This is a genomic window from Acinetobacter sp. WCHA29 (assembly GCF_002165335.1).
GTDB lineage: Bacteria > Pseudomonadota > Gammaproteobacteria > Pseudomonadales > Moraxellaceae > Acinetobacter.
Genome location: NZ_NHRQ01000020.1, coordinates 1 through 49,913, shown reverse-complemented (window position 1 = coordinate 49,913; position 49,913 = coordinate 1). Strand labels below are relative to the sequence as shown.

Sequence of the window (49,913 nt, the reverse complement as noted above, 5' to 3'; positions counted from 1 at the left end):
TTTTTTAAACTTCAACCTACCTAATTTACTGATTTATATAATTTAAAATTTATTAATTTTCTTAAAAGTGAATTTAAACAAAGTAAGTATATGTAATTTAATGACTTAATTAAAAATATGGATGTAATTCCACCTAATTTTGATGATCAAATTGAATTAAAGCAGAAATATTTAAAAATATTTCTGCTTTAATTTTTACTTCTTGTTCTTTATCTGAACACTAATGATTTTAATCGGCTGTTTAGGGACATTTTGATGCATTCCATAGTTACCTGTAGGAACACTAACAATTTTATCAACAATATTCATTCCTTTCGTTACCTTACCAAATACAGCATAACCAGCATCCATTTGTGAACGATTTAGGAAAGTGTTGTCAGCAACGTTAATAAAAAATTGACTCGTAGCAGAGTTAGGATCACTAGTACGAGCCATTGCCAATGTACCGCGCGTATTTTTCAAACCATTGCTTGCTTCATTACTAATAGGTGCTTTAGTTACCTTCTCAATCATATTGGCATCCATCCCCCCGCCTTGAATCATAAATCCTGGGATGACTCGATGAAAAATAGTTCCAGCATAAAAGTTACTTTTTACATAGCTTTCAAAATTTTTTGCTGATACAGGTGCTTTATCGTTAAAAAGTTCAATTTCAATATTTCCCATACTGGTTTTCATATCAACCATTGTGTTGGCAAATAAATGGCTGCTTACTAATAGTAGACTGGTTGTCATCAACAACTTTTTCATGATTGCTTTTCTCTGATTTTAACGAGTGATTTGTTGTACTTCTCAATATTAGTTTTACAGATTTATTTTTGCTATTTCTATTTGTTATTTACTAATAAAAAAACCTATGTTCCACGTGAAACATAGGCTGATTAATTTAATTGTGTTTATCCCAAAACTTTCTGAAGTTTTTAGCGATTTCGATTGTATTGCGTTTAGCTTTACTCGAAATCGGTGTGAGATTAATAAATCCATGCGTTTGATCTGGATAATCTACATAATGCACTTTAACACCACTTTGTCTTAGTTTATGGCTATAAATCTCACCTTCATCATGTAATAAATCATGCCCTGCTGTTACCACAAATGCTGGAGCTAGTTTTTTAAGACTTCCATACGTAGGTGAGATTAATGGATCATCTAACGCAACTTGATGCTGTGTTGAATAATGTTTAGTGACGTAATCTACATCTTTACTAGTTAACACCAGACCCTGACCATAGGCATAAAAAGAAGGATGTTTACTTTTAAAATCTACAACAGGATAAAACAACAACTGAGCTTGTGGTGCATATGATTTACCAACCGCATGCTGTGCAACTACAGTACTAATATTTCCTCCTGCACTATCTCCAGCAACAGCGATACGATTTTTATAAATTTTTAGCTGACGACGATTTTGATACACCCATGCTAATGCATCATCACAAGATTTAATGAGTAACTGCGGAGATGCTTCTGGTGCAAGCGGATAATCGATACTCAGAACTTGTACTTTTGCGTACTTCGCAATGAGTCGACAGGCTTCATCATGCGTATCTAAACCACCAACGACGAAACCACCACCGTGATAGAACACGATCATCGGTAATTTTTTATTAGGTGCAGGATGATAATGCCTTGCGAAAACAGTGCCACTCTGTAAAGGCAGACGTATATCTTCTACCGATTCTATAGAAGTCGATTTATTTAAAATCGCTAACATTTGTGTATCAAATTGACGGCGAGATTCGATCGGATCGTCTCCAATAAAACCAACACGCCCTTGTTTAATTTGAACTGCCATTAAGCATTTTGTAAAAGCATCCAAATATGGATATTGATATGGGTAGCCTAAAACTTTCGCCAATGATTCTTGTACAATATTAGGCAGCTTATCTAGCGCTCGTGCAGCAGGACCTTGTCCTTTATCTAAAATCGTTTGAATTTTTTGAGGTAATGCTGACACGTTCTTCCCCTTTTTCGCCCTGTCCATAGTTCTTGTTCATATCGACTATATGCTGTTATAAAGTCGTAGATCAAGATAAAGAATTCAAAATCATGCTGTAACCTAAATGGCTTATCTTAAAAAGTCATTAACCATTTTGCTAATCACTGCTTGCCTTTCATGCCAATAGCCAAGCTCAAGCACAGGTAAAAGAGGTATTTTCTGATTTTTTAATATTTCTAATGGCTTTGTTGCACAAACCTATCTGTAAAGGCTTTTCATCGCGGAAATATTGCCATTTGGTTTGATCCTGCTACGCAATGGTATGCTTCATCAATACGTTTAAAAGTAATGATGTGATTGCGCTGTATCAAATGTGTCTCAAAGCAGAAGGCATTGCCATGTTACCAACGCTATTGGTGCGTCAGGATATTGCACAACAACGTTTACAACAGGTATTTACAGATTTTTTGCACCCGACCTAACCTTGTGGTTAGTCTATGCATCAAGGCAACATTTACCGAAAATAACCCAGAAATTTATTGCTTTCGTGATCGAAAACTTAAATTTTTACTTAAATCAGCAAAATTAAAAGATTTAAATTGACCTGAACGCTTGAATTTTGTCGCCTTGCCCATACTTCATCCCTATCTATGAATGACCAAGATGTGGCAGTTCGGGTTTAACCCTATGAGCATTCACGCCAAAAGGACTGTACATGTTTAAGAACTTTTTTCAACGGAGATCATCAATGGCTAATGAGCAAAATGAGCAAGCTCAAGACATTCAAAATGAGCAACAAACTGAACAAACTCAAGCTGAAGGTGTAGAGCAAGCAAACGAGCTTAGCGTTGAAGATTTACAAGCGCAAATCACCAAACTCGAAGAAAGCTTGAAACTTGAAAAAGCCCGTACCGCAAATGCCGTGTACGAAGCACAAAAGAGTGTTGAACGTATCCAGCGTGAATCTGAAAAACACAAAGATACCGTTCTTGAGAAATTTGCTAAAGAATTACTGGATTCTGTCGATAATCTTGAACGTGCAATTCAAGCCGCGGGTGAAGAACAAACACCTTTACTGGAAGGTGTAAAACTGACTTTGAAATCGCTACTGACAACACTTGAAAAATTTGGTGTAGTTGAAGCAGATACACAAAATGGTTTCAACGCAGACCTTCATCAAGCAGTCGGTATCGATCCAAATGCTCAAGCGAACCAAATCGGCACTGTATTGCAAAAAGGTTATACCTTAAATGGTCGCCTACTCCGCCCAGCGATGGTGATGGTGGGTCAATAATCTACAGAGCAAAGTATTTATTTGCTCAAAAGTGCAGAATTTTGAGAGTTTTTTGATTTTTTTTCATAAAAATGCTTGAAAAAAACTGATTGACTCTCATATCGAATAACAAGCAAAACATTGCAACAAAATTTTAGAGGAACATTCCAAATGGCAAAAATTATTGGTATTGACTTAGGTACTACCAACTCATGTGTTGCTGTACTTGAAGGCGATAAAGTAAAAGTAATCGAAAATGCTGAAGGCGCACGTACAACTCCATCAATCATCGCTTATAAAGATGGCGAGATCTTAGTGGGTCAAAGCGCTAAACGTCAGGCTGTAACAAACCCGAAAAATACATTATTCGCAATCAAGCGTTTAATCGGTCGTCGTTATGAAGATCAAGCGGTACAAAAAGATATCGGTCTTGTACCTTACAAAATCATCAAAGCAGATAATGGCGATGCTTGGGTTGAAGTAAACGATAAAAAATTAGCGCCTCAACAGATCTCTGCTGAAATCTTGAAAAAGATGAAGAAAACTGCAGAAGACTATTTAGGTGAAACTGTTACTGAAGCGGTAATTACCGTTCCTGCTTACTTTAACGATGCGCAACGTCAAGCAACTAAAGATGCGGGTAAAATCGCTGGTTTAGACGTTAAACGTATCATTAACGAACCAACTGCTGCGGCGCTTGCGTTCGGTATGGACAAAAAAGAAGGCGACCGTAAAGTTGCAGTTTACGACTTAGGTGGTGGTACATTCGACGTATCAATCATTGAAATCGCAGACCTTGATGGCGACCAACAAATCGAAGTGTTATCAACAAATGGTGATACATTCCTTGGTGGTGAAGACTTTGATAACGCGTTAATTGAATTCTTGGTTGAAGAGTTCAAGAAAGAACAAAGTGTGAACTTGAAAAATGATCCACTTGCGTTACAACGTTTGAAAGAAGCTGCTGAAAAAGCAAAAATCGAGCTTTCTTCATCAAATGCAACTGAAATCAACCTTCCATACATCACTGCTGATGCAACTGGTCCTAAACACTTAGTGATCAACGTAACACGTGCAAAACTTGAAGGTTTGGTTGCTGATTTAGTTGCTCGTACAATCGAGCCTTGCAAAATCGCGCTTAAAGATGCGGGTCTTTCGACTTCAGACATCTCTGACGTAATTTTAGTTGGTGGTCAGTCTCGTATGCCACTTGTACAACAAAAAGTACAAGAATTCTTTGGTAAAGAGCCACGTAAAGACGTGAACCCTGACGAAGCAGTTGCAATCGGTGCTGCGATTCAAGGTGCGGTATTGTCTGGTGACAAAACTGACGTTCTTCTATTAGACGTAACACCATTAACTTTAGGTATCGAAACAATGGGCGGCGTATTGACTCCGATCATTGAGAAGAACACCACGATTCCTGCGAAGAAATCACAAGTGTTCTCTACCGCTGCTGACAACCAGCCTGCTGTAGACATTTCGGTTTACCAAGGTGAACGTAAAATGGCTCAACAAAACAAATTGTTGGGTAACTTCCAATTAGGCGACATTCCACCTGCGCCACGTGGTGTACCGCAAATTGAAGTATCATTCGACATCAACGCTGATGGTATCTTGAAAGTATCGGCTAAAGATAAGAGCACGGGTAAAGAGCAATCTATCCAGATTAAAGCAAACTCAGGTTTGTCTGATGCTGAAATCGAAGCAATGATCAAAGATGCTGAAGCGAATGCTGAAGAAGATCGTAAATTTGAAGAGTTAGCGAAAGCACGTAACGAAGCAGATGCACTTGTTTCTAGCGCGCAAAAAGCAATCAAAGATCTTGGCGAACAAGTAACTGCTGATGAAAAAACAGCAATTGAAACTGCTGTTTCTGAGCTTGAAGCTTCTACGAAAGAAAACGATGTAGAAGACATTAAAGCGAAAACTGAAGCGCTGCAAAACATCATTATGCCAATCAGTCAACGTGCATACGAAGCGGCTCAACAAGCGGGCGGCGCGCAAGGTTTTGATCCAAATGCATTCCAAGGCGGCGATGCGGGTCAACAACAAAAAGCGGACGACGGTGTTGTAGATGCTGAGTTCACTGAAGTAAAAGATGACAAAAAATAATTTGTCGCTTTAAAAAAGACCGCGCGAAAGCGCGGTTTTTTATATTTTAAGATAAGTCATTTTGTTCAAAACAAAGTTCGCCCAAAATTGGCATAAACAAAGGTATAACGCCACAGGCTTTTATTTCTTCAATAAACTCAGGAATGTTCACCCCAGGTAATAACTGTGGTGGTGCATCAATCGGTGTCACCATGCTATCCCAATGACATGGAATAATGTATTTCGGTTTCAGTAGTCGCACCACATCTTTGACATAGTTGGGACGATACTTACGTCCAATCGCGCATAGACACACAATATCAGCCTCTCGCCCCTGCAATTCCTGCTCGATAAAGTCGGCTGAATCAATATGCACCACACTGAGCTTGCCCGTATGAATCCACCAGTTGAAGACCTGACCATGCCGCAGATGATGAAATCTGGGCGGATAAGGCGGAGGTGTGGTCATATCCCCTGGTAAAGGCACAAGGCCAAACAGTGCCTTACCATGTATGGATGGTAAACCCACCACTTGCCATTGACCACAATCTATGATTTCTCTTCCCTTTGTTTCAAGCATCTGCTGTTCCAACAGGCCTGCTGAACGTCCATACATTAAAGTCGCTTTGGATCCAATTAAACGTGCTCCTGTTTGCTTACAAACCTCAGGTGCATCTAAAATATGATCGTAATGGGCATGCCCAATCAATACATCATCTGCATTTGGTATATGTTGTCTGACTAATTCAGGATCACTCAATAAACGCTGAGTAAACGTTTGGGTTAAGTTTGGACGACTGATAAAAGGATCAAGCACAACTGTACGATGCTGATCAGAAAGAATGAATCCCGCTGTCCCCAAATATTTGATTTTTAAATTTTTAACGTTTGCCTCAGCAGGAGAATCTGCTGTTCATACAGTATCAGGCGCTTTCAATAAATATTTCAGCATATTGTGCCTTAGTGTTTATTTTATTTATTCCTTCAGAATATGCATTAAAGCAGAATGTGATACATGTTGATATATTTTCCAGATATTTCTTATTCTTGTTATAGTTCAATTTATTTAGATCAAAAGTCTCTCTTAAACTGATTCATCTCATTTTCAGAAGAATAGAAAATACAATCATGCGCTTTTTAATTTTTTCAGGGTTAATTATTTTCTTATTAGGGTTAAGTTATCAAACTCAGAAACATCCTCAACTAAAATTCAATTCATTAGCTGACCGTATCACTCATCCAACAGATACTCGCCTGCGTTATCGAATCGCTGAGGTAGATCCTCGTTTTAAACTCAGTATTGAACAAGTACAAGAAATTAGCCAACAAGCAACTCAAATTTGGAAAGATGGTACAGGTCAAGATTATTTTGTTTATGACCCCAATGCCCAACTTGCGATTCACCTCATTTACGATGAACGCCAACAAGAAAGTGAACAACGCCGAGAACATATAACTCAACTCGAAGCGAATCAACAGGTATGGAAAGATAAAAAACAGCAATTAGACCAAATTGAACAAGAAATTATGCGGAGTAAGCAATTTTTAGATTTAAAACAAGAACAACTCAATCAACAAATTCAGCAATATAATCAAGAGCAGCTTTCTGCTCAACACAACCAATCTTCATCTGGGAATTCGACATATTTTCAGCAGAAACAACAAGAGCTACAAAGTAATATTGAGTTAGTGCAACAAGAAGTTAATCAATACAATCAAAGAATTACTCAATTAAATCAAAAAATAGATGAACTTAACTCACTGGATCAACAACTAGATGCTTCAGTCAAACAATACAAACAACGCTTTCAACCACATTTATTTCATAAAGGCTTATTTAATGGAAAACAAATTTTAATCTATGAGTTTGAATCAGATAACGATTTACGATTAACACTAGCACATGAACTAGGACACGCCCTTGGTTTACAACATGCAAACAGCCCTCAAGCTTTAATGTACCCTATTATGAAAGATCAAGAGATGGACCATTTCCGTCTCACTCAGGCTGACCGTGATTTATTATTAACAAGATAGCCTTTTATGGCTGAATTCGCCCTACAACAAGAGATTCAAGTTTATAATCAAAAAACTCAGCAACTTAATCGAGATATTCAAAAACTCAATCAAAATAATAAGCAACTTGTAGCATCAGCTCATCAATTTAATCAAACATTTCAGCCACGTTTGTTTCACAAAGGGCATTTTAATGGTAAACAGATTTTTATTTATGAATTTTCATCACTGGATGATTAACGCCTCACTCTGGCACATGAGTTTGGACATGCACTAGGTTTAAAGCATACCAAAGATCCAAAATCACTGATGTATCCAAGAATCAAGGAACAAGATGCGAAGAACTTCCAACTCGCAGATGTCGATCTGGAACTACTCGGCTTTTCTCGTTAAGTCTCTGTTATAAGGATATGAGAAATCTATAAGCTGATGTTTTTAAAAAGATCGTAACAATGAGTCGATTCTTTTGATTTATTCATGTTATTGTGGTGTCAAAACATCATCTTAGTCTTAATGGAGATCAGCATGAGTTATTATCATATCCTCATTGAAGTGAATGACCACATCAGTACGATTGAACAGACTCGTGATATTGAAATCTTAGATATTCAGGATCTTAGTCCGTATCTTCATTCTATTTTGATCCCCTATTTCAATGAACATGAATTAGAGTTTGAAGATGAGAATCTTGCTTATAATGAAGTTCTACATCTCGAAGTTAAACAAACGCTCTTGCCAATTGAACACCTGATTGAAGAAGAACAAAAACAACTACCTAGCGATACAGATGTGACCATTACTGCTTACGAGATTTTTAATGATCGTGATTTAAGCCAAGATGTCACTGCGGTGATTTTTGATATTTTAGAAGCCATAAAATTAGATGCTGCACCCTAAATAAAATAAGGTCTGTGTTTAAGCAGACCTTATTTTATTTAAATATATTTATTGCATCATTTGTTTTGCTTGCTCTTGCCTAAATGCACGTAAAATTTGTTGACCAGCACGACCTGTAGGATTCAGGCCTAAGCGCGTTTGCTCTTGGCGAATGGCTTGACGACTTTTGTCTCCAATCAATCCATCCACCACACCAATATCATAACCTCGCTTGACCAAAAACTGCTGAATTTCGCGACGCTCTGCTCGAGAAGTCCCTGCATCATCCGTTGGCCAAGACGTTAAAAATGCTGTACCACCACGTAAACGATCAGATAAATGAGCGATCGCTAAACCATAACTTTCAGCAGCGTTATAGCTATAAATTGCATCAAAGTTTTTAAAGACCAAAAATATTGGACCATTCGCGCCCGCAGGTGAAATCAATCCAGCAGGCGTACTACCCGATAAATTACCTTGAATTAAAGCTGTACCATCAGCACGAGTCACACCCTGTGCAACCCAGCTATTCAGCGACCTTTTATTACGGCGGTTTTCACCTGCAACTGACATACCTTGTGGAATTGTCACTTCAAAGCCCCACGGCATACCTGTTTGCCACCCTGCCCGTTTTAGGAAATTGGCCGTTGAAGCCAGAGCATCTGTGGTACTTGAAACCAGATCACGGCGACCATCAGCATCAAAATCAACCGCTAAACGCTCATAAGTCGATGGCATAAACTGGGTATGACCAAAAGCCCCTGCCCAAGAACCATAAAGCTGATCTTGGGTTAAATCACCGCGCTGTAAAATACGCATCGCGGCAAAAAGCTCGCCACGGAAATAACTTTGGCGGCGTCCCTCACAACTTAATGTACCTAAGGCTTGTAATAAAGGATATTTCCCTGAAATATCGCCATAGTTACTTTCCACACCCCACACCGCCACCACCGTTTCCGCAGGAACACCATAAGCCTGTTCAACTCGATTTAAAACAGCACGATGTTGAGCAAGTTTTTGTTTGCCCACTTGGACACGCTCATCATCAACCAAACCTGATAAATAGTCCCAAATTGGAGTCGAAAATTCAGGTTGATAATTCAATTTGTCTATGACCGAATAATCAGGCGTTAGGTTTTGTGTATAACGATCATAAGTCGCACCAGACACCCCAGATGCAATTGCCTGAGAACGCAAGTTCGCAATACACGACTGGAAATTTGTATTTGGTGAATAGGCACTGTTGGATGGTGCAGTCGTTGTCGCTGACACCGTTTCACCATTAATAATGAGTTCTGCATGCGCTTGATTAAATAAAGCAAATAAGGCAGTGCCTAGAAAAAAAGAAAAATAATGTTTCATGACTTAACCAAAATATTTGAATTTAAATTTCCATATCACCTTAACATGCTGTTTGAATATGTATCGTTTGGAAACGTAACTTTGAATTCATTTATTGTCTTTTAAATTTAAAACCTAATTTTTAAATTCATAACTCCACCATCGTTTTAAATTTAAAAGTTACCAACACCCTTCATTTAAATTCAAAACAAGCATCAATCACTATCTGTATGTTTGAATTTAAAAATAACTTCATATCAACCATGTTTTTAAATTCAAAAATAGATACTTCATTTAAATTCATTCCAATTTACTAAAACAGCTTGAATCTATAGATTATTCCTTACATTTCATAAAATTAAGATCAAAAATAGATATCCACAGCCTCAAAATTTAAATTCAAAACACAGCAACACCTTTGGTTTAAATTTAAAAAATGCATATTTTTGAATTTAAACCACAACACTCAACAATCCACTATAATTTAAATTCAAAAGCCCAGTTTAAAGTTATCCACAGCACTCCAAAAATGGTATCGCACATTTTTTGAATTTAAAACTTTAAATTCAAAAAATCATACGCAATAAAAAAAGCGATCCAAAGATCGCTTTTAGATAATGTGGATAAGTTTAGAGATTCATATCATCTGTCAGTGCTAATGGAACTGGTAAAATCTTTGCCAACTGACGACACAAGTCGGTTAAATCATCACGGTCATTCGGCATCAGTGTGATATGGCCCAACTTACGACCTGCACGCTCAGACTTATTATAAAGATGTAAATGCGCACCTTTCAGTGCTAAAACATCTTCTGATTTCGGGTGTTGACCAATGATATTGATCATCACTGTTGGGCGCACAACATCGGTTGCTCCTAGCGGCAAGCCTGCTACTGCACGGATATGATTTTCAAACTGCGAGCAAATCGCACCCTCAATCGACCAATGTCCTGAATTATGAACACGACATGCCATTTCATTAGCATAAAGCCCTTGTTCGGTCACGAATAACTCAAGCGTAAGCACACCCACATAATTAAGATGATTTAACAACCGAGTAATATAGTCTTGTGCAACTGGTTGTAAATCTGTGCTATTTGGTGCAGGAACGATTGAGTGTGACAATATGCCATTGTGATGGTGGTTTTCAGCCAGTGCCCAAGTTTTGACATCGCCATCCTGTCCACGCACCGCAATAATGGATACTTCACGGCTAAATTTCACAAAACTTTCAGCAATCAAGCTTTTGGCAGGCCCTAATTCAGCCCAAGCTGTATCAATTTGATCTTCAGAACGTAATACGAACTGACCTTTACCATCGTAGCCACCTGTTACGGTTTTTAATACGATAGGTAATCCAAGTTCAGCCACGGCTTGCTTTAAGCTCTCTAAGCTATCCACAGCACGATACGGTGCAACTGGAATACCGAGTTCATCAAACAAACTTTTTTCTGCCAAGCGATTTTGTGCTGTCGCCAAAGCAAGGCGAGGAGGGTGCAGTGTTTTGGTTTGGGTCAAAACATCTACATCAGCAACAGGCGTATTTTCAAATTCAAGACTGAATACATCGGCACTTGCGATGAAATCTTGTAGTGCTTCTGGATTTTTACTTGAAAATACATGACCTAAAATAGCTGCTGGGCAGTCTGTTTCGGCTTCGAAAAAGCTACATTGAATATTGAGTGGTAAAGCTGCTTGCGCCATCATGCGCCCAAGCTGTCCACCACCAAAAATACCGATGGTTTTATTCATGATTGGCCCCGTTATACTTGACCAGGAATGTTATTGTTCGATACTTTTTCCGTTTGAGCTGTGCGGAAATCAGCCACATTTTTAGCAATATCTGGGCGGGTTAAACCTAGAATTTGCGCTGCAAGAATTGCCGCATTGGTTGCACCTGCCTGACCAATTGCCAGTGTTCCCACAGCAATACCCGCTGGCATTTGTACAATCGAAAGCAATGAGTCAACGCCATTTAAAATTGAAGATTTAACAGGCACGCCAAGCACAGGTAAATCAGTTTTAGCAGCACACATCCCAGGTAAATGCGCCGCGCCACCCGCACCTGCAATAATCACCTGAATACCACGATCACGTGCTGTTTCAGCATATTCAAATAAACGATCTGGCGTACGGTGCGCAGAAACCACCTCAGCTTCAAAAGGAACACCCAATTGTTTGAGCATATTAGCGGTATGTTCAAGTGTTGCCCAATCGGATTGAGAACCCATGATAATTCCGACTAAAGGTTGGCTATCTGTTGCGACCGCATTCATTGGCTTTTCCAAAACATGATAAAAATAGGGAAATGTCTCGACTTACGCCAAGCACAAAGGAATAAACTGGAAAATATTATAGCGGTTTTTTCAGGCATCCCCAAATAAAGAACATTAGGGCAGTAGCCGAAAAATTAGCTCTGGTTACGGAACACAAAATAGACACAGCCCATTAAGCAAAACATCGCCCAGACATAATCCAACTTGAATGGTTGTTTAAACAGAAAAATCATAAAGGGCACAAACACAATCAGCGTAACAACTTCTTGGGTGATTTTCATTTCGCCCAAACTCCAACCCTGTTGATTTAATAGTTTAGTTGCAGGAATCATAAAACTATATTCCAATAGAGCAATCAACCAACTAAACAAAATCGCTTGCCAAAGCGGCGCATTGTGTAAAATTTTCAGATGCCCATACCACGCCATCGTCATAAAACAGTTAGAAATGATCAACAAACATAATGCTAAAAGTGTAGGGCTCAATCGGATGTCCTTTTATAAAAATAAGGGCTGAATCATTTGCATTTGAATACATCAGAATAACGTTAAAATCACTCAATTTTAAGTTAATAACAACAACGAATTTTGACTATCTTTTCCATGTCAGCCTTGCTATCGTTGCGATTGATTTTTATTGATAACGACAATCATACACACGAGATTAGTGCTGTATGTAAAGCAGTGGAGAAGGCGCATTATGCATCTGCATATTTTGGGTATTTGTGGCACATTTATGGGGTCTTTGGCTCTACTCGCACGAGATTTAGGACATAAAGTCACAGGTTCAGATGCCAATGTTTATCCACCCATGTCGACTCAACTGGAAAATGCAGGTATTGAATTGATGCAGGGCTATGACCGTAGCCACTTGCAACCGCATCCTGATCTTGTGATCGTCGGTAATGCCATGAAACGTGGCATTGATGCCATTGAATACATGCTGAATGAAGGCCTGCCTTATATTTCTGGCCCACAGTTTTTGGCAGATCATGTCTTGCAGGGCAAGCATGTACTTGGTGTGGCGGGGACACATGGCAAAACCACAACCACGACCATGCTGGCTTGGGTGCTTGATCAAGCAGGTTTAAACCCTGGCTTTTTGATTGGTGGCGTACCGCTTGGTTTTAGTGAAAGTGCACGTTTAGGTGGTGGCAAATATTTCTGTGTAGAAGCCGATGAGTATGATTCTGCCTTCTTCGATAAGCGTTCTAAGTTCGTTCACTATCACCCTAAAACAGCGATTTTAAACAACCTTGAATTTGACCATGCCGACATCTTTGATGACCTCGCTGCCATTCAAAAACAGTTTCACCATTTAGTGCGTACCATTCCAAGTGAAGGTCGTATTATTGCGCCGATTACTGAAACCAATATTGATGAAGTGCTAGAACAGGGCTGCTGGACGCCTGTGGTTCGTACCAGTCTTGAGCCAAATGACCAAGCTGCTTTATCTGCGGAGCTGATCAGTGCTGATGGCAGTCATTTTAACGTGCTTGAACACGGTCAAGTGATTGGTGAAGTGAAATGGAACATGACAGGGCAACACAGTGTTGCCAATGCTTTAGCCACCATTGCCGCAGCTCAGCATGTCGGTGTAACGATTGAACAAGCCTGTGAAGCCTTATCCAACTTCGGTGGCGTTAAACGCCGTATGGAGCTGTTAGGTACGGTGCGTGGTATCGAAGTCTATGATGACTTTGCCCATCATCCAACCGCAATTGAAACCACGCTGGACGGCGCACGTAAACGTCTAGGCGAACGTAAACTGTGGGCGATCATTGAGCCACGCTCTAACACTATGCGTATGGGCAGCCATAAAGATGGTTTGGCACATTCTGCACGTTTAGCCGATGAAGTGATCTGGTATCAACCAGAAGGCTTGGACTGGGATTTACAGCCTGTGATTGCCGCTTCATCAAACAAGGCCGAAGTTAGCCGCTCTTTAGATGAGATCATTGCCCGTGTGGTGAATGAAGCAGGTGAGGGCGATGCTGTGGTGATCATGTCCAATGGTGGTTTTGGTGGATTACACCAAAAGTTGATTACGGCTTTGTCGTAATCTAGCCTATAGCACACTTTCGTAATTCAATCTTGTCACGGTATTTACTACCGTGACAGGCGGCATGGATGCCGCCCGTTGAGCAGGGGTTACATGGACGTACCCTCTCAAAGGATTTTTGTTACCTTGCGGAGTAAACTCCTCACCCATGAAAAGTAAGGAAACGCCTATACCCAAACAACTCGACTATTCAGCCTATATGAGGCTGTGAAATATTGCCGAATAAACATATTTATCCATGCATTTAAAATTGCAATCAACTCAGTTTATTCACCAATTTCAACGGCAGAATCTTCATTGCAATCCCCATTGGCAACCACGGCCACTGCGGCACATACGCCTTCACGGGTTCCTTCTCAATCGCTTTCACCAAAGCCTTACTTCCCGTTTTTTCATCCACTTCAAACGGTAATTTCTTCGCACCTTCATTCAATTCAGTACGAATATAGCCAGGGAAAATCGTTGAGACTTTAATTGGCGTATTCAACAACTCGGCACGAATGCCTTCCGCTAAATGTGCCACTGCTGCTTTGCTCGCAGCATAGGTCGATAAATGCTTTGGTAAACCACGCATTGCACTCATCGAGGAAATCACCACCAAATGTCCTTTATTTTGCGCCCTAAAGATTTCAACCGCAGCTTCACATTGCGCCAATGCCGAAATAAAATTGGTTTCAGCCGTAGCGCGGTTTACATCAAAATGACCCTTACCGATACGGCGACCTTCACCCACACCTGCATTGACAATAATTCGGTCAATCGTTCCAAATTCTTGCTGAAAGGCTTTAAAAACCGTAAACACATCATCGTAATGGGTCACATCAAGGGTTTTAATCTTAACCTGAATCGAAAACTGGCTTTGTAGCTCCTGTTTGAGTGTTTCCAAACGTTCCAGCCGCCGTGCACACAACGCAAGATTATAGCCTTTGGCAGCAAATTCACGCGCCATACCTGCGCCCAAACCCGAGCTTGCCCCTGTAATTAAAATGGTCTTTGCCATGCCTGCCACCTATTTTTTAAATCCATGTTAAAAGTTCAGCATCACGTGCTTTTAAATAATGATGCTCATTAAAGCTGAGTAATTGCAACCGTCCATCTGTCCAACGCAGTGTGGTAATACTGGCATTGGCAATCGACCAATTTAACGCAAAGATCTGCTTTGCATTCAAACCTAATACTTTACCTACCGCCACAGAAATCACGCCACCAGAACTAAATACGACGGCTTGACGATGCTTGGTCATATCAATACTTTCGCAAAGCGATTGCAATGCTTGCTCAACACGTGATTGAAAGCCTAACCATGTTTCATGATATTCATGGTCATATTGCGCTCCAATCCAACGATCAATCGCACCATCAAAGATTTTGGCCAGATAAGCACGTGGATTGGCCATCAATTCAACATCCTGTTTCAGCAATTCAGGCTGATTAAACCGCGGTTCATATTGAGCAAACACATGCTGATGATCAAACTCATTCCAAGCAGACTCTGTTTGCACCACAACGTCTTGAAAATTCTGAGCCAAAGCCAACTGCGCGGTTTGTTGATGACGCTGCATTGACCCAGCAATCACGAGAGGAGTATGTTTTAGGGTTTGTTTAAAAAAATCACCCACAACCTGTGCCTGTTGTTCACCTTTAGCTGAAAGCTGATCGTAGCTCGCTGCACCAAACGACGCTTGCCCATGCCGCACCAAATAAATTGTGCTCATCGTTTTAAAATATCCTGTAGTTTTGCAGCATATTCAGGAATCAATGGACGTGCTTCAGTATTGTTTTGCGCAATCAGTTTTAAGGCCCGAATATGTAAGGCATGAATCAAAATCCAAAAATCCTTAAAGGCGGGATTATCAGTTTGCTGATGGTAATAACGATAATAAATCTGTTGCGCAATCACGGCTAAACGGAACAAACCAAACACTTCATAAAAGGCCCAATTCGTTGGTTGCAAACCTGTTTTTTCCAGATAGTAATCCACCACCTGTTGACGTGTCAGCATACCTTTTAAATTGGTCGGTTGACGGCGGCTTGATTTCATCAGCGCATCATCATCCTCTTGAATCCAGTAGGCAAGGGCGCTGCCCAAATCCATCAATGGATCACCGAGTGTTGCCATTTCCCAATCCAGCACACCAATCACTTTTGTAGGTTGTTGTGGATCTAAAATGACATTATCAAAACGCCAGTCATTATGAATCACGCAAGTTTTAGCATCGGCAGGGATATGTTCCAACAACCACTCACGCACAAAAGCAAAATCAGGTACATTTGGCGTGAGTGCTTTGCTATAACGTGCATCCCAACCTTCGACTTGACGGCGACAATAACCTTCACCTTTGCCCAGTTGTTCCAATTCTGTACCTTGATACGGCACTTGATGCAACTCAATCAGCTTATCCAGCACATTCAAACACAGTTGCTGAACCTGTTGCTCATCTAACTGTAATTCTTTGGGTAGGTTGGCACGTGGAATAATGCCTTCAATCCGTTTCATCACATAGAAATCACAGCCAATTACGCTCTCGTCCTGACACAGTGCCATCATTTCGGGCAGGACAGGGTAGAACGGCGCAAGATGCTTCTGCACATTGTATTCACGTTCCATATCATGTGCTGATTTGGCTTTGGTGCCTTTCGGTGGACGGCGTAAAATTAGATCTGCATTGTCATATTGCAGGCGATAAGTCCAATTCGATGCACCCCCCGAATATTGGGTGACTTGTGCCTGTCCTTGTAGATTTATACCTTGGTCTTTTAACCACGTTTCCACTGCGGAAATATCCAGTTCTTCGCCATGCCGAACCTGACCACCCACATCAATCACTGCCATTTTCTTATATCCTTATCAACGACCATAGCCACGTTTTTTGAGTTCTAGTTTAGCAATCATGCCCTTATGTACTTCGTCTGGTCCATCAGCTAAACGTAAACTGCGTGCTTGATTAAAGAATGCAGTCAGTGGTGTATCACGTGACACACCTTCGCCGCCATGAATCTGAATCGCCATATCCACCACATTTTGCAATACGGTTGGTGCAACCACTTTGATTGCAGAAATTTCGGTGAGTGCCGCCATATTACCTAAAGTGTCCATCTTGTAAGCCGCATACAGCGTTAATAAACGGGCTTGGTCGATTTGCACACGGGCTTCTGCCACACGTTCTAAATTCCCACCCAACTTTAATAATTCTTTACCAAATGCTTTACGGGACATGCCACGATCAATCATCAACTCTAAGGCTTTTTCAGCTGCGCCAATACAACGCATACAATGATGGATTCGTCCAGGCCCTAAACGCCCTTGAGCGATTTCAAAACCTTGCCCAGCGCCGCCAATAAAGCTGCTGACGGGTACACGCACATTGTCAAAACTGACCTGTCCATGCCCATGCGGCGCATCGTAATCACCAAACACAGGCAACATTCTTTCAATCGTCACGCCTTGCGTTTCAATCGGTACTAAGACCATCGAATGTTGATGATGACGGTCTTTGCTCTCGTCAGGGGTATAAGCCATGAAGATAATCACTTTGGCATTAGGATCACCCAAGCCCGATGACCACCATTTACGCCCATTCAGGACGATTTCATCACCATCAATCACTGCCGTGGCTTGCATATTAGTGGCATCACTGGAAGCCACGGCGGGTTCAGTCATACAGAACACTGAACGGATTTCCCCTGCAAGCAAAGGTTGCAACCATTGCTGTTTTTGTGCCTCGCTACCATAGCGCCATAACACTTCCATATTGCCGCTATCAGGTGCATTACAGTTAAATACGGTGGGTGCAAGTAAGCTACGTCCAGTCAGTTCGGCAATATGCGCATATTCCTGAACCGATAAACCAGCACCCAATTCCGCATCGGGCAAAAACATATTCCATAAGCCAGCCGCTTTAGCCTTATCTTTCAATTGTTGTAATTGTTCAGGCCACTGCCACTTGGTCCAGTCACCATCCACATTGAGATGATGGACGTCATCCCAAAATACCTTTTCGATCGGTTCAATTTCTTGTTGGATAAAGGCTTTGGTTCGTGCAATAAAATCCTGTGCGCGCTCAGATAATGCAAACATCATCATTTCCCTCAAAGTAAAAATTTGGCGAAGCTTGATTCGCTGCTTTACATCACCATAAGCGAAAATTTATTATGAATGAAATGATTTTATTTTATTCAAAACTATGAATCAGATTCATAATACTAGCCCATTGGAAGTGGCTCACTTTCATCGTATTGATATTAATTTATATCCGCTGTTTATTGCGATTTTTGAACAAAAGAGCATTTCTAAAGCTGCCCAATTGTTGTGTATCAGCCAATCTGCTGTCAGTCATGCTTTACAACGTTTACGTGTACAACTTAAAGATGAGCTGTTTGTGCGTAGTGGGCAAAAAATGCTGCCTACGCCTTATGCTGAGCAGATTTATCAGCCGATTCAAATGGCTTTATTGAGTATTCAAAAAATCGCTATGCCTCAGCAAGATTTTAGGCCGAGCATGCTACAAAGTATAAAAATCGCGATTCATGATGAAATCGAACCCATTATTTTTCCTCAATTGGTCAATCACTTTGCCAAGCAAAATCTCAATATCCAGTTTTTTAGTTCTAAACTTGATCGTAAAAATATGTTGGCTGATTTGTCAGCACAACAAATCGATTTTGTGATTGACTTAGTACAACCGTATCAAGCTCATTTACAGTTTGAAAACCTGATTGAAGATTATTTTGTGGTCTGCACACAGCAAACTAAAATGAATTTATCTCTGTATTTATCATCACCGCATATTGGTGTGTCATCACGGCGTACGGGGTTATTATTAGAGGATATTTATCTCAATCGGCAACAATTGTCTCGGCAAATTTTTTTACGCTGTCAGCACTATTCGACAGCTTTACAGGTCTTAGCGCAGCACCCAAATGCAATACTGACTATCCCTCAAAGTATTCTAAAACATCTACATTATTCAACGGATTTACATATCCATGCCTTACCGATTGAACTGCCCAAAATCAGGATGGGCATGTACTGGCATGAACATGTCAAACACAACCCACGACACCAATTTTTACGGACTGAGATTTTAAAGATTTTTAATCCTGACTTATTTGGTAGAGACTTGCACATTGTTTAAGAGTATGTAATTCTATACACATCTTTGGATGTCAGCATCCATACAGAATAGTTTGACAAGGGGAGTAGCCTCCTTCAAACCTAAGGACTGAAATTTAAGTGCTTAGGTGTCAGAGCTTCGTCATTACACTTTGCAAAAAGTCGGACTCTGAGCATCGCAATCGATTTGTGATGTAGGCAAGACCTTGATCATGTTGAAACAGATGTATTTATTCATCTGGCAACTGGTCAGGGTTTTTTTATGTCCATTTGCCAGAGAGGGAGTTGTGATGGACACTATCGGTAATATATGGCTATATGCCATCTTCTTTGGCATCGTCATCGTGATGCTATTGATCGATTTTTTGGGCTTTAAACAAAAGCAAAATCAGGATGTTCCAATTAAGCAAGCGGCTTATTGGAGTATTGCTTGGGTTTCAGTTGCGGTAATGTTTGGTGGTGGTTTGTGGTTCTATTTACAACAAACTGTTGGGGTAGGTATAGCCAACCAAAAAACCATGGAATACTTTGCAGGTTATTTGTTAGAAAAATCTTTAGCGATTGACAACGTTTTTGTTTGGTTAATGATTTTCTCTGCATTTGCGATTCCTTCTGCACTGCAACGTAAAATCCTACTCTACGGCGTATTAGGTGCCATCGTATTAAGAACCATCTTTATTTTTATTGGTGCATGGTTCGTTCAAGAGTTTTCATGGGTTCTTTACATCTTCGGTGCGTTCTTGGTCTATACAGGTTTCAAATTCCTAAAAGGGCAGGATGAAGAAAGCAATATCGAAGATATCAAAACTTTAAAATGGTTACGCAAGCATATGCGTATCACGCCACAGCTTGAGGGTGAAAAATTCTTTGTTCGCCGTGATGGTTTGTTGTGGGCGACACCATTATTTTTAGTTCTGATTTTGGTTGAGGGTTCCGACGTTATCTTTGCAGTCGACTCAATTCCAGCGATTTTTGCGGTAACTAGTGACCCGTTCATTGTCCTGACTGCAAACCTGATGGCGATTCTAGGCCTACGTGCTATGTTCTTCCTGCTGGCTGGTGCCGCAACCAAACTGCATTACCTACCATATGGACTGGGCATCATCTTATTGTTTATTGGTGCAAAAATGTTACTGTTAGATGTGTTTCATATGCCAATTTGGATTTCATTGGGCTTTATCGTACTGGTACTCAGTATCACCGCTTATCTATCATTACGTCATAATAAAAAGCAGTTGCAATCTTAATCAGTTGAATTCAGGCATTTGATAAATTCAGATGCCTGAACAGTTAAATCATAAAAATAGACTGTACATTAAAAAAACAGATCAATATCATATGGCGGCTTAAAGCTTTTATCTTTCCTAATCAGAAACATAATAAAACAAGGGCTGTTCACATCAATGTCGATCAGGCCAATTAAAATGAGTGGGGTCTCATGCGTTCTAAAAAAATTAATCTTGTGGTGGTGCCATTGCTACTCACTGCATGTAGCCACAATGATGGACCTCTAGTACAAGATGTTTATAACAATCAATATGATTGTGCAACAGACTGGAATACTGAAACTTGTGAAGAAGAAAATGGCTCAGGGGGTGGAAGTTCTACTGCTGGCGTTCGCTATTACGGTGGCTTTGGTTCTGGGCGTTATTTAGGACCACAATATTATCAACATAATCGTGAAGTCTCTTTTAAAGGCAACACCTTGAGACCACATACCAATCTCAGTGTGGGACAACCTTCAATTTCAACCACTGCAAAACGCTATTCTGTATCATCACCTATTCGTGGCGGTTTCGGTCGTGGCGGCTCATCATTTGGCGGCTAATTAAAAGACTGAAACTCAAGATGAAAAGAAAAATATTACCCCCCCGCACAGACTGGCAACTTGAACACCAAAAAATTGGTTTCGATTATTTTAATTTACCATCACTGGATGGCTCAATTTACTGGTCAGAAGGAATTGCCTACGAATTTACATTGAAGCAAATTGAACAGCTTGAAGATGCAGCCAATGAACTGCATCAAATGTGTTTAGCTGTGACAAGTGATTTGATTCAGCGCGGTAACTATCCTGATTATTTCCAGATTCCAGTTGCTGCAATTCCACAAATCGAGCAGTCTTGGCGACAAAATGCGCCGATGCTTTATGGACGCTTTGACTTTGCCTATGATGGGCGCAATATCAAAATGCTGGAATACAATGCTGATACTCCCACAGGACTGTTAGAGGCATCAGTAGCACAATGGCTATGGATCGAACAAGTATCTGGGATTTCGAATCGAGATCAGTTTAACAGTATTCACGAAGACTTGATTAAGCGTTGGCGAACCATTCTACCGCGAGGAAGTCACGTGCATTTTGCAGCCTGTCAGGAGGCAGGGCGAGAGGATTGGGGCAATCTAGAATATTTAATGGATACCGCTTTTCAAGCGCATCTACAAGTTTCTGAACTTTCAATGGAAAATATTGGCTGGAATGGACAAAGTTTTGTTGATCTGAATAATCGACCCATTCAAAACCTATTCAAGTTATATCCTTGGGAATGGATTTGGGAAGAATCATTCTCTCAATATCTGAGTCCGCAATCGAATTGGATCGAACCATGTTGGAAAATGCTGCTCTCTAATAAAGCAATTTTAGTGGAGCTTTGGAAACGCTATCCAAATCACCCACTTTTAGTTGAGACTCATCATTTTGATCCCCAGCAAAAATTCTCTGGCAAATGGGTGAAAAAACCGATCTTAGCAAGGGAAGGGGCGAATATTCGAGTGTTGCAAGATGGTCAAGATCAAGGGGCTGCTTCTGGTAGTTTCTATTTTGATGACTATGATAAATATGGCTATGTAGTACAAAAATGGGTAGAGACTCCATTGTTTGCTGGTCAGTTACCCACGCTGGGTTTATGGATGGTGGGACATCAGTGTGCAGGCATGTCGATTCGTGAGGACTGCTACGACATTATTGGCAATGATGCCCATTTTGCCGCGCATTATTTTGTGGAATAGAGAAAAGACAATATTTATATGTAGAGAAATCATCTACATTTTTTATTTTTTGAAGGTAAATCTCATAATATTCTATCTTCCCCCAACGGCATGGCTGTCGCTGGTTTAGCTGTGGTATCAGGCAGGTACCATCAGCTAAAGAAAGGATTTTTTTACTTTTGATCCATCAAAAGTAAAGCGTAATTCAATATTCATCCTAATCACTCATACGCTATATCATCATAAAAGATAGACTTAAATCCTATGCGCTGCAACCCGTTTCATATAAGACACCAAACGAGTAAAAAATAAAATTTGCAGAAAAATGGTAAAAGCCGAAACACACCATTCGTACCACATTTCAAATGCGGTTTGCGCTAAACCAAAATATTGATAAACTCCCAATAAAACTAGCCCAAAAACAATTCCAAACACAGTATTTTGCATCAAAATAGGAAAGGACAACGCCGTGACCCGATTTAAGAAATGGACACCTTGATCAGCACCATTGGCTTGATAAGTCCGTTGAATCCCAATCAGCATAATCAGTAGGGTCAATGCAGCTTCAATCCCAATCACTCGAATATCAGAATAAGGCGAATACATACCGTAATAGTACACAGCACTCACGACCAATGCCGCTGCGAGATAATAGTTTTTATAATGTTGTTTACTTAGAGTATCTTCAGCCAACTCATGCGCCAAAGCTTTGGTATTCCAATAATACATGTGTATTTTTCTCAAGAAGTATCATTATTGCTGACAATTTACGTATTTACACCGAAAAGTAAAGTGAATTGATCCAATCAATTACTCATACCTCGCTCGGCTTTCTATACTTAAATTAGACGAATAATCCAGTAAAACGAGCAAAATCGAGTACAATCAATCGAAAAAAGTAAAATTGTAGGTTGTTATGACTTTGGCTACTCCCATCACTGTTATTCGTGGTCGCTTCTTAGATATTCAAAAAACTGTTGCTCAAGCAAATCAAATTGCAGATCAAGTCCGTTATCTCGAAGATGGTGTCCTCATCACGGAACAAGGCAAAATTCGCTGGTTTGGGACATGGGAAGATGCTCAAGACCATCTACCAATCAATATTGAAATTCAGCATTATCCAGAGCAACTGATCATCCCAGGCATGATCGATACGCATATTCACTTTCCACAAACGGAAATGGTCGGTGCTTACGGCGAACAACTTTTGAGCTGGTTAAACACTTATACGTTCCCAACTGAAATCCAGTTTAAAGACAAAGCTTATGCGAGCGAGATCGCCAAGTTTTTTGTGAATGAACTGCTTAAAAATGGCACAACCACTGCACTAGTATTTTGTACGGTTCATCCTGAATCAGTAGATGCTTTATTTGAAGCCGCAGAACAGCATCAGATGCGTCTAATTGCAGGTAAAGTCATGATGGATCGTCATGCACCTGAAGCCCTGTGTGATAGCGCAGACAGCAGCTATGACGACTCTAAGGCACTCATTGAGAAGTGGCATGGTCAAGGTCGTGCGTTATATGCCATCACACCACGTTTTGCTCCAACCTCTACACCTGAACAACTTGAAACAGCAGGGCAACTCAAAGCTGAATATCCTGATGCTTATGTACATACACATCTAAGCGAAAATAAAGATGAAATTGCATGGGTTAAAGATTTATTCCCAGCACAAAAGGGTTATTTAGATGTCTATCATCATTATGGCTTAACGGGCCAGCGTTCTGTATTTGCTCACTGCATTCATTTAGAAGATGATGAATGGCAATGTATGCATGAGACTGACTCTGCAATTGCGTTCTGCCCAACCTCAAATCTGTTCTTAGGTAGTGGTTTATTTCCGCTGAACAAAACATGGCAACAGCAAGTTAAAGTTGGATTGGGAACTGACGTTGGGGCAGGAACCTCTTTCAGTTTATTACAAACTGTCAATGAGGCTTACAAAGTACAACAGTTGCAGGGCGATAAATTGTCTGCCTTTGAATCGCTGTACCATGCAACAGTAGGCGGTGCAAAAGCCCTTGACCTTGATAACAAACTCGGTAACTTTAATGTAGGAAAGGAAGCTGATTTTGTGGTGTTGAACCTTAAGCCAACTGCATTGCAACAGTTGCGTCAGTCACGTTCAAAATCACTTGAAGATAGCCTATTCGCCTTATTTACCATGGGGGATGATCGAAATGTCGAGGCAACCTATATCTATGGACAAAAAGCCTATAGCCAAAGCTAAAGTTTTGAATAAACGAAAAATTGGGTGGATATTATTGGCCATCGGCGGTGCTGTGCTACTGAAACGTGACAGTACATCTGCTCAAAATGAAACATTTTCTTCATCATCAAAAGGTGCATGAAATCTGATTTTGTTTTAAAATTGCCACATTAGCTCAAGATTACGAGGTGTTGCAGGTCAACACCTTTTTTATTTTCCCTTTTTTAAGTTTTAGGAATCTACCGATGACCATTGCAATGCGCATTATGATTTCGAGCGAAGAGATTCAAGCCAAAGTCAAAGAACTTGGTGAAAAGATCAATGCACACTATGCTCAAAGTGATAAAGAGCTGGTATTGATTGGCTTACTGCGTGGCTCAGTCATTTTTATGGCAGATTTATGCCGTTCAATCGAAAAACCACACGAACTCGATTTTATGACTGTGTCTAGCTATGGTGGCGGGACGGTTTCAACCCGCGATGTCAAAATTTTAAAAGATCTTGATGGTGAGATTCACGGTAAAGATGTGCTTGTTGTTGAAGATATTATTGATTCAGGGAATACCTTGAGCAAAGTCGTTGAAATGCTCAAAACACGTAATCCAAACTCAATTGAACTTTGTACTTTGGTGAGCAAACCTTCACGCCGTGAGATTGATTTAGAAGTAAAATTCTTAGGTTTTGAAGTCGAAGATCGCTTTATTGTCGGTTACGGTTTAGATTTCAATCAAAAGTATCGTCACTTACCCTTTATCGGTGAAATCGGTCTTTGATCAATTATAAAGGCGCTTTAAAGCGCCTTTTTTATTCTAGCTTGTTAATCAAAGCACGATAAAGATTGCACAAAAATACGACATAACTCAGTAATCCACTACAGACAGAGTTAGGCTAAATCGAGCAGGATAGTAACAAACAAATACTATGGTAAAACAAGGAGAAAAGGTCATGTGGTCTCTCATTGTAGCGATTGTGGTCGGTTTTTTTGCAGGTTTAATTGCCCGTGCGTTGCATCCTGGTGAAGATAAAGCAGGATTTATTGTTACCACCTTATTAGGGATTGCAGGTTCATTATTAGCAACCTATGGCGGTCGCTTACTTGGATTATATGGTGAAAACTCAGCGGCTGGCTTTATCGCATCGGTCATTGGTGCCATTATTATTTTATTCATCTACAACTTGGTCACCAAGAAAAGTTAGAACAAAATAAATTAAAAATGCCCAAATCATTTTATTACAATGCATTGGGCATTTTTATTTATAAACCGAGTTCTTTCCAAATCATCCGAATGTCTTCAGCACTCCGCCCGCCAACCATTTTCAGACCATTGCCGAATATCAGCGTTGGCGTTCCTTCTATACCTAATTTTTTCCCTAATTCTAGATTGCGATCAATCGGATTAGTACAAGTTTTTTCTTTAGGCTGTACATTCTTCTGCAATAAGTTTTTCCACGCATAAGCTTGGTTAGGATCACACCAAATCGATTTTGAGACCGCAATCGATTGTGCTTTTAGTGGGTAGATAAACGTATAAATGGTGACATCATTGAGCTTATCCAGTTCAGCTTCTAATTTCTTACAATAGGGGCAATTCGGATCTGAAAAAATAGCGAGCTGCTGTTTACCATTGCCCTTTATCGTTTTTATTGCATCTTTTAAAGGTAATTGTTTCCAGTCAATTGAATTTTGCTTTAGAACCAAGTCCTTGGTCAGATTCTTTTGATCTTTTAAACGAACCATCGAACCAATAAAAATATGTTGGGCATTTTCATCCAAATAAATAATCTGATTGTCTAAATTGGCACTATATAGTCCTGTCATTTCTGTTGCTTGAATATTGCTAACATGAATATTGGGATATTGCTGATTTAAATTATTTTTTAAGGTTTCTACATTTGCAAAAATCATCGCAGACGTGCAACTCAATAATGAAAATAAAGCGATTCTTTTCAACATGTCTCATACTCAACTCATAATTAGCGCTATTTTAATCAGGCTTATCCTCATAAATTGCACAGCTTACTCAGTCACAACCAAAAGCCAACCAATCATCGTCATGTTTCACGTGGAACATCCTTTTTTAAAAAGTGGTTTCAAATCAAAGATAAAAAAAAGCTCGTTTTGGTAAAAAAATGACAAAAATTCTCACATTGTATTGATCTTCATATAATAAATAAAAATCAAACTAGATCGATGGGTTTATTTTTGGAATAATCCAATCACAATCAGCAAGGCAACTTTTGTAATCTCGTTCAGCGTGAATGAAAAGCCATGAAATGACTTACAGAACTTTTGAAACTTTATTTTAAAGAAACAAGGATATGTTTTCCTTTGCATGATTAGTTTTAACTTCACACTATCTGACTCAATCTAGTCTTGTCTTAAAATTTAGGTACATCCATGTATAATGCGGAATTATTAGAAGAAGCCAAAACGTTTATGTTTCATATGTTGACCAAAGTGGTTGAATATGGCGGCTCAGATTTATTCATTACAGCAGACTTTCCACCGAGTATTAAACTCCAAGGTTTAATGCGTCCTTTAGGTCAGCAAACTTTAACCCCAGAAAAAACTAAGCTATTTGCATATAGCTTAATGAATGAAAAGCAACGCCAAGAATTTGAAAATGAATGGGAATGTAATTTCGCAATTAATATTCCAGAAGTATCACGCTTTCGTGTCAATGTATTTAAGCAACAACTACAAATCGGCATGGTTATCCGAACCATTACGTCAGAAATCCCAACCTTCCAAAAGCTCAAACTCCCAGAATCATTGAAAAATGTCATGATGGAAAAACGTGGCTTAGTATTAGTCGTAGGAAGTACGGGGTCAGGTAAATCAACCTCATTAGCGGCAATGATTGATTATCGTAATGAAAATTCGGCGGGGCATATTATTACGGTTGAAGACCCCGTGGAATATGTCCATAAGCATAAGAAGTCAATGATTACCCACCGTGAAGTAGGTGTAGATTGCCACACTTGGCACCATGCCTTAAAAAATACATTGCGTCAGGCACCTGATGTCATTTTGATTGGTGAAATCCGTGATACTGAAACCATGGAACATGCCATTGCTTTTGCTGAAACTGGGCATTTATGTTTAGGAACTTTACATGCCAACAACGCCAATCAAGCATTAGATCGGATCATGAACTTCTTTCCAGATGAACGCCGTAATCAATTGCTGATGGATCTTTCATCTAATATGAAAGCGATTATTTCTCAACGCTTGATCCGTACTCAAGATGGTCAAGGTCGTCGTGCAGCCGTAGAGATTCTACTGAATACACCATTAATTGCAGAAAATATCTTAAAAGGTCAATTTCATAATCTTAAAGAAATTATGACCAAGTCTCGTGAATTAGGTATGCAAACTTTTGATCAGGCCTTGTTTGATTTATACAACGAAGGTGCAATTAGCTATGATGAAGCGTTACGTAATGCTGACTCATTGAATGAGTTACGCTTACAAATTAAGCTGAAAAGTACTCGTCAAGAAGGAGTTCCAGCTAGTGCAGCAACTTCTTTAAATATGCTGAAAGAAGACTCTGAAGAGCAAGAAATGCAAGGCATTTAAACAAAAAAAACAGCCTAAATAATAGGAATTATTTAGGCTGTTTTTTTAAAATCTAAAGATTTATATTCAATATTTTAGGAATCAATTGAAAATTTCTTCTTTAAAGCATGCCAATAACGAATCATTTTATTCTTAAAATTTATGATAGTTGCTTTAAAACCAACTTCTTTTTTCGGCTGGTGCTTTAATCTCTCTTGTAAAAGTTTTTCTTTTTCCTGAATTTCAGCAAGTTTACGTTCTTTTGCTTGTTGTTGTTCTTTAACCTTATCAGCTACAGTCTGACCTGTACCTTTGCAAGGTTTGGATTGGAATATAACAGATCCATTCTCTTTACATTGATAAACCTCTGTTTTCGCATAAATAAATGTCGAAAACATACAAAAAAACACAGTCAAAATAAAATAGTTCACGGTATATAACCTAATATTCATTTTAGAATTTAATCAGTTTATCATTACCAATTTTAAAATATATTAATTTATATTCACAAGATAAATTAAAGCTATATAAGCATAAGCAAAATAATGAAACGAATTAATAATTTTTATTAATCTAAAAAATTAATTCTTTAATTGGCATAAAATACACAATAAATTCTACAAAAAAAGCACTAAGAAGATATTCTTAATGCCTATATAAAATTTTAAACTCTTAAAAAATTACTTTCCAATACAGAATGAACCAAAAATCTTTCCGAGTAAATCATCAGCACTGAAATCACCCGTGATTTCGCCCAACGCATTTTGAGCCAGTCGCAATGATTCAGCTACAAGTTCACCTGCATTAAACACAACTAACTGCTCACGTGCTTCTGCAAGATAGCGCTGAGTACGCTTCATTGCATCTAAATGACGTGTTCGGGCGATAAAGGTGTCTTCCTCAGGTTGAAAGCCCGCATGCGCTGTAATCGCCTCTATGAGCGCCTGAACACCCATATCTTGTTTTGCGGAGACACTGATATGACGGAAGCCTTGATAATCACTTAATGTGGCATCTTGACCCGTTAAATCGCATTTATTGCCAATCAATAGCAAACGTTTTGGCTCAAGATGCTCTGAAAAATATTCATACGCCAATTGCAATGGCTCATCACCTTGATTCAAGTCATACACCAACAGCAGCAAATCGGCTTGTTCGATTTCCTTGATTGCACGACGAATCCCTTCCTGCTCCACAATATCACCCGTCTCACGTAAACCAGCAGTGTCAGTTAAGGTGATCGGCAAGCCATTTAAACTGATCTTTTCATGTAGTACATCACGAGTAGTACCTGCAATATCGGTCACAATGGCACGCTCATGCCCTGCAAGTACGTTTAACAGACTCGATTTACCCGCATTGGGCTTACCCGCGATCACCACCTGTAACCCTTCACGTAACAGCTGTCCTTGGCGTGCAGATTGCTGTACTGCCTTGACCGAATCCTGTACATCATCCAGCAAAGCTAAAATCTTGCCATCGGCAAGGAAATCAATTTCTTCTTCTGGAAAATCAATCGCAGCTTCAACATGCAAACGCAAGTGAATGAGCTTTTCTAAAACCGTATTAATTTTGGTTGAAAATGCACCTTGTAGGGAACGAACTGCCGAACGTGCAGCCGCCTGTGAGGTGGCATCAATCAAATCAGCAATCGCTTCCGCCTGTACTAAATCCATTTTGCCATTTTCGAAGGCACGCATAGAAAACTCACCCGCTTTTGCAGCAGTCGCGCCCAAATCGAGCAAACGTGCCAGCAAAGCATTCTGGATGACAGGGCCACCATGCCCCTGTAACTCCACCACATCTTCACCCGTGAACGAGTGAGGATTCTGAAAACAGAGCACAATCCCTTCGTCCATAACGGAACCATCGGCATCACAAAACTGACGGAAGCCCGCCATTCGTGCAGCAGGAAGTTTTTTCTGGGTTAGTTGCTCTGCTATTGCATAGGCTTTCGGTCCAGAAAGTCGAATCACGCCCACACCACCACGACCTAATGGGGTAGCAATCGCAGCAATTGTGGTTTGATGTTGCATGTTAAATTCACCTAAAAAAACACGAGGGTTATGAAACAGGAACCCTAAATACAGACAAAGAAAAATCCGCCTAAGATTACCATCTTAAGCGGATTTATTCAGTAAAAGTTCGAACTTAAGCGCTCGGCTCAACCTTGTTGAGACGGTCTTTCTCGACACCTTTGTTAATAAACCATTGTTGTAAAATGGTAATACTATTGTTGACGATCCAGTAAAGCACGAGGCCCGCAGGGAAGAACAACATGAATACCGTAAACATGATTGGCATGATACGGAACACTTTTGCCTGCATTGGATCAGTCGGTTGTGGGTTCAGCATTTGCTGAACATACATGGTCACACCCATGATCAACGGCAAGATAAACCATGGATCCATCGCAGATAAATCTTGAATCCAACCTAACCACGGTGCATGACGAAGTTCAACGGATTCCATCAACACCCAGTACAAGGCTAAGAAAATCGGCATTTGTAGCAATAACGGCAAGCAACCAGACAATGGATTGACTTGTTCACGCTTATATAAGGCCATCATTTCTTGTGAGAAACGCATACGGTCTTCACCAAATTCTTCTTTCATACGTTGCATTTCTGGTGCAATCACACGCATTTTCGCCATCGAACGATAACTTTTTGAAGAAAGTGGCCATAAAATCAACTTCACCAAGATCGTCAATAAGATAATTGACCATCCCCAGTTACCAACAAGATTATGGAAGAATTGCAAGCCCAGGAACAATAACTTGGCAATTGGCCATAACCAACCGTAATCTACAGTTTGGTTTAAACCAGCAGCTAAATCTTTGAGTTCAGACTGAATTTTTGGGCCAGAATAAAGTTGTGCATCCACTTCCATTGACGTACCCGCAGGTACATTGATCACTGGAGAGGTGAAGCCCATGATATTCATGCCATCAGCAGACTGACGCGATTCCAGCTTGGCAGTATAAGGTTGGCCATCAGCCTGAGTCAGTTTTAAATTCCCAGGAATCCAAGCACTGACAAAATAATGCTGAACCATGGCCACCCAGCCACCTTTCGCTTCGACATTCAGTTTTTCATCATTGAAATTCGCAAATTTCAACTTGTTATAATGCTCCTCTGGCGTGCCCCATGCACCCCCAAGATAAGTTCCCAAAGTAAAGATACCTTGAGAAGATTTACCTGGATCATCAGAATTGTCACGCTTTAACTGACCAAACATTTGGCCTTGCCAGTTTTGCTGACTACGGTTAACAACCTGATGTTTCACTGTAATTGGGTAATCACCTTGCGTGAAGGTGAACGACTTAATCACTTCCACACCTTCAGGTGTTTTAAATACCAATGGCACAGTCAACACTTGATGTGTCTTACCATCTTTTGCTGCAACGCTCTTCGCATCTGCCAAAGTATACGCTGTTTTTTCAACATCATACATTGGACGGCCGCTACGGCTGCTATCTGGTCCATTTAAACCAATTAAACCAGATTGAGCGACATAAGTACGTTTCGCATCACTTTCCAGCATGACAAACGGCTTATCGCTGTCTTTGCTTTCATCATGGCTTAACAATTCAATACGGACAATATCACCACCTTTTGGATTGATCCACAGGTGATAAAGATCAGTTTGTACTGAAATCAGTTGCTGACTCACAGATGTATTATGCTCTGTGGTTTGTGATGCAGTCACATTTGCTTGTGGCAAGTCTGAAGCCGCTGTTGCATTTTGAGCGTTTGGCAAATCTGCAGATACTTCATGTGCAGTCACAGCCGCCGCTTGTTGTTGCGGTGCCGGTGCAGCATGACCATAATCTTTTTGCCAAGCCAAAATAAGCAAATATGCGGTAACAAACATGGCTCCAAGAATTGCAAATCTGGCCCATTGTTGCATATCTATAATCCCAAATGGTTAGAGAGATTTTGCTTGAATAAACGATCACGAAAGGGTACAGCAACGTGATGCATTTGAGAATCTATTTGATGAAACGAAATAAAACGAACTGCTTTGCGTGGTACTGGATCGTAGCCTGAGCCACCCCAAGGATGACAACGGCAAATTCGTTTAGTCGATAACCAGACACCTTTGACCGCCCCATGTGTTTGCAATGCTTCAATCGCATATTGCGAGCAAGTAGGAATATAGCGACAACGAGGACCTAATAATGGACTAATAGCAATCTGGTAACATCTTATCAACCAATGTAGTAATCGTACCATTGGAGATCTCTAATTTTGTGAGGATGTTATAACAGCTTTTGAATGCTTTTTTGCTAAGCGTTGTAATTTTTGCCAAGCAAACTCTAATTGTTGATGTAATTCTTGATTTGCGATTGCTTCTATACCAACTTTAGGCATCACCACAATATCGATATCAGCATTAAATTGCACTTTGTGTAAGCGAAAGCTCTCCCGAGCAAGACGTTTTATTCGATTTCGTTCATGAGCACGACGTACTTTCTTTTTAGCAACGACAATACCCAAACGGCTATTTGGCTGTTCGGTTAATTTTGCTAAAAAAAGGAAATGGGGCTGGTGCACTTTAAAAAGTGCACCATCAAATACACTTTTGTAATCAGCGGCACAACGAATACGAGATTCAATGCCGAAACTGTAAAGTGCCATCACCCAAATCTGGTCAGCTTAACAGTATTAAACAGTTAAGCTATGACGACCTTTTGCACGACGACGAGCTAAAACTTGACGACCTGCTTTAGTAGCCATACGAGCGCGGAAACCATGAACGCGTTTACGCTTTAATTCAGATGGTTGGAAAGTACGTTTCATATCGAAACTCCCAAAATGATCTTTCTATAAAGGTCCGCGATTTTATTGTGCAATGTTTACGCTGTCAATGGAAAATCAAAAACTTTACATTTTGTTTGTTCTGTTTTGGAGCAATAAAACACCTAGCAAATATCTCACATGATGGAAAACAAAAAATATACACAAGCTATCCCTTTATATTATATCAATATTCAACTATATTCACAGCTTACAGACAGGCTTATCAACAACCCGTCTCATGATTTAAATTTAATTCTTGGATTTTGAATTTAAATTTCGATATGCTTAGTTATCCACAACCCAACCCAATCTTATAAGTAAATTCAAATTTTAAAATTTAAATTTATTCTTATTAGGATGCATTTTTTCTGTGGAAATTGATGTTTTTATACGGTTAAACAAGGATTTACTTTGTGGATAACTATGTTTTTATTAATTTTATAAATTGTGGATAACTTTAGCACTAAAACTATCCACAGCTTGTGCAAAAAGTTATGCACAAGTGGTTTTAAATTTAAATTTATAATCAAATGCTTTCTTTTTCGGCAAAAGTCTCATAAATTTGCCTGACAGATGTGGATAACTTGGTTAGAATGGCGACCCCTTCGAAAGATGGGATTGGTGGTTTCTTTATTTTTGAATTTAAAATGGATATTAGGGGATGCACATGCTCTGGACAGACTGCTTAACTCGCTTGCGACAAGAGCTCTCTGACAACGTCTTTGCGATGTGGATTCGTCCTTTGGTTGCTGAAGAAGTTGACGGTGTGATGCGTTTATATGCACCTAATCCATATTGGACACGTTATATTCAAGACAACCATTTAGAGTTAATTTCAATTCTTGCTGAGCAATTATCGGAAGGTCGAGTACGTCAGGTTGAAATCTTGGTTGATTCGCGTCCAGGTACTATTTTGTCTTCTCATGAGCAACCTGCAACCACGACCGCGGCTTTAGGTAACACTTCAACCACTCCAATCGTTCCTATTAAAGCTAAGAAAGAAACTGATTTGGTGCAACCAAGTCAAAGTGTCGCGAAAATACCAAAGAAAAGACAACTCAACCCATTATTTACATTCTCTTTATTTGTTGAAGGTCGTTCTAACCAAATGGCTGCTGAGACTTGCCGTAAGGTATTAACCCAATTAGGCGCATCTCAGCACAATCCTTTATTTTTATATGGTCCAACAGGTTTGGGTAAAACACACTTGATGCAAGCCGTAGGGAATGCACTTTTACAAGCCAAACCGAATGCACGTGTCATGTATATGACCTCGGAAAGTTTTGTACAAGACTTTGTCAGTTCATTGCAGAAAGGTAAGGTTGAAGAGTTTAAGAAAAATTGTCGTTCTTTAGATTTATTGTTGGTTGATGATATTCATTTGCTTGCTGGTAAAGAAGCAAGCCTTGTTGAATTCTTTTATACATTCAATGCTTTACTGGATGAATCTAAACAAATTATTTTAACCTCAGACCGTTATCCAAAAGAACTCACGGAATTGGATCCGCGTTTGGTTTCTCGATTCTCTTGGGGATTATCTGTTGGTGTTGAGCCACCAGATATTGAAACACGTATCGAAATTTTGCTAAAAAAAGCTGAAAATAGTGGGGTAGATTTGCCACGAAATTGTGCTTTATTCATTGCACAACAAGTGGTCGCAAACGTTCGTGAACTTGAAGGTGCCCTCAATAAGGTGGTGGCTATCTCACGTTTTAAAGGCACTGCGATTGATTTGGATGTGGTGCGTGAGTCATTAAAAGATGTTTTAGCGATTCGTGCACGCACCATTAGTGTGGAAAATATTCAGCGCGTCGTCAGTGAATATTTCCGTATCCCATTAAAAGAATTAATTGGACCTAAGCGCACCCGTATTTATGCACGTCCACGCCAATTAGCGATGGGGCTAGCCCGAGAGCTGACAGGGGATAGTTTTCCTGAGATTGGAATGGCATTTGGTGGCCGTGATCATAGTACCGTGATGCATGCCTGCGAAAAAGTGGTCAGCTTGCGCGAACAAGATCCAATTTTTAATGAAGATTATAAAAACTTACTTCGTCTGTTACAAAGTTAATCTATTTTTCAGAGTTGCAAACTACTTTTAAGTGCAGCATAGTACACTGCTAACATTCATATCAGCTTCTGTTGTAAGAGGAATAAAATCGTGCGTTTGAAAATCGCTAAAGAAAGTTTAGTCAATGTTTTATCACATGTGGTGGGGGCTGTTGAGCGTCGCCATACCTTGAATATTCTTTCAAATGTCAAAATTCAAACCACTCAACAGGCCTTAACGATTACGGGTTCTGATTTAGAAGTTGAATTAGTCGCAAGCACAACTTTATCTGAAGGTGCTTGTTTAGAGGTAGGTGAAACAACCGTTCCTGCACGTAAACTCGTTGAAATCTGTAAATCCCTTCCGACAGCAGCCTTGATTGATTTGCAAATAACAGAAGACCAACGCTGTATTTTAAAATCAGGCAATAGCCGTTTCGTATTAGGTACCCTTCCAGCAGAAGATTATCCATTACTCACGACTGACAATAGTCAAGGTACTCAGGTTCAAGTCACTCAGCGTGAATTAAAACGTTTATTTGAAAAAACAGCCTTTGCGATGGCGGTTCAAGATGTACGTTTTTACTTAACTGGTACTTTGTTGGAAATTGATCAAAATCAATTGCGTACAGTAACAACAGATGGTCATCGTTTAGCTTTGTGTGAAGTTGTTGCTTCATCAACTGCATCGGCACCGATTCAAGCGATCGTACCTCGTAAAGCGGTTGGAGAGTTACAACGTTTACTGAGTATTGAAGACGAACAGTTGACTGTGTTGATTGGACGTGAATTGTTGAATGTCACCATCAATACGCCAAGCCGTGATAAAGAGCAGGGCGATATTACCGTGCGTTTCACCACTAAACTAATTGATGGAAAGTTCCCTGATTATCGCCGTGTGATTCCTAAAAATGGTGACAAGCATGTCTTTATTGCTCATGATGTCTTTAAGCAATCTTTACAACGTGTTGCTATTTTAAGTAATGAAAAACTTCGTGGTGTTTTCTTGAATTTTAATCAAGATTCATTGCAGTTGCGTGCCAATAACCCAGAACAAGATGAGGCGGTTGAAGATATTGCAATTCAATATCAAGATTCACCTTTAGAAATGTCATTTAATGCGCAATATATCCTTGAAGTACTTGGTGTGCTGGATGGTGATGACGTGAAAATGAGCATGAGTGAAGCCAATCAGTCGGTGCTTATTCAAGATCCAGCGCATCCTGATCAAACTTATGTCGTGATGCCAATGCGAGTTTAATGAAGATTGATGTTTGAGTTTTAAAGCATGCAAATCACGCGTTTAAATATCGAACGTGTACGTAATTTAAAAACGGTTGCACTCCATGAGTTGCAACCGTTTAATATTTTTTACGGCGCAAATGGTTCTGGAAAAACGTCAGTTCTAGAGGCTATTCATTTACTGGCAACAGGGCGTTCATTTCGCACCCATATTCCAAAACATTACATTCAATATGAAGCCGGCGATGCGATTGTTTTTGCGCAATCTGCCACTGAACGTATTGGCATGCAGAAGCTGGCTTCGGGCGAACACGTGATTAAGGTCAATGGCGATACCATTGCGACTCAAGGTCAACTGGCAAAATTATTACCTTTACAGCATATCGATCCACAAAGTACCGATATTATTGATCATGGCGCAAAGCCAAGACGACAGTTATTAGACTGGTTAATGTTCCACGTGGAACCTGAATTCTATTTTGCATGGCAGTATTATTCTCGCGCACTCAAACAACGGAATAGTTTACTCAAAACACGGCGTAATCTGACTTTGGCTGATTTAGAGCCTTGGAATAAAATGCTCAGTGATTATGGTGAAATGTTGCATTCACAGCGGGTCAGTATTGTTGAGCAATGGAACCAATTTTTCCATGAAGATTTAAAAATACTGCTACCTAATCTTGAGATAGAACTGGAATACAATCCTGGTTTTCATACTGAGCAAGGTCTATTGCAAGACTTGGTTCAGCAGCATCAAAAAGATCTGGATCGGCGTTATACTGAGTATGGTCCGCATCGTGCTGATTTACGGTTAAAAACACCTTTTGGCAATGCGGATGATGTACTCTCTCGTGGGCAAAAAAAGTTGTTAATCATGGCATTAAAACTGTCACAAATTGCAATGCTGCATGCGAGTAATAAGGAAACTGTGGTATTATTAGATGATCTGACAGCAGAGTTAGATGAGACCGCACAACAACGGTTAATTGAGCGATTGAGTCAGTTAGGAAGTCAAGTTTTTATGACCACCTTAGACCATGCGTCGGTATTAAAACACTTACAGGATTTGTCGATTTCTTTTCAATTGTTCCATGTTGTTCACGGTCAAGTCAGTCTTGCTGCACCATAATTTTATTTCCTCATTTTTGGATAGATTAATATTTACTAGGGAGTAACCATGAGTTCAGAGTCTCAATCAGTCTCTCAAACAGAACAAACAAATGAAAAGGCTTATGATTCCTCTAGTATCAAAGTTTTACGTGGATTAGACGCGGTTCGTAAACGTCCTGGTATGTATATCGGTGACACTGATGACGGTACAGGTTTACACCATATGGTGTTTGAGGTGGTGGATAATGCCATCGATGAAGCTTTAGCAGGACATTGTGATGAAATTTTAGTCACGATCCATGAGGATGAGTCGGTCAGCGTATCCGATAATGGTCGTGGTATTCCAACAGATATTCACCCAGAAGAGGGGATATCTGCGGCAGAAGTGATTTTGACCATTCTGCATGCGGGTGGTAAGTTTGATGATAATAGCTATAAGGTGTCAGGCGGTTTACACGGTGTAGGCGTTTCAGTTGTAAATGCTTTATCAAAAAAATTACAACTTACAATTTATCGTGCTGGACAGATTCACGAGCAAGAATATCAGCATGGTGATTCACAATATCCATTACGTGTGATTGGTGAAACAGATAAATCGGGTACAACGGTTCGTTTTTGGCCAAGTGAGCTAACGTTTAGCCAAACCATTTTTAGTGTCGATATTTTGGCACGTCGTTTACGAGAGCTATCTTTCTTGAATGCAGGTGTTCGAATCGTTTTACGTGATGAGCGTGTCAATCTTGAGCATGTTTATGACTATGAAGGAGGTTTATCTGAATTCGTTAAATATATTAACGAAGGTAAACACCATTTGAATGATATTTTTCATTTTACCGTTGCTGCTGACAATGGTATTGGGGTTGAAGTTGCGTTGCAGTGGAATGATAGTTATCAGGAAAATGTACGTTGCTTTACCAATAACATTCCGCAAAAAGATGGTGGTACACACCTTGCAGGTTTCCGTGCAGCATTGACTCGTGGCTTAAACAGCTACATGGAAAATGAAAGTTTATTGAAAAAAGAAAAAGTTGCTGTCACAGGTGACGATGCACGTGAAGGTTTAACTGCAATTATTTCAGTGAAAGTACCTGACCCTAAATTCTCTTCACAAACCAAAGAAAAATTGGTTTCGAGTGAAGTAAAACCTGCGGTAGAGCAGGCCATGAACAAAGAGTTTTCTGCTTATTTACTGGAAAATCCACAAGCAGCGAAATCGATTGCAGGTAAGATTATTGATGCGGCGCGTGCGCGTGATGCAGCGCGTAAAGCGCGCGAAATGACTCGTCGTAAGAGCGCATTAGATATTGCTGGTTTACCAGGTAAATTGGCAGACTGTCAGGAAAAAGACCCAGCATTGTCCGAATTGTATTTAGTCGAGGGTGATTCTGCGGGCGGTAGTGCGAAACAAGGTCGTAACCGTAAAATGCAGGCGATTTTGCCGTTGAAAGGTAAAATCTTGAACGTTGAACGTGCGCGCTTTGATAAGATGATTTCAAGTCAAGAAGTTGGTACGCTCATCACTGCTTTAGGTTGTGGGATTGGACGTGAAGAATACAATCCAGACAAATTACGTTATCACAAAATCATTATCATGACCGATGCGGACGTGGATGGTTCACATATTCGTACCTTGTTATTGACCTTCTTCTTCCGTCAAATGCCAGAATTGGTTGAGCGTGGATATATTTATATTGCACAGCCACCATTGTATAAGTTGAAGAAAGGTAAGCAAGAACAGTACATCAAAGATAATGATGCACTTGAAACTTACCTAATTTCTAATGCGATTGATGAACTTGCATTACATGTCAGCGCTGAAGCACCAGCTATTAATGGTGCAGCATTAGCGAGTGTGATTGCGGATTATCAGGTGTCACAGAAGAGCTTACAACGCCTCACTCAACGCTATCCTGCAAGTTTATTGGATGGTTTACTTGAGCTGGATGCATTTAAAACAGATCACAATCATGAACGTGACTATGTTGAATCATGGGCTGAGCAATTACGTGTTGCAATTGAAAAGTTACAACCAAGCTTACGTCCTGAGATTACATTAGAAACGTTTGAACGTGAAAATGCACAAGGTGAGAAATCAGCACATTATTGGCCACGTGTCACTATCTATGTACATAACTTACCGCATTCGTATTTACTCGATGCTGGTCTGTTAAATTCTGCTGAATATGCGCGTTTATTGAAGAATTCGAAGAGCTGGTTTAAGTTACTTGAAGAAGGAGCTTATCTGCAAAAAGGTGAGCGTCGTATTCAGGTAAGTAATTTCCATCAAGTATGGCAACATATTTTACAAGACTCGCGCCGTGGCATGATGATCCAACGCTATAAAGGTTTGGGTGAGATGAATGCTGAGCAGCTTTGGGAAACGACGATGGATCCTGAAAATCGAAATATGTTGCAAGTGACCATTGATGATGCAATTGAAGCAGATCGTATGTTCTCTTGTTTGATGGGTGATGATGTAGAACCACGTCGTGCCTTCATCGAAGAAAATGCACTAAATGCGGATATTGATGCTTAATTAAATTAATGTGAGATTTAGTTTGTATTATTTCTCTCGTATATAAGAAAAAGGCGATGCTTGATGCATCGCCTTTTTCTTATATGAAGGTTTCACGTGGAACATTCCGTTGATTAGGTTTTAACTAAATCGCTGACTTGAATGAGTGCATGTCCAAATAAATAACCAGCAGTAACCAGCACACTAATCCATAATAGCGCGCCTAAGATATTATAAATTACGAAATGGGTATAATTCATAGCACTAGAACCAGCGGCTAAAGGCGCAAAAGAACGTGCAAATGGGATAAAACGAGCCAATAGAATAGTTTTCCCGCCATGTTTTAAGAAAAATGTATTAGTTTTCTTTAGATATTCTTGTTTTATAAATCGAGATTCAATATTAAAAATTCGGTCACCAACATGACGACCAATGTGATAATTCACCATGTAGCCTAAAGCTGCGGCTATAAAAAGTAAGCTAATCATATAACCCAAATGCATAAATTCAATAACTGAACATAAAGCGCCTACGGTGAGTAAAAGACTATCGCCTGGTAAAAAGAACATAAACACAAAGGCGGTTTCTGAAAAGATAATCAAAAATAGGATCGCATAAATCCATAAGCCATATTCTTGAATTAAAATGGGAAGAATATGTTCAAAGTTAAAAATAAAATCTAAAGAATTCATTCAGTTTGTATGATCCAAAATCGAGTACTCACCAAATTGAAGTACAAAAATATAAAATGAACTTAGTTCTCGATGCGCATTTAAAAGTAATAACTTTAAAATGATAAGGTTGAGTATATCTAGCCTGAACCTAAAGCTCAATTTTATGAGAAAATTCCAATTTAGACCTGATCTGAAATGATTGGCAGAATCATTACACTTTTATCGGTATTTTTATTATTTTTTAGTCTCTAAGCAAATCGTAATGTCGTTATTTATTTTTCTATGATTAGAAAAAGCCTAATTCCCAAAAAGAGAATTAGGCATTTATTTTAAACTTCAAAAGAACTTTCTAACTCTTCAAGCTCCATCATCAACTCTAACAGTTGTTCTTCGTACTGTTCCAGCTTAGATTTTAGCTCAGTTTGTTCATTCATTAGCTTGATTAAATCATCTTTACGATGAGCTTCATACAGAGTGCTATCTGCTAATTCATTTTCAATTGCAGCTAAGCGTGGCTGAATCTTTTCAATTTGAGTTTCAGCTTTCTCAATATTTTTTCGAATAGGATGAGTTATTTCACGACGACGAGCGGCTTCTTTACGTTGCGCTTCTTTGTCAACTTTAGCTGCTGTATTTTGAGACGCTACTGTTTGTTGCTGTACTGCATTCTGTGAATTAATGAGCTGTTGGCGCGCTTCACGTAACCACTTGGCATAGTCTTGTAAATCACCCTCAAACTCCGTACATTTTCCTGCATGTACTAAAAGTAGATCATCACAGACACTGGCGATCAGTTGACGTTCATGTGAAACTAAGACCACTGCACCATCGAAATCTTGTAGAGCCATACTTAAAGCATGGCGCATATCTAAGTCTAAATGGTTGGTCGGTTCATCTAGAATTAAAACATTTGGGCGCTGCCATACGATCAGCGCCAAAGCTAAGCGAGCACGTTCGCCACCTGAAAAGCTTTCACACGGCGTATCCATACGTTCGCCACTAAAGCCAAATCCACCTAAAAAAGCACGCAATGCGGCTTCACTGATCTTTTTATCAGCAATACGAGCCAATTGTAGCATTGGACTGGCATTAGCATCTAAAGCATCCATCTGGTGCTGAGCAAAATATCCAATATTGAGTAATTCTGAGGCTTTACGTTCGCCTGCAAGTAATGGTAAATCACCCACTAAAGTTTTGATCAGCGTTGATTTACCCGCGCCGTTCATCCCTAGTAAACCAATACGAGAACTTGGAGTAATTTGCAGGCGAATTTTTTCAGCAATCATTTTATCGCCATAACCAATAGTCGCTGCATCTAAACTCAGCAAGGGTGAACTCATTTTGGTGGGTTCACGGAAACTAAAGGTAAATGGCGTATCGACATGAGCAGGTGCAAGTTGTTGCATGCGTTCCAACTGTTTGATACGGCTTTGCGCTTGGCGAGCCTTAGTTGCTTTGGCTTTAAAGCGATCAATAAATTTTTGCAGATGGGCGCGCGTTTCTTGTTGCTTTTCAAAAGCCTGTTGTTGTTGTGCTAAGCGCTCGCTACGTGTCGTTTCAAAGGTAGAGTAGTTGCCTGTATATAAAGTTAATTCTTGATTTTCAATATGAAGAATATGATCCGTAATTGCATCGAGAAAATCACGGTCATGCGAAATCAGCACCAATGTTCCTTCATAGGCTTTAAGCCAATCTTCTAGCCATAAGATGGCGTCTAAGTCCAAATGGTTCGTTGGTTCATCTAATAACAGTAAGTCTGAACGACTCATTAAGGTGCGTGCTAAGTTTAAACGCATCCGCCAACCACCAGAGAAGCTTGCGACATTTAAACGGATTTGATGGTCAAGAAATCCTAAACCTGCCATTAATTGGGCTGCTTTCGCAGGTGCTGCATAACCATGAATTTCATCAAATCGACCATGTAATTTGGCTAAATCATCATTACTCAGTTGATCTGGATGCGCTAATTTTTCTTGAATGTCCCAATATTCTTCGTCACCAGACAAAACAAAATCAATTGCTGGCATTTCTAAGGCTTTAATTTCCTGAGCCATGTGTGCCACAGTCCAAACCGCTGGACGAGTTAGATTCCCTTCATCTGCAACCAAGTCACCTAAGAAAGCAGCAAATAGTGTTGATTTGCCTGCGCCATTCACGCCAGTAAGACCAATTTTCCAGCCAGGATGAAGCTGCATCGATGCTTTTTGAAATAGAACTCGCCCACCACGGCGTAATGAAACTTGGTCAAATTGAATCATGAGTATGCAAAATAGCGAAGAGATAGCTGCATTTTAAGGTGATCGCCCATGAATGCAAATTTTTATATTACAGATCAAACTGATCGAATTAAATCATTCTACCAATAAAAATAGAGTAAAAGCTCTATTTTTGTCATTCAAATCAGATTATTATTTAGTTTTAGTGAAAAATAAGCAACAAGATTAAAAGTATAGTGACAGGATTAGGGATGAACAAAGCAATTCTTGCCGTGGGGGCAATGCTGATGTTGGGGGGAAGTATGCAGGTCAATGCAGATACTAAAATTTGTGTTTTTGACTTGTTGGGAAAATCTGTCGATGCGATTGGTGCTGTACCGAGTTATGCAATTGCACAAAAAGCCATTAGTTTTGCCTTAGATAAGCGTAATCAACGTCGTCTGATCAGTAGTATAGGTAATCAGGTCTACGAAGTTGTCGGTATATCACAAATTGGTCTGGCTTATATTTTCGTTAAAGATAAAAAAATGGATACGATTGAGCAGATCAAAGGTAAAAAATTTGCTGTTCTCGCCTATGATGAAGCACAAAAGATTGTTGTAAAAAGTCTGGGTGGACAGGCAGTCCTTTCGGATATTTCGGATATTGCCTAAAAGTTTAACAGTGGTGAGGCCGACATTATGGCGGTACCTGCTTATGTCTATAAGCCACTGGAACTATACATAGATATTTCATCAATGAGTAAAATGTGATGAGTGCTATTAAAAATCAGTAAAACCCGATGTATGTAAATAAAAGGACTAGGCTTTTAGTTAAGATCTGACTATATTCGTCTCTCGGTGGTGGAAAAATATGCAAAAACAGCAAACAAGGGAAAACAAAATGAAAAAAGGACTTTGGGCATTGAGTGCTGCGACTCTATTTGTCATGACTACTCCTGTACAGGCAAAACAAGAAATTTGTGTATTTGATTTATTAGGAAAAGCGGGTGAATCTTTTAAGCTTGTCGAGGAGTGGAAGCTTGCTTCAAAAACATGGCAAGCTGATGTTGAGCTGATCCCTTATCAAGACGAAGAGAAAGCAGAAAAAGATTTTGATGCGGGCAAATGTGACGGGGTTTATATGACCTCTATGCGTGCTCGTAAATATAATAAATTTGCAGGATCTGTTGATGCTATAGGCGCGGTGACTAGCAATGCGATTGCACAGAAAGCAATTACTTATGTGCTTGATAAGCGTAACCAACACCGTCTAACTGCAACAACTAATGGTGAGAAATACGAAGTTGTTGGTATTATTCAAGTTGGCTTAGCCTATACTTTCGTACGTGATAAAAATATAGATACGATTGAAAAGGCCAAAGGCAAAAAATTTGCGTATTTACATTATGATCAAGCGCAAAAAACGATTGTTGAAAGCATAAATCTTGTTGCTGTGCCCTCTGATATTTCAGATTTTGTGAAGAAGTTTAACAGTGGTCAGGTTGATGTAATTGCTGCACCAGCATATGCATATAAACCTTTAGAGATTAATAAAGGTTTAGCAAATGGTGCATTATTTAATTTTCCAGTTGTGAACATCACGGGGGATTTAATTATTCGCCCTGGGCAATTCCCAAGTGGTTTTGGTACCCAATCTCGACAATGGTTCGTGAACAAATTGCCAAGTAACTTCGCAATGGTAAAGCGTTTAGAAGCGGGTATGAATGCGAAAAGAATTACATTGTCTAGTGAAGATAAAATTCGCTATCAAAAAATGTTGCGTGATGGACGAATGAACTTGACCAGACAAGGGGTCTACGATGCCAGCATGATGAACGTCCTCAAACGAGCACGTTGTACGGTTGAACGCACTAACTTTGAATGTTCTTTGAGTGCCGAATAGTTATAGGTTTGTTCCTGAATTTATAAATTGATTAACGAAAGTCATCACTTATCACAAATATGTTTATGAAAATAAGTGAATGAGATAAAACAGGACAAAAAGTAAACATTATTGACATAAAAATAGAGCACAAGCTCTATTTTTTTTTGAAAAACATGATTAATATTTGCTTCGAACAAGGAGACAAACATAAAGTTTGTGGAAGGATGAAAAATATGAAAAAAATTGCGTTAGCTATTGCAGCAACTTCGATCTTAGGTGTATCTGCTTCTACTCAAGCAGCAATTGATGTGTGTGTATTCGACTTATTAGGAAAGTCAGGTGAATCATACAAAATGATGCAGGACTGGGCACTTGCAGCAAAAGGCTGGGGCGCTGATGTAAACCTTCTTGCAATCACAGATGAACAAGTCGCTGATAATAACTTTAAAGCGGGTAAATGTGCTGCTGTAGCAATGACAGCAATGCGTGCTCGTCCATATAACAAGTTTGCGGGTTCTATTGACTCTTTAGGTGGTGCGCCAAGTAATGAAATCGCTCAACGTGCGATTACTTATGTTCTAGATCAACGTAATGCAGCAAAAATGGTAACTAACCTTGGTGGTAATAAATACGAAGTTGGTGGTATTGCTCCATTAGGTGCGGCTTATATTTTCGTGCGTGATAAGAGCATTAACTCAATTGAAAAAGCAGCGGGTAAAAAATTCGCAGTATTGGGTTATGATGACGCGCAAAAAATTATGGTACAACGCGTAGGTGCACAAGCTGTACTTTCTGATATTTCTAACTTTGCTGCTAAATTTAACAATGGCCAAGTAGATATGGTAGGTGCTCCTGCTTATGCATATAAGCCATTAGAGTTGAGCAAAGGCTTAGGTGCTAACGGTGCGATGTTTAACTTCCCAGTGTTACAAGTGACTGCGGATCTTGTGTTACGCCCAGAAAAATTCCCAGCTGGTTTTGGCCAAAAATCTCGTGATTATTTTGTGAAGCAACTTCCAAAAGCTTTCGCAATGATCAAGCGTTATGAAGCTGAAATTCCAGCAAAATACAAAATGAACTTAACTCCTGAAGACAAGTTAAAATATCAAAAATTAATGCGTGATGGTCGTTTAGAAATGACTAAACGTGGTATTTATGATGCTAGTATGATGTCAGTATTGAAGAAAGCACGTTGTTCAGTAGACAAAGCGAACTTTGAATGTGCATTACCTGGTGAATAATCATCAAATGCTATAAAAGTAACTTAAAGCCTAGATTTTTCTAGGCTTTTTGTTTTTAAGTGCTTGTCATTTAAGTCATTGTCTTTATATAGAAATATCGCAATCATACTCATATAAAAACAAATGAAATCGAGAAGATTTAAAATATGGTTTAATCAGGAAGATTAAAAACGACTGTATTTAAACATATATTCATTTGAAGACCTTATTAGGATAGAACGTTGCTCTTCATATACGTAAATGTTTGGCAACAAAACAATATAGATGCAAAGGAAAAATAATATGCAATGGTTTAAGCCTTTACTACTTGCGACAGGCATAGCAGCTGTCTCTATTGCAGCTCAAGCAAAACAAACAATGTGTGTATTTGATATCGTAGGTAAAAGCGGCGATGTGTATGCACTGATGAAAGACTATCAATTGGCTGCAAAAAGCTGGAGTGCTGATGTTGAGTTGAAAGTAGGAACCAATGAAGCGGTCATTGCAGAAGATTTTAAAGCAGGGAAATGTGATGGCGTCAGTATCACAGGTATGCGAGGCCGACAATTCAATTCATTTACAGGCTCATTAGATGCAATTGGTGCTATCACCGACCTTAAGCTTGCTGTCAAAGTGATGCAAGGGTTAGCCAGTCCAACTTTTGCCAAAGCGATGGTGAATGGTAAATATGAAGTGGCTGGTGTGATTCCGATTGGTGATGCATATTTATTAGTAAATGACCGTAATATCAATACCGTTGCAAAAGCTGCAGGTAAAAAAATTGCGGTTTTAGACTATGATGAAGCACAAAAAATTATGGCTTCACAAGTGGGTGCTCAAGCTGTAAGTTCAGATATCACTAATTTTGGTGCTAAATTTAATAATGGTCAGGTTGACATCATTGGTGCACCTGCTGCCGCGTTTAAACCATTAGAACTTTACAAAGGTTTAGGTACTAAAGGGGCGATTGTCAATTACCCAATCTTGCAGGTGACAGGCAACCTGATTATCCATCCTGATAAATTCCCTGCTGGTTTTGGTCAAAAATCAAGGGAATGGGTGAAGGCACAGTTACCACGTGCTTTTGGCATACTTGGCAAGATGAAAGCGGATATTCCACAAAAATACTGGATGGAAGTTCCTGCGGCTGACAAGCCTGGCTACCAAAAGCTGATGCGTGAAGCGCGTATCAACCTGACTGCAAAGGGCATTTATGACAAGCGTATGATGAAATTGCTATGGCAATTCCGTTGTCGTGAAGATGCCAAGAACTTTGAGTGTGCGCTACAGGATGAAAACTATAAATAATCCTGTAAAAAGTCTTTAAACACACTTTAAACTTCAAATACAGACCCGATATTGAGTATGTTATACTGAATATCAAGTCTTTTATTTTTTTAAAGACATATTGAAGTCTGAGGAACATCATCATGAACGCCCAAGCTCTTGAATTGTCAGATAATGCTGCCAAAAAAGTTCGCCAGTTACGTGAAAGTGAAGGGAATAACGATCTCATGTTACGCGTTTATGTCACGGGTGGAGGGTGTTCTGGATTCTCTTATGGCTTTAATTTTGCTGAAAGTGTCAATGAAGATGATGCTGAATTCAGCAATGGTGATGTAAAAATGCTGGTTGATTCCCTGAGCTATCAATACTTGGTTGGTTCAGTGGTTGATTATCTTGAAGGATTGGAAGGTTCCCGCTTCGTGGTGCAAAACCCGAATGCAACGACAACTTGCGGTTGCGGATCATCTTTCTCGATTTAATAGATTCTAATGATAAAAAAGCTTCTCAATTCGAGAAGCATTTTTATTGCTTTAAGTTTAAACAGCGGTGATGGTTCCCAATATACGATCACCTGAAGCGCCTGTCACAGTGGGTAAATTCCCACTCAGTTGTTCAACGAAACGCATGGCTAACCATGCAAACGCCGTCGCTTCGACCCATGTCGGTGCTAAGCCAAGGGCATCCGTGGTTTGTACTGACCAATTGTGTTTGCGTAAGCGCCAACGTAATTGTTCCAATAAATAAGAATTATAAGCACCGCCGCCACAAACGTAGAGTTCGCCTGTTTCCATGCTAGAACGATAGACTGCTTTTTGAATTGCCCTTACGGTAAGTTTCAGTAAGGTCGCTTGAATATTTTCAGGTGTATCTTCGAGTTCGTCATAGGTTAAATCATTGCGCCAATCGATCAGTTGATCATCTAACCAATCAATATTGAAGTCTTCGCGACCTGTACTTTTTGGAGGTTCTTTCGAAAAGTATTCGTGTGAGTGCAATCGATCTAATAGGGAACGTATTGGATGGCCATAAGCAGCCCAGTCGCCATTTTCATCGTATGGATGCCCTGTATGACGATGACACCATGCATCCATTAACATATTTGCAGGGCCTGTATCAAAGCCATAAACACCGTCAAGGTCATTTGCAGGCAACATACTGACATTGGCAATACCGCCTAAATTCAAAATGACACGATGGATACTGTCATGCTGAAACAAAGCTTGATGGAAAGCTGGTACTAAAGGAGCACCCTGTCCACCAGCCGCCATATCACGACGACGAAAATCAGAAACGACAGGGAGTTGAGTAATTTCAGTGATGATATTTGGATCACCAATTTGTAAGGTAAAGCCATGCTCAGGGCGATGGCGAATAGTTTGCCCATGAGAACCAATCGCCTTGATTTGATTACGATCTAAATTGTTCCTTTCAATCAGCGTATTAATGCCATGTCCAATCATTTGTGCCAAAGCGACATCGGCTTTACCCATACGATCAATTTCATTGTCGTCAGGAAGCGTTAAAGCCATTAATTCATCGCGTAATTCAGGCTCAAAAGGCACAGTCAGTGTGGCATGTAGTGTTAAAGGGTCAAATGAACTTGCAACAATATCAACACCATCCATGCTCGTGCCTGTCATTACACCAATATAGATCGCGCTCATATACAACTTATCCTGCAAGATGCTGAAAAAATGTTAGTATATCGCACAAATTGAATAACTGATGTGTTTAGGTTTTGTGATGTCAAATTTCTTGCCAGCCGAAGAACAGCTTGCTCTCATTCAACGAGGCACGCACGAGATTATCTCTGAAGAAGATTTACTGAAAAAACTGAAAGAGAATCGTCCTCTCCGTGTAAAAGCAGGCTTTGACCCTACGGCTCCTGATTTACACTTGGGACATACGGTTCTGATCAATAAATTAAAAACCTTTCAGGATTTAGGTCATGAAGTTACTTTCCTGATTGGTGACTATACGGCCATGATCGGTGACCCAACGGGTAAGAGTGCAACGCGTCCGCCGTTGTCACAAGAGCAGGTCATTGCCAATGCAAAAACCTACCAAGAACAAGTTTTTAAAATCTTGGACCCGAATAAAACTAAAGTACGTTTTAACTCGGAATGGTTTAATGAAAAATCTGCGGCTGACCTGATCCAACTGGCAAGCCAGCAAACTGTTTCACGTATGCTGGAACGTGATGACTTTACTAAGCGCTATAACAACCATCAACCTATTGCAATCCATGAGTTTTTATATCCATTGGTACAAGGCTATGACTCGATTGCGCTTGAAGCAGATGTTGAGTTAGGTGGAACAGACCAAACTTTTAACTTGCTCATGGGACGTACTTTACAGGGTCGTTACGGTCAAGAATCACAAGTCTGCATCACTGTACCGATTCTTGAAGGTTTAGATGGCGTCAATAAGATGTCTAAATCTTTAGGCAACTATATTGGTGTACTTGATACCCCAGGCGCAATGTACCAAAAAATCCTGTCAATGCCAGATAGCTTGATTGAACGCTACTTTGATTTACTCAGCTTTAAGTCACTGGATGAAATCAAAGTCTTGCTGGATGAAATGGCTGCGGGTCGCAATCCACAAGAAATCAAACGTATCTTGGCACTTGAACTGGTGGAGCGTTTCCATGATGCAGAAGCGGCTGAAAATGCACACAAGAGCGCAGGCAATCGTGTAACCGAAGGCGAAGTACCTGAAGATACACCAGAAGTGACAATTTCTCGTGGTGAGTTTGGTGGTGAGTTATTTATTGCCACAATTCTTCGTGTTGCTGGTTTAAACCCAAATGCAGCTGCTGCAAAAGATGCCGTGGGTCGTGGTGCGGTTAAAGTTGACTGGAATGTGGTTGATATGAGCTTCTCTGTAAAAGAGAATGTCACTTTAATCATCCAATCGGGTAAAAAAGCGATTGCTCGTGTGACTTTTACTGATTAAATCACAATGGAAAAATAAAGAGCAGGCCATTAGCCTGCTTTTTATACGTAAATAGCTGATAAAAACAACGAAAACACTAATTTTGTAGAAAAAAGAAACATGCAAAAGAAAATAATAAAAAAGGGGGTTGTGTTGGGAGAGGAATGGTGTAGAATGCACATCCATCGGCGGTGATGCAGATAAAAACTTGTTGAGAAACAAGGATTTGGCTAGATTAGTTAGGT

Annotated in this window: 43 protein-coding genes and 4 pseudogenes; 25 read left to right on the top strand and 22 right to left on the bottom strand. The window is 39.8% G+C overall.

Features of this window, described 5'->3' with window-relative positions; all coding sequences use genetic code 11:
* Positions 1-195: 195 nt before the first annotated feature.
* Positions 196-750, bottom strand: coding sequence for a peptidylprolyl isomerase A (locus tag CDG59_RS12070; protein WP_005158803.1), 555 nt, complete (start codon positions 748-750; stop codon positions 196-198).
* A gap of 136 nt (positions 751-886) precedes the next feature.
* Positions 887-1,957, bottom strand: a complete 1,071-nt coding sequence (locus tag CDG59_RS12065) for an alpha/beta hydrolase (protein ID WP_205666458.1) — start codon at positions 1,955-1,957, stop codon at positions 887-889.
* A gap of 317 nt (positions 1,958-2,274) precedes the next feature.
* On the opposite strand from CDG59_RS12065, the pseudogene CDG59_RS12060 reads away from it, so the two are divergent.
* The 3 genes and pseudogenes from CDG59_RS12060 to dnaK form a co-directional block, all read left to right on the top strand.
* Positions 2,275-2,528, top strand: a pseudogene (locus tag CDG59_RS12060) (LysR substrate-binding domain-containing protein); the annotation flags it as partial.
* Positions 2,529-2,687: 159 nt separating this feature from the next.
* Complete coding sequence (gene grpE, locus CDG59_RS12055; RefSeq protein WP_087545555.1) at positions 2,688-3,233, top strand: nucleotide exchange factor GrpE; 546 nt, start codon at positions 2,688-2,690, stop codon at positions 3,231-3,233.
* A 150-nt stretch (positions 3,234-3,383) separates the two neighbouring features.
* A complete protein-coding gene (gene dnaK / locus CDG59_RS12050) occupies positions 3,384-5,327 on the top strand; it encodes a molecular chaperone DnaK (protein ID WP_087545554.1) in 1,944 nt (647 codons plus the stop codon).
* A 46-nt stretch (positions 5,328-5,373) separates the two neighbouring features.
* Here the strand turns inward: dnaK and CDG59_RS12045 are convergent.
* A pseudogene (locus CDG59_RS12045) lies at positions 5,374-6,258 on the bottom strand (MBL fold metallo-hydrolase).
* A 176-nt stretch (positions 6,259-6,434) separates the two neighbouring features.
* On the opposite strand from CDG59_RS12045, the gene CDG59_RS12040 reads away from it, so the two are divergent.
* From CDG59_RS12040 to CDG59_RS12030, 3 genes and pseudogenes are all read left to right on the top strand, one after another.
* Positions 6,435-7,343 (top strand): matrixin family metalloprotease, encoded by a 909-nt coding sequence (locus CDG59_RS12040; protein WP_087545553.1) that lies wholly within the window; start codon positions 6,435-6,437, stop codon positions 7,341-7,343.
* Positions 7,344-7,364: 21 nt separating this feature from the next.
* A pseudogene (locus CDG59_RS12035) lies at positions 7,365-7,715 on the top strand (matrixin family metalloprotease); the annotation flags it as partial.
* A 120-nt stretch (positions 7,716-7,835) separates the two neighbouring features.
* A complete protein-coding gene (locus tag CDG59_RS12030; protein WP_087545560.1) occupies positions 7,836-8,219 on the top strand; it encodes a hypothetical protein in 384 nt (127 codons plus the stop codon).
* A gap of 48 nt (positions 8,220-8,267) precedes the next feature.
* Here the strand turns inward: CDG59_RS12030 and CDG59_RS12025 are convergent, their stop codons facing one another.
* The 4 genes from CDG59_RS12025 to CDG59_RS12010 form a co-directional block, all read right to left on the bottom strand.
* Positions 8,268-9,560 (bottom strand): lytic murein transglycosylase, encoded by a 1,293-nt coding sequence (locus CDG59_RS12025; protein ID WP_087545552.1) that lies wholly within the window; start codon positions 9,558-9,560, stop codon positions 8,268-8,270.
* A gap of 608 nt (positions 9,561-10,168) precedes the next feature.
* Positions 10,169-11,290, bottom strand: coding sequence for a 5-(carboxyamino)imidazole ribonucleotide synthase (locus tag CDG59_RS12020; RefSeq protein WP_087545551.1), 1,122 nt, complete (start codon positions 11,288-11,290; stop codon positions 10,169-10,171).
* 11 nt (positions 11,291-11,301) lie between these two features.
* Positions 11,302-11,814, bottom strand: coding sequence for a 5-(carboxyamino)imidazole ribonucleotide mutase (gene purE, locus CDG59_RS12015; protein ID WP_004660511.1), 513 nt, complete (start codon positions 11,812-11,814; stop codon positions 11,302-11,304).
* A 134-nt stretch (positions 11,815-11,948) separates the two neighbouring features.
* Positions 11,949-12,248 (bottom strand): DMT family protein, encoded by a 300-nt coding sequence (locus CDG59_RS12010; RefSeq protein WP_249571318.1) that lies wholly within the window; start codon positions 12,246-12,248, stop codon positions 11,949-11,951.
* A gap of 265 nt (positions 12,249-12,513) precedes the next feature.
* Here CDG59_RS12010 and mpl point away from each other — a divergent pair, with 265 nt between their 5' ends.
* Positions 12,514-13,875 (top strand): UDP-N-acetylmuramate:L-alanyl-gamma-D-glutamyl-meso-diaminopimelate ligase, encoded by a 1,362-nt coding sequence (gene mpl, locus CDG59_RS12005; protein ID WP_087545549.1) that lies wholly within the window; start codon positions 12,514-12,516, stop codon positions 13,873-13,875.
* A gap of 256 nt (positions 13,876-14,131) precedes the next feature.
* On the opposite strand, the gene CDG59_RS12000 is transcribed toward mpl, so the two are convergent.
* From CDG59_RS12000 to CDG59_RS11985, 4 genes are read right to left on the bottom strand one after another with little or no spacing between them, the layout of a single operon-like run.
* Entirely contained in the window at positions 14,132-14,875 is a 744-nt protein-coding gene (locus CDG59_RS12000) for an SDR family oxidoreductase (protein ID WP_087545548.1), read from the bottom strand.
* Positions 14,876-14,891: 16 nt separating this feature from the next.
* On the bottom strand, positions 14,892-15,590 hold the full coding sequence (locus tag CDG59_RS11995; RefSeq protein WP_087545547.1) for a histidine phosphatase family protein: 699 nt from the start codon (positions 15,588-15,590) through the stop codon (positions 14,892-14,894).
* Positions 15,587-16,708, bottom strand: coding sequence for a phosphotransferase family protein (locus CDG59_RS11990; RefSeq protein ID WP_087545546.1), 1,122 nt, complete (start codon positions 16,706-16,708; stop codon positions 15,587-15,589). The genes CDG59_RS11995 and CDG59_RS11990 overlap by 4 nt, the downstream gene beginning before the upstream one ends.
* A gap of 15 nt (positions 16,709-16,723) precedes the next feature.
* Positions 16,724-17,953, bottom strand: a complete 1,230-nt coding sequence (locus CDG59_RS11985; protein ID WP_162620845.1) for an acyl-CoA dehydrogenase family protein — start codon at positions 17,951-17,953, stop codon at positions 16,724-16,726.
* Between the two features lie 106 nt (positions 17,954-18,059).
* Between CDG59_RS11985 and CDG59_RS11980 the strand changes: the two genes are divergently transcribed.
* The 4 genes from CDG59_RS11980 to CDG59_RS11965 all read left to right on the top strand — a co-directional run bounded on the left by CDG59_RS11980 (position 18,060) and on the right by CDG59_RS11965 (position 21,997).
* The gene (locus tag CDG59_RS11980) at positions 18,060-19,010 is read left to right on the top strand and encodes a LysR family transcriptional regulator (RefSeq protein ID WP_087545545.1); all 951 of its coding nucleotides are present in this window, start codon (positions 18,060-18,062) and stop codon (positions 19,008-19,010) included.
* Positions 19,011-19,278: 268 nt separating this feature from the next.
* Positions 19,279-20,235: a TerC family protein gene (locus CDG59_RS11975; protein ID WP_087545543.1), complete on the top strand. Its 957-nt coding sequence runs from the start codon at positions 19,279-19,281 to the stop codon at positions 20,233-20,235.
* A gap of 191 nt (positions 20,236-20,426) precedes the next feature.
* Positions 20,427-20,816 (top strand): hypothetical protein, encoded by a 390-nt coding sequence (locus CDG59_RS11970; RefSeq protein ID WP_087545542.1) that lies wholly within the window; start codon positions 20,427-20,429, stop codon positions 20,814-20,816.
* A 20-nt stretch (positions 20,817-20,836) separates the two neighbouring features.
* Entirely contained in the window at positions 20,837-21,997 is a 1,161-nt protein-coding gene (locus CDG59_RS11965) for a glutathionylspermidine synthase family protein (RefSeq protein WP_087545541.1), read from the top strand.
* A 234-nt stretch (positions 21,998-22,231) separates the two neighbouring features.
* On the opposite strand, the gene CDG59_RS11960 is transcribed toward CDG59_RS11965, so the two are convergent.
* Positions 22,232-22,705: a hypothetical protein gene (locus CDG59_RS11960; protein ID WP_087545540.1), complete on the bottom strand. Its 474-nt coding sequence runs from the start codon at positions 22,703-22,705 to the stop codon at positions 22,232-22,234.
* A 187-nt stretch (positions 22,706-22,892) separates the two neighbouring features.
* Between CDG59_RS11960 and guaD the strand changes: the two genes are divergently transcribed.
* The 3 genes from guaD to CDG59_RS11945 all read left to right on the top strand — a co-directional run bounded on the left by guaD (position 22,893) and on the right by CDG59_RS11945 (position 25,385).
* Positions 22,893-24,209 carry a guanine deaminase gene (gene guaD / locus CDG59_RS11955; RefSeq protein WP_087545539.1) on the top strand — a complete coding sequence of 439 codons (1,317 nt, stop codon included), beginning with the start codon at positions 22,893-22,895 and terminating at the stop codon, positions 24,207-24,209.
* Positions 24,210-24,433: 224 nt separating this feature from the next.
* Positions 24,434-24,961, top strand: coding sequence for a hypoxanthine phosphoribosyltransferase (gene hpt / locus CDG59_RS11950; RefSeq protein WP_087545538.1), 528 nt, complete (start codon positions 24,434-24,436; stop codon positions 24,959-24,961).
* A 172-nt stretch (positions 24,962-25,133) separates the two neighbouring features.
* On the top strand, positions 25,134-25,385 hold the full coding sequence (locus CDG59_RS11945; protein WP_004660536.1) for a GlsB/YeaQ/YmgE family stress response membrane protein: 252 nt from the start codon (positions 25,134-25,136) through the stop codon (positions 25,383-25,385).
* A gap of 58 nt (positions 25,386-25,443) precedes the next feature.
* Here the strand turns inward: CDG59_RS11945 and CDG59_RS11940 are convergent, their stop codons facing one another.
* Complete coding sequence (locus tag CDG59_RS11940; RefSeq protein ID WP_087545536.1) at positions 25,444-26,142, bottom strand: DsbC family protein; 699 nt, start codon at positions 26,140-26,142, stop codon at positions 25,444-25,446.
* A 444-nt stretch (positions 26,143-26,586) separates the two neighbouring features.
* Here CDG59_RS11940 and CDG59_RS11935 point away from each other — a divergent pair, with 444 nt between their 5' ends.
* The gene (locus CDG59_RS11935) at positions 26,587-27,768 is read left to right on the top strand and encodes a PilT/PilU family type 4a pilus ATPase (RefSeq protein ID WP_087545535.1); all 1,182 of its coding nucleotides are present in this window, start codon (positions 26,587-26,589) and stop codon (positions 27,766-27,768) included.
* Positions 27,769-27,842: 74 nt separating this feature from the next.
* Here the strand turns inward: CDG59_RS11935 and CDG59_RS11930 are convergent, their stop codons facing one another.
* The 6 genes from CDG59_RS11930 to rpmH form a co-directional block, all read right to left on the bottom strand.
* Entirely contained in the window at positions 27,843-28,178 is a 336-nt protein-coding gene (locus CDG59_RS11930) for a hypothetical protein (protein ID WP_227519063.1), read from the bottom strand.
* A 249-nt stretch (positions 28,179-28,427) separates the two neighbouring features.
* The gene (gene mnmE / locus CDG59_RS11925) at positions 28,428-29,783 is read right to left on the bottom strand and encodes a tRNA uridine-5-carboxymethylaminomethyl(34) synthesis GTPase MnmE (RefSeq protein WP_087545533.1); all 1,356 of its coding nucleotides are present in this window, start codon (positions 29,781-29,783) and stop codon (positions 28,428-28,430) included.
* 115 nt (positions 29,784-29,898) lie between these two features.
* Positions 29,899-31,659, bottom strand: a complete 1,761-nt coding sequence (gene yidC / locus CDG59_RS11920; RefSeq protein WP_087545532.1) for a membrane protein insertase YidC — start codon at positions 31,657-31,659, stop codon at positions 29,899-29,901.
* A gap of 2 nt (positions 31,660-31,661) precedes the next feature.
* Positions 31,662-31,985 carry a membrane protein insertion efficiency factor YidD gene (gene yidD / locus CDG59_RS11915; RefSeq protein ID WP_004656856.1) on the bottom strand — a complete coding sequence of 108 codons (324 nt, stop codon included), beginning with the start codon at positions 31,983-31,985 and terminating at the stop codon, positions 31,662-31,664.
* A gap of 9 nt (positions 31,986-31,994) precedes the next feature.
* Positions 31,995-32,390, bottom strand: coding sequence for a ribonuclease P protein component (gene rnpA, locus CDG59_RS11910; RefSeq protein WP_004675434.1), 396 nt, complete (start codon positions 32,388-32,390; stop codon positions 31,995-31,997).
* Between the two features lie 27 nt (positions 32,391-32,417).
* Positions 32,418-32,552 carry a 50S ribosomal protein L34 gene (gene rpmH, locus CDG59_RS11905; RefSeq protein ID WP_000831329.1) on the bottom strand — a complete coding sequence of 45 codons (135 nt, stop codon included), beginning with the start codon at positions 32,550-32,552 and terminating at the stop codon, positions 32,418-32,420.
* 667 nt (positions 32,553-33,219) lie between these two features.
* Here rpmH and dnaA point away from each other — a divergent pair.
* The 4 genes from dnaA (at position 33,220) to gyrB (ending at position 39,489) form a co-directional block, all read left to right on the top strand.
* A complete protein-coding gene (gene dnaA / locus CDG59_RS11900; RefSeq protein WP_005158907.1) occupies positions 33,220-34,623 on the top strand; it encodes a chromosomal replication initiator protein DnaA in 1,404 nt (467 codons plus the stop codon).
* 90 nt (positions 34,624-34,713) lie between these two features.
* Positions 34,714-35,862: a DNA polymerase III subunit beta gene (gene dnaN, locus CDG59_RS11895; protein ID WP_087545531.1), complete on the top strand. Its 1,149-nt coding sequence runs from the start codon at positions 34,714-34,716 to the stop codon at positions 35,860-35,862.
* Between the two features lie 27 nt (positions 35,863-35,889).
* Complete coding sequence (recF, locus tag CDG59_RS11890) at positions 35,890-36,972, top strand: DNA replication/repair protein RecF (RefSeq protein ID WP_087545529.1); 1,083 nt, start codon at positions 35,890-35,892, stop codon at positions 36,970-36,972.
* 48 nt (positions 36,973-37,020) lie between these two features.
* Positions 37,021-39,489 (top strand): DNA topoisomerase (ATP-hydrolyzing) subunit B, encoded by a 2,469-nt coding sequence (gyrB, locus tag CDG59_RS11885; protein WP_087545528.1) that lies wholly within the window; start codon positions 37,021-37,023, stop codon positions 39,487-39,489.
* Between the two features lie 113 nt (positions 39,490-39,602).
* Here gyrB and CDG59_RS11880 read toward each other — a convergent pair whose 3' ends face one another.
* The gene (locus CDG59_RS11880) at positions 39,603-40,160 is read right to left on the bottom strand and encodes a VTT domain-containing protein (RefSeq protein WP_087545527.1); all 558 of its coding nucleotides are present in this window, start codon (positions 40,158-40,160) and stop codon (positions 39,603-39,605) included.
* Between the two features lie 311 nt (positions 40,161-40,471).
* Positions 40,472-42,400 carry an ATP-binding cassette domain-containing protein gene (locus CDG59_RS11875; RefSeq protein ID WP_087537337.1) on the bottom strand — a complete coding sequence of 643 codons (1,929 nt, stop codon included), beginning with the start codon at positions 42,398-42,400 and terminating at the stop codon, positions 40,472-40,474.
* Positions 42,401-42,609: 209 nt separating this feature from the next.
* Here CDG59_RS11875 and CDG59_RS11870 point away from each other — a divergent pair.
* From CDG59_RS11870 to erpA, 5 genes and pseudogenes are all read left to right on the top strand, one after another.
* Positions 42,610-43,077 (top strand): annotated as a pseudogene (locus CDG59_RS11870) (putative solute-binding protein); the annotation flags it as partial.
* A gap of 163 nt (positions 43,078-43,240) precedes the next feature.
* Entirely contained in the window at positions 43,241-44,242 is a 1,002-nt protein-coding gene (locus CDG59_RS11865; protein WP_087545559.1) for a putative solute-binding protein, read from the top strand.
* A 215-nt stretch (positions 44,243-44,457) separates the two neighbouring features.
* A complete protein-coding gene (locus tag CDG59_RS11860; RefSeq protein WP_087545558.1) occupies positions 44,458-45,465 on the top strand; it encodes a putative solute-binding protein in 1,008 nt (335 codons plus the stop codon).
* A gap of 282 nt (positions 45,466-45,747) precedes the next feature.
* Entirely contained in the window at positions 45,748-46,752 is a 1,005-nt protein-coding gene (locus tag CDG59_RS11855) for a putative solute-binding protein (RefSeq protein WP_087545525.1), read from the top strand.
* Between the two features lie 122 nt (positions 46,753-46,874).
* Positions 46,875-47,210, top strand: a complete 336-nt coding sequence (gene erpA, locus CDG59_RS11850) for an iron-sulfur cluster insertion protein ErpA (protein ID WP_004675453.1) — start codon at positions 46,875-46,877, stop codon at positions 47,208-47,210.
* Between the two features lie 57 nt (positions 47,211-47,267).
* Here erpA and CDG59_RS11845 read toward each other — a convergent pair whose 3' ends face one another.
* On the bottom strand, positions 47,268-48,395 hold the full coding sequence (locus tag CDG59_RS11845; RefSeq protein ID WP_087545524.1) for an anhydro-N-acetylmuramic acid kinase: 1,128 nt from the start codon (positions 48,393-48,395) through the stop codon (positions 47,268-47,270).
* A 61-nt stretch (positions 48,396-48,456) separates the two neighbouring features.
* On the opposite strand from CDG59_RS11845, the gene tyrS reads away from it, so the two are divergent.
* Positions 48,457-49,689, top strand: a complete 1,233-nt coding sequence (tyrS, locus tag CDG59_RS11840; RefSeq protein WP_087545523.1) for a tyrosine--tRNA ligase — start codon at positions 48,457-48,459, stop codon at positions 49,687-49,689.
* Positions 49,690-49,913: the final 224 nt, after the last annotated feature.

Excerpts from the sequence above, each read along its gene's own strand:
- CDG59_RS12070 (WP_005158803.1), bottom strand. The coding sequence starts at position 750 with ATGAAAAAGTTGTTGATGACAACCAGTCTACTATTAGTAAGCAGCCAT.
- grpE (WP_087545555.1), top strand. The coding sequence starts at position 2,688 with ATGGCTAATGAGCAAAATGAGCAAGCTCAAGACATTCAAAATGAGCAA.
- dnaK (WP_087545554.1), top strand. The coding sequence starts at position 3,384 with ATGGCAAAAATTATTGGTATTGACTTAGGTACTACCAACTCATGTGTT.
- CDG59_RS12040 (WP_087545553.1), top strand. The coding sequence starts at position 6,435 with ATGCGCTTTTTAATTTTTTCAGGGTTAATTATTTTCTTATTAGGGTTA.
- CDG59_RS12030 (WP_087545560.1), top strand. The coding sequence starts at position 7,836 with ATGGAGATCAGCATGAGTTATTATCATATCCTCATTGAAGTGAATGAC.
- CDG59_RS12025 (WP_087545552.1), bottom strand. The coding sequence starts at position 9,560 with ATGAAACATTATTTTTCTTTTTTTCTAGGCACTGCCTTATTTGCTTTA.
- CDG59_RS12020 (WP_087545551.1), bottom strand. The coding sequence starts at position 11,290 with ATGAATAAAACCATCGGTATTTTTGGTGGTGGACAGCTTGGGCGCATG.
- purE (WP_004660511.1), bottom strand. The coding sequence starts at position 11,814 with ATGAATGCGGTCGCAACAGATAGCCAACCTTTAGTCGGAATTATCATG.
- CDG59_RS12010 (WP_249571318.1), bottom strand. The coding sequence starts at position 12,248 with ATGACGATGGCGTGGTATGGGCATCTGAAAATTTTACACAATGCGCCG.
- mpl (WP_087545549.1), top strand. The coding sequence starts at position 12,514 with ATGCATCTGCATATTTTGGGTATTTGTGGCACATTTATGGGGTCTTTG.
- CDG59_RS12000 (WP_087545548.1), bottom strand. The coding sequence starts at position 14,875 with ATGGCAAAGACCATTTTAATTACAGGGGCAAGCTCGGGTTTGGGCGCA.
- CDG59_RS11995 (WP_087545547.1), bottom strand. The coding sequence starts at position 15,590 with ATGAGCACAATTTATTTGGTGCGGCATGGGCAAGCGTCGTTTGGTGCA.
- CDG59_RS11990 (WP_087545546.1), bottom strand. The coding sequence starts at position 16,708 with ATGGCAGTGATTGATGTGGGTGGTCAGGTTCGGCATGGCGAAGAACTG.
- CDG59_RS11985 (WP_162620845.1), bottom strand. The coding sequence starts at position 17,953 with ATGTTTGCATTATCTGAGCGCGCACAGGATTTTATTGCACGAACCAAA.
- CDG59_RS11980 (WP_087545545.1), top strand. The coding sequence starts at position 18,060 with ATGAATCAGATTCATAATACTAGCCCATTGGAAGTGGCTCACTTTCAT.
- CDG59_RS11975 (WP_087545543.1), top strand. The coding sequence starts at position 19,279 with ATGGACACTATCGGTAATATATGGCTATATGCCATCTTCTTTGGCATC.
- CDG59_RS11970 (WP_087545542.1), top strand. The coding sequence starts at position 20,427 with ATGCGTTCTAAAAAAATTAATCTTGTGGTGGTGCCATTGCTACTCACT.
- CDG59_RS11965 (WP_087545541.1), top strand. The coding sequence starts at position 20,837 with ATGAAAAGAAAAATATTACCCCCCCGCACAGACTGGCAACTTGAACAC.
- CDG59_RS11960 (WP_087545540.1), bottom strand. The coding sequence starts at position 22,705 with ATGTATTATTGGAATACCAAAGCTTTGGCGCATGAGTTGGCTGAAGAT.
- guaD (WP_087545539.1), top strand. The coding sequence starts at position 22,893 with ATGACTTTGGCTACTCCCATCACTGTTATTCGTGGTCGCTTCTTAGAT.
- hpt (WP_087545538.1), top strand. The coding sequence starts at position 24,434 with ATGACCATTGCAATGCGCATTATGATTTCGAGCGAAGAGATTCAAGCC.
- CDG59_RS11945 (WP_004660536.1), top strand. The coding sequence starts at position 25,134 with ATGTGGTCTCTCATTGTAGCGATTGTGGTCGGTTTTTTTGCAGGTTTA.
- CDG59_RS11940 (WP_087545536.1), bottom strand. The coding sequence starts at position 26,142 with ATGTTGAAAAGAATCGCTTTATTTTCATTATTGAGTTGCACGTCTGCG.
- CDG59_RS11935 (WP_087545535.1), top strand. The coding sequence starts at position 26,587 with ATGTATAATGCGGAATTATTAGAAGAAGCCAAAACGTTTATGTTTCAT.
- mnmE (WP_087545533.1), bottom strand. The coding sequence starts at position 29,783 with ATGCAACATCAAACCACAATTGCTGCGATTGCTACCCCATTAGGTCGT.
- yidC (WP_087545532.1), bottom strand. The coding sequence starts at position 31,659 with ATGCAACAATGGGCCAGATTTGCAATTCTTGGAGCCATGTTTGTTACC.
- yidD (WP_004656856.1), bottom strand. The coding sequence starts at position 31,985 with ATGGTACGATTACTACATTGGTTGATAAGATGTTACCAGATTGCTATT.
- rnpA (WP_004675434.1), bottom strand. The coding sequence starts at position 32,390 with ATGGCACTTTACAGTTTCGGCATTGAATCTCGTATTCGTTGTGCCGCT.
- rpmH (WP_000831329.1), bottom strand. The coding sequence starts at position 32,552 with ATGAAACGTACTTTCCAACCATCTGAATTAAAGCGTAAACGCGTTCAT.
- dnaA (WP_005158907.1), top strand. The coding sequence starts at position 33,220 with ATGCTCTGGACAGACTGCTTAACTCGCTTGCGACAAGAGCTCTCTGAC.
- recF (WP_087545529.1), top strand. The coding sequence starts at position 35,890 with ATGCAAATCACGCGTTTAAATATCGAACGTGTACGTAATTTAAAAACG.
- gyrB (WP_087545528.1), top strand. The coding sequence starts at position 37,021 with ATGAGTTCAGAGTCTCAATCAGTCTCTCAAACAGAACAAACAAATGAA.
- CDG59_RS11880 (WP_087545527.1), bottom strand. The coding sequence starts at position 40,160 with ATGAATTCTTTAGATTTTATTTTTAACTTTGAACATATTCTTCCCATT.
- CDG59_RS11875 (WP_087537337.1), bottom strand. The coding sequence starts at position 42,400 with ATGATTCAATTTGACCAAGTTTCATTACGCCGTGGTGGGCGAGTTCTA.
- CDG59_RS11865 (WP_087545559.1), top strand. The coding sequence starts at position 43,241 with ATGAAAAAAGGACTTTGGGCATTGAGTGCTGCGACTCTATTTGTCATG.
- CDG59_RS11860 (WP_087545558.1), top strand. The coding sequence starts at position 44,458 with ATGAAAAAAATTGCGTTAGCTATTGCAGCAACTTCGATCTTAGGTGTA.
- CDG59_RS11855 (WP_087545525.1), top strand. The coding sequence starts at position 45,748 with ATGCAATGGTTTAAGCCTTTACTACTTGCGACAGGCATAGCAGCTGTC.
- erpA (WP_004675453.1), top strand. The coding sequence starts at position 46,875 with ATGAACGCCCAAGCTCTTGAATTGTCAGATAATGCTGCCAAAAAAGTT.
- CDG59_RS11845 (WP_087545524.1), bottom strand. The coding sequence starts at position 48,395 with ATGAGCGCGATCTATATTGGTGTAATGACAGGCACGAGCATGGATGGT.
- tyrS (WP_087545523.1), top strand. The coding sequence starts at position 48,457 with ATGTGTTTAGGTTTTGTGATGTCAAATTTCTTGCCAGCCGAAGAACAG.